Below are 56,839 nucleotides of genomic sequence, written 5' to 3' on the forward strand. Positions count from 1 at the left end.
TTCGAGCCGACCGGGGGAGAACTCGCCTCGGCGGACTGGGTGCCGACTCCGTCGACCTTGCACTGCGCGCCGCTCGGCTGGCCCGGCATCCGCGAGGCGATGGCGACGATGGCATGCTGGTTCGTCGAGGCGAACCCGGCGCTGATGATCTGCGACGTGTCGGCAGAGGTCGCGCAGCTTGCGCGCATCTGCAGCGTGCCGCACGTCAAGGTGCTGCAACACGGCGACCGCAGCGATGCCGGTCATCGTGCCGCCTATGATGGTGCGGCCGGGCTGCTCGCCGCCTTCCACGCCGATCTCGCGCAGCCCGAATGGGACGCCGACATGCGCGCGCGCACCTGCTTCGCCGGCGGACTCGGCGTTGATACGCGCGTGCCGGAGCGCGAACTTGCACGCCAGCGGATCGGCGTCGGTCCGGACGAAGAGGTGATCCTGGTCATGGCGGGCGGCGGCGGCGGCGGCTTCGGTCAGGCGCCGCTGGGCGTCGGTGCACGTAGCCGTCCCGCTGCGCGCTGGATGACGATCGGCCCCGTGGTCCGCGACTGGCACGCGACCGAGCCGACCAACATCGAGCATCGCGGCTGGGTGGACAATGCGGCCGATCACGTCGCCGCGGCGGACCTCGTCATCGCTTCTACCGGCAACACGACGTGTCAGCAGATCCTCGCCGCTACCCGGCCGTGGCTGGCGGTGCCGGAGTGGCGCTATTTCGATGAACAGCATCGCAAGGCCGATGCGCTCGCTGCGGCCGGCGTCGCCTGCGTGCGCCCGCATCTGCCGTCTTCCGCCGATGCCTGGACGCAGGCGATCGTCGAGACGCTGGTTACGCATCGACCCGAACGGCAGCGCGCGATGATCGCCGATGCGCCCGCCGCGGATGCCGCCGCATGGCTGGAGATGCTGGCTGCGCGGCTATGGCCGGAACGGGTCGCCATCGCCGATCCCGAACTTTCGATCTGACCGGAGTATCGCCCATGTCCGTTTCCGTCGTTACGCTGGCCGGTGGCCGGCCCGATCATCTTCGCAACCTCGTCATCGGTCTGACCCGGCAGACGCAACCGCCGGTCGAACTGATCGTCGCGGTTATCCAGGACAGTGCCTATGATCTTCCGGACGCACCGTTCCCGATCCGGCAACTGATGATCGCGGGCGGCGATCTGCCGCTCGCCACCGCCCGCAACGCCGCGGCCGGTGCGGCAAAGGGCGATTCGCTGATCTTTCTCGACATGGACTGCATCCCGACGCCGACACTGGTCGCCGATTATGCACGCCGGCTGGCCGAACTCGACGGATTGCTGATGGGCGAGGTGATGTACCTGCCCGGCGGCGCGACCGCAGGCACTTGGGACAGCGCGGGGTTCGCGGATGTCGCCGTACGCCATTCCGACCGGCGCGGGCCGCCGGCAGAGGGGATCGAACTGTGTAACGACTATCGCTGCTTCTGGTCGCTCAACTTCGCTATGCGACGCGATACCTTTCTGCGCGTCGGCGGCTTTCATGAGGGCTATCGCGGCTACGGCGGTGAGGACACGGACTTCGGCAAGGTACTCGACACCGCCGGCGTGCCGATCGCCTGGATCAGGGGCGGGCTGGTCCATCACCAATATCACCCCCATCACATGCCGCCGGTCCACCATATCGACAGCGTCGTGCGCAATGCGCAGCTGTTCGAGACACGCTGGGGCTACCGGACCATGGGACACTGGCTCTACGCCTTTCGCCTGATGGGACTTGTCGACGATGCCGAAGGCGCGCCGATCCGCATCCTGCGCCGCCCCGACGCCGACGATTTCGCGCTGACCGGGCAGCAAAGTCATCAGCCTTATGCCAATACCGCAAGCGTGATCCGGGTGCTGGAGGCGCGTGCGATGGATACGGATCGCGTCGCTGCATGAGGATCGCGTTACTCGCCCATGTCCGACAGCGGATCGCACAACCGTTCATGGGCGGGATGGAGTCGCACAGCTGGTATCTGGCGGAGGGGCTCGCCGCACGCGGACACGATGTCGTGCTGTTCGCGGCCGGCGACAGCGACCCTCGCTTCACGATCGATCCGGTGATCGACCGGCATTACGAACGAACGTTCCCCTGGGCGGAGCATCGCGGATCGGCGCCACTGATCGCGCATCTCGACGCCGGCTATGATGCGGCGTGCGATCGGATCGCAGCCGGCGGGTTCGACGTCGTGCACAACAACAGCTTGCACCGCTTTCCGATCGAGCCCGCGCGGACCGCGCGCGTGCCCACAGTTACCTCGCTCCACGTCCCTCCTTATGACGCGCTGCACTGGTTCGTGAAGGCAAGCCCGGCGCCGACCCACCGCCTTACGGTGACGTCACACAGTCAGTTGTGCGCGTGGTTCCCCGACGGCCCGCCGCCCGAAGCGTCGGTGTTGCACAACGGCATCGATCCCGCCGCATGGCCGTTTGCCGATACCGGCAAAGGAGCGATCTGGTGCGGCCGGATCACGCCCAACAAGGGGACGCATTTCGCAGCGCAGGCGGCGCTGCGTGCGGACGTGCCGCTGACGCTGTTCGGGTCGATCGAGGACCCTGAGTATTTCGCGGCGGAGGTCGAGCCGCTGCTGGGGCCGAAGGTGCGTTACGGCGGCCATCTGGAGGGCGACGCGCTGGCGACCGAATTGGGCAAGGCGGGGGTGTTCGTTTTCACGCCATGCTGGGACGAACCATTCGGGCTGGTCGCGATCGAGGCGATGGCCTGCGGCTTGCCGGTCGCGGCTTTCGATCGCGGTGCGGCACGCGAGGTGATCGGTGAAGCGGGGATGTTCGCGCCTGCAGACGATGTCGCGGCGCTGGCGGGAGCGATCCGGGATGCCATCACGATCCCCCGTACATCTGCGCGTGCGCGCGTCGAGCGGCTGTTCACGCGCGATATCTGGCTCGACCGCTGCGAGGGGCTGTATGCCGGGGTCTCGCAGGCGCGGCTGCTCGCGGCATGACGACGATCGATGTTGTGGCACGACAGCAGGCGGCGCTGCTGGCGATGTATCAACGCCACGTCGGCTTGGGCGACCGTTACGCGCTGGTCGACTTTCCCGATCACGCCAATGTCGGCGACAGCGCGATCTGGCTGGGCGAGGTGACGATGTTACGCCGCCTCACCGGCAAGGATCCCGATTACGTCTGCACCTGGGACGGCTTCGATATGGCGGCGTTCTGCGCCGCGAGCCCACACGGCACGCTTTTCCTGCACGGCGGCGGCAATCTGGGCGACATCTGGCGTCATCACCAGTCGTTCCGCGAGCGTGTCCTGACGGAGGTGCATGGTCGATCCATCGTGCAATTGCCGCAATCCATCCACTTCCGCGATCCTCAGGGCATGGCCGCGTTCGGTGCGACGATCGCGCGACATCCGGATTTCCACCTCTATGTCCGGGACCGCCCCAGCCTCGAACTGGCGCGCGGGAGGTGGGATTGCCCGGTCGATCTCGCTCCCGACAGCGCCTTCGCCCTCGGGCGGCAGGTGCGCGGGGCGGCGGATCGCGGTATACTGATGCTGATGCGCACCGACGACGAACGCGTCGCGCACGATCCGGCGACGCTGGGTGAGACGGATGATGCCATGGTAGTCGACTGGTTGGATGATGGACCTTTGCCGTCGGTCCGCGGGGACGAGACGCGGGCGGATCATTACGGGCGGCTCGCCGCGGCGCGTGTCGATCGCGGGCTGGCGTTGCTGTCGCGCGGACGGCGGATCGTCACCGACCGGCTCCACGCGCATATCCTCGCGCTCCTGCTCGACATCCCGCATGTCGCACTGGACAATGACTACGGCAAGCTGTCCGCCTATATCGCTGCGTGGACGGCGCAATCGCCGCTGCTGGACCGCGCAAGGCGGGCATGACCCACGTCAGCCTGCTGCTGTGCACGCGCGACCGCGGCATTTCGCTAGATCGCACGCTGGCGTCGATCACCCGTGCCGCGGATGGATTCGACGGCTTGCAAGTGATCGTGGTCGACAATGGATCGATCGACGATACGACTACGCGGCTGGCGGTGTGGCGTGTGCAACAACGGTTCACGGTGACGATCGTGGAAGAGTCGAGGCCGGGATTGGCCCGGGCGCGCAACGCCGGACTGGCACGAGCGACGGGGCGTATCGTCGCGATGACCGACGACGATTGCGTCCTTGATCGCAGCTTCTTCGCACTGCTGGTTCAGCGCTTCGCCGACGTGCCTGCGCCAATGGTGATCGGCGGCCGCATTCTACTTGGCGACGAGGCCGATCTGCCGGTGACGATCAAGGTGGAAGATCATGCGATGCTCGCCTCCCCTGACGCGTTTCCCGGCGGCTTCGTGATGGGCGCCAACCTCGCATTCACGCGCGACGTCGTGGATCGGGTCGGGCCGTTCGACGAGCGCTTCGGCGCCGGCGCGCGGTTCGTAGCCGCGGAAGATACAGACTTCCTGTTCCGCGCGATGGGGTGCGGGGTCCCGGTCCGCTACGATCCGCACTTCGTCGTCGCGCATCACCATGGCCGTCGGTCGCCCGCCGCGCTCCGCACTTTGCTCGCGGGCTATGCGTTCGGCGACGGCGCGCTTTACGCCAAGCATATCCTCTACGACGCGCGGATCGTCCGCACGCTGTTCAGGGACATCGGCAACGTTGTCGGGGATTTGCGGGCGGGGCCACGGCCGTTCGAGTCGATCCGCTTTTTCCACGCCTTTCGGCTATGCAACATCGTCCGGGGTCTCGCAGTCTACATATGGGCCGCTATGCGCGAGAGGATGTCCGTCGCCCCCGCCCGGCGGGTACACAGGCGACGTCCGATTGCCGGACGATCAGCATAGGCTCCACTGGATGATCGCCGCCGCTATCGGTTTCTCCCGCCAGGATCGCCAGCAATTTGCCTGACGCCGCAGCGCCCATCTCACGAACGGGCAGACGCACGGACGTCAGATTGGGCCACATCCGTGCTGCCATCGGCAGATCGTCGAAACCGATGATGGACAGGTCGTCGGGCAAATTCAGGCCCCGCTCCCGCGCGGCCTGCATCACGCCGATCGCCATGTCGTCGTTCAGCACGAAGACTGCCGTGGGGGGGAGAGGTAGTTCTAGGAGGCGGTGGCCGGCGATGACGCCGCCCTCGAACGTATAGCCGCCCGCCACATCGCAGGCGGGATCAATCGCGATTCCCCGGTCGCGCAACGCGGTGACGAACGCCTGTCCACGTTCGTGCGAGGACAGATAGCCGACCGGCCCGCGGACGAGGGCGATGTGGCGATGGCCCAGGTCCGCGAGGCGCAACGCCGCCTGTCGCGCGCCCGAACGGTCGTTGCTCACCACCATGACCGCAGGCTCATCCAGCGGAGCGCAGGCGATACGGATGTAGGGGCAGCGGGTTTGGCGTAATAGTGTCACGAGGCTCTCGTCTTCGGACAGCGGCGGCGGGAGGATGACGCCGTCCAGGCGCTGGCGTTCGATGAAGCTGCGGATATCGTCGAGCAGCGTCGGCGCCTCCTGCCGGCAGGGATGGACGACCAGTTCCATCCCCGCAGGCCGCAACACGTCCAGGATGCCGAGCTGCATGTTGACGACATAGGTGGGGCTGGGATTTTCGTAGATCAGGCCGACGAGGAACGACCGGCCGAGTGCCAGACTGCGCGCCTGAGGATTGGGGCTGAAGTGCAGTTCGCGGATCGCGCGCTCGACCCGTTCGACCATTGCCGGCTTGACGCCGGTTTCGCGATTGATGACGCGCGACACCGTTTTCTTCGACACGTGCGCATGGTCCGCGACGTCCGTGATCGTTGCGCGCCGCTGCGGCACCGTCCGGCGCTTCGTGTCGTCTGTCACTGCCCCGCCTGCTCCTTCGTTGCCCCTTCCTAGCGGCGGTCGTGGCGCGGTGCCAAGTCGCGTCCGGTATCGTCGGCCGCCGCGGCAGCGATCAGGGCATCGGCGATCTGGCGGTACGATGCGGCATGCGGATCGACATGCGCGGCATGGATCAGGCCCAGCGTCCGGGTGAAATCGAACCCTTCGAGGGCGACCCGCGCGACGCCGGGTTCGCGAAAGCCGTCGGGCATCACCGTCACGCCCATTCCCGCCCGGACATAGCTCAACGCCTTGTCGTCGCTGGTGGTGCGCGCCGGGAAGAACGGCCGGATACCACGCGCGGTGAAGAAGCGGCTCGTTTCTGACAGCAATTCGCAGTGGCGGCGGACGATCATCGGGTCGTTGAGCAGTTCCTCGACCCGGACGCTGCCGCGCGTCGCGAGCGGATGCGCCGCGCCCAGCGCCAGCGCATAGCCCTCGGTCAGGATCGGCCGCAGCGTATCGGCATCGTCGTCGTCGCGGACGATCGTCAGCGCGGCGTCGACGCGGCCGCGCGCCAGCCGGCCGCGCAAGTCGCGTTCGCTGCCCTCGACGATTTCGATCCGGTCGCCGGTGGGGAAGGCGCGGCGTTCGCGCAGGACATGCTCGATCCAGCGCCTCGGCGTCGTCGACAGAACCCCCAGCCGGATGGTGCGCACGTCGACCGTGCCGGCGACCTCGCGTTCCGCGGCGGCGAATTCCCCCTCGATCATCCGGGCATGCGCCAGCAGTCGGACACCGGCCTCGGTCAGCTCGACCCGTCGATTGGTGCGGTTGAACAGGGGGCGACCCAGCGCCGCTTCCATCCTGGCGATGCCGACCGACAGCGTCGGCTGCGACACGTTGCATGCCGCCGCCCCGCGCGAGAAATTGCCGGTGTCCACAACCGACAGGAAATAGCGCAGGTGATAGCGGTCGATCATAGACAGGCTCTATGCTCTTCTTCCGGCCCTTTCAATTTTGCGGGCGGCCCGGATCGTCCTACACGTCATGGCAACGACAGGCAGGAGAGTGAGATGGCAGAGCTGGACTTCGGGCTCGGCGAGATGGCGGACACGATCCGCGATACGACACGCCGCTTCGCGCTCGACCGGATCGAGCCGATCGCCGCGCGGGTCGATGCAGAGGACAGCTTCCCCCGGGAATTGTGGCCCGAGATGGGTGCGCTCGGCCTGCATGGCATTACCGTCGAGGAGGAAGACGGCGGGTTGGGCCTCGGCTACCTCGAGCATCTGATCGCGTGCGAGGAGATCAGCCGTTCCTCCGCCTCGGTCGGACTGAGCTACGGCGCGCATTCCAACCTGTGCGTCAACCAGATCCGCCGCTGGGGCAATGCCGAGCAGAAGGCGAAGTATCTGCCCAGGCTCATTTCCGGCGAGCATGTCGGCAGCCTGGCAATGTCGGAAGCCGGTGCCGGATCGGACGTCGTATCGATGAAGCTGCGCGCCGACAGGGTCGATGGCGGATATCGGCTGAACGGCACCAAGTTCTGGATCACCAACGCGCCGTATGCCGACACGCTGGTGGTATATGCGAAAACCATCCCCGATGCGGGATCGAAAGGCATCACCGCGTTCCTGATCGAGAAGGGGATGCCCGGTTTCTCGATCGGCCAGAAGATCGACAAGGTCGGCATGCGCGGGTCGCCGACCGCCGAGCTGGTCTTCGACGATTGCTTCGTCGCCGACGAACAGGTCATGGGGCCGCTGAACGGCGGCGTCAAAGTGCTGATGTCGGGTCTGGACTATGAACGCGTCGTGCTGTCGGGCATCCAGCTCGGCATCATGCAGGCGTGCCTCGACGTCGTCCTGCCCTATGTCCGCGAGCGCAGGCAGTTCGGCCGGCCGATCGGCGAATTCCAGCTGATGCAGGCGAAGGTCGCAGACATGTACGTCGCGCTCAATACGTCGCGCGCCTATGTCTATGCGGTCGCCAAGGCGTGCGACGCGGGACGGACGACGCGGTTCGATGCGGCCGGGTGTATCCTGTTCGCGTCGGAGAATGCGGTGAAGGTCGCGAACGAGGCGATCCAGGCGCTGGGCGGCGCGGGTTACACCAAGGATTGGCCGGTCGAACGCTATTGGCGCGACGCCAAACTGCTCGATATCGGGGCCGGGACCAACGAGGTGCGGCGGATGCTCGTCGGACGCGAGCTGATCGGTCACGACGCCCCGAAAGCGCAGTAATGACGACGCTATCCACGCTGATCGACCCGACTTCGGACGATCACCGGGCAAACGCCGCGCATAATCGCGCGCTTGCCGAAACGCTGCGCGCCAATGTGGCGCAGACCGCGCTGGGCGGGTCGGAGCAGCATCGCGCGCGCCACGTAGCGCGCGGCAAGCTGTTGCCCCGCGACCGGGTGGAGCGGTTGCTCGATCCGGGTTCGCCGTTTCTGGAGGTCGGGGCGCTGGCGGCGAACGGCCTGTACGACGATGGCGCGCCGGGCGCGGGGGTGATCGCCGGGATCGGCCGGGTGTCGGGTCGCGAGTGCATGATCCTTGCCAACGATGCGACGGTGAAGGGCGGCGCCTACTTCCCGATGACGGTGAAGAAGCATCTGCGTGCGCAGGAGATCGCGCAGCAGAACCGGCTGCCGTGCATCTATCTGGTCGATAGCGGCGGTGCGAACCTGCCGCATCAGGCGGAGGTGTTCCCGGACCGCGAGCATTTCGGCCGCATCTTCTTCAACCAGGCGCAGATGTCGGCGGAGGGGATTCCGCAGATCGCCTGCGTGATGGGGAGCTGTACCGCAGGCGGAGCCTATGTGCCCGCTATGTCGGACGAGACGGTGATCGTGCGCAATCAGGGCACGATCTTCCTCGCCGGACCGCCATTGGTGAAGGCGGCGACGGGCGAGGTGATCTCGGCCGAGGAACTGGGCGGGGCGGACACGCATGGCCGCAAGTCGGGCGTGGTCGATCACGTCGCCGAGAACGACGAACATGCGCTGCTGATCGTCCGCGACATCGTCGCGACGTTCAACACACCCAAGTCGGTCGATATCGAGATCACCGCGCCGCGTCCGCCGAAGCTGGACCCGCAGGAGCTGTACGGCATCGTGCCGCAGGACGTGCGTGCGCCGTACGACGTGCGCGAGGTGATCGGGCGGATCGTCGACGGGTCGGAATTTCATGAGTTCAAGGCGCTGTATGGCACCACCCTCGTCTGCGGGTTCGCGCGCATCTGGGGCATGCCGGTCGCGATCCTCGCCAATAACGGCGTGCTGTTTTCCGAATCGGCGCTGAAGGGTGCGCATTTCATCGAGCTGGCGTGCCAGCGGCGGGTGCCGTTGCTGTTCCTGCAGAACATTTCCGGCTTCATGGTCGGCGGCAAATACGAGGCGGAGGGGATCGCCAAGAACGGCGCGAAGCTGGTCACCGCGGTCGCCACCGCGTCGGTGCCGAAGATCACGGTGCTGATCGGCGGCAGTTTCGGCGCGGGCAATTACGGCATGTGCGGGCGTGCCTATAGTCCGCGATTCCTGTTCACCTGGCCCAATGCCCGTATCTCGGTGATGGGCGGCGAGCAGGCGGCGAGCGTGCTGGCCACCGTCCACCGCGACGCCGAGACGTGGACGCCCGAACAGGCCGAGGCCTTCAAGGCGCCGGTCCGCCAGCGATACGAGGATGAGGGCAATCCCTATTACGCCACCGCACGGCTGTGGGACGATGGCATCATCGATCCCGTGCAGACCCGCGACGTGCTGGGCCTTGCCTTTTCCGCCACGCTGAACGCGCCGATCCCCGAGCGCGCGCAGTTCGGCCTGTTCCGGATGTGATGGTGATGATCGAGAGCCTGTTGATCGCCAATCGCGGCGAGATCGCCCGCCGTATTATCCGCACCGCGCGCCGACTGGGCGTGCGGACGATCGCGGTTCATTCCGATGTCGATGCCGCCATGCCGTTCGTCCGCGAGGCGGACGAGGCGGTGTGCATCGGCACCGCTGCTGCCAGTGAAAGCTATCTGCGGCAGGACCGGCTGCTGGAGGCGGCGCGTGCGACGGGGGCGGCGGCGATCCACCCCGGTTACGGCTTCCTGTCGGAGAATGCCGAGTTCGCCGAGGCGGTGGTCGCCGCCGGGCTGGTGTGGGTCGGTGCGCCGCCCGCCGCGATCCGCGCGATGGGGCTGAAGGATGCCGCCAAGGAACGGATGATAGCGGCGGGTGTGCCGGTGACGCCGGGCTATCTGGGGGCGGACCAGAGCCCCGAGCGGTTGCAGGCAGAGGCGGATGCGATCGGCTACCCCGTGCTCATCAAGGCAGTCGCCGGCGGCGGCGGCAAGGGCATGCGCAAGGTCGATGCCGCGGCAGATTTTGTGGAGATGCTGGCGAGCTGTCAGCGCGAGGCGGCGGCGTCGTTCGGCAATCGCCAAGTGCTGATCGAGAAGTATATCCTGTCGCCGCGGCATATCGAGGTGCAGGTGTTCGGCGACCGCCACGGGCAGGCGGTGCATCTGTTCGAGCGCGACTGTTCGCTGCAACGTCGCCACCAGAAGGTGATCGAGGAAGCGCCCGCGCCGGGCATGGATGCGGCGACGCGGGCGGCGGTGTGCGATGCGGCGGTGAAGGCCGCGCGTGCGGTCGATTACGTCGGCGCGGGCACGATCGAGTTCATCGCGGATGGATCGGACGGCCTGCGTGCCGACCGCATCTGGTTCATGGAAATGAACACGCGGTTGCAGGTCGAGCATCCGGTGACCGAGGCGATCACCGGGCAGGATCTGGTCGAATGGCAATTGCGCGTCGCGTCGGGCGAGCCGTTGCCCCGCACTCAGGACGAGCTGTCGATCAATGGCTGGGCGATGGAGGCGCGGCTGTATGCCGAGAACCCGTCCACCGGGTTCCTGCCGTCGACCGGGCCGCTCGATCGGCTGCGGTTTCCTGATGGTGTCCGCATCGACAGCGGCGTCGAGGAAGGGGGCGCGGTGACGCCCTATTACGATCCGATGATCGCCAAGCTGATCGTCCACGGCTCCAGCCGGCGCGAGGCGGCGGCGAAGCTGGCGGCGGCGGCGCGGGGCACGCAGGTGTGGCCGGTCAGGACCAATGCCGCGTTTCTGGCGCGGGCGGCGGCGCATCCGGATTTCGTCGCGGGGCGGGTCGATACCGGCTTTATCGAGCGGCATGCCGATGCGCTGATCCCGCCGGCCGAGCCTTCGCCCGCGGTGCTGGCGGCGGCGGCGGCGGCGATCCTGCCGGTTGCGACCGGTGATCCGTGGACGAGCCTGCGGGGGTTTCGTGCCAATGCCGCAGCGTCTTCGCAGATCGAGGTGGAGGTTGCGGGGAAGCCGTATCTCGTCAGCGATGCGCCGGGGCGCGGCGCGGTCGTTGCGGACGGCGTGTTGTTCTTCGATGGCGAGGCGTGGCCGTTCGGGCCGCGCCGTGCCGATCATGTCGCGGGTGGCGGCGAGGGTGACGGGGCGATCCTGTCGCCGATGCCGGGGCGCGTGATCGCGGTGCTTGTGAGCGCGGGGCAGGCGGTGAGCAAGGGCGAGCGGATGCTGGTGCTCGAGGCGATGAAGATGGAGCAGGCGTTGCTGGCTCCGTTCGATGGCGTGGTTGCCGAGCTGAAGGTCAGCGAGGGCGCGCAGGTGCCCGAGGGCACGCTGCTGGTGCGCATCGACAAGGGGGAAGGGTGATGGCCGGGCGCTTCTACGACCAATGGGCGGTGGGCGACCGGATCGTCCACGAGATCCGGCGGACGGTGACCGAGACCGACAATCTGCTGTTTTCGACGATGACGCACAATCCGCAGCCGCTGCATCTGGACGTGGAGGCGGCGAAGGCGAGCGAGTTCGGGCAGATCCTCGTCAACGGCACCTTCACCTTCGCGCTGATGGTCGGGCTGTCGGTGGGCGACACGACTTTGGGGACGCTGGTCGCCAATCTCGGCTATGACAAACTGGTGATGCCGAAGCCGGTTTTCCTCGGCGATACGCTGCGCGCCGAGACCGAAGTGCATGAGTTGAAGGACAGCCGGTCGCGTCCGGAGGCGGGCATCGTCACCTTCACGCATCGCATGCTCAACCAGCGCGATGAGATCGTGTGCCAATGCCTGCGCAGTGCGCTCATCAAGCGATCTGCTGCATGAGGTTGCGGTCGCTGCTGTTCGTGCCGGGCGACCGGCCGGAGCGGTTCGACAAGGCCGCGGCGAGCGGGGCGGATGCGCTGATCCTCGATCTGGAGGATTCGGTGGCGGCGGCGAACAAGCAGGCGGCGCGGGCGGCGGTGGCGGCTCGGTTGCTGGAACCGCGTGGCGGGGTGGCGGTGCTGGTGCGGGTCAACCCGCTCGATAGCGACCTGTTGGCGGACGACCTCGCGGCGCTGCATGGCCTGTCGCCCGACGCGATCGTGATGCCGAAGGCGGAGGGGGCGGACAGCGTTCGCCTGCTGGCAGCGCGGCTGGCGGCGGCGGGGATCGATGCGCCCATCCTGCCGATCGCCACGGAGACGCCGGCGGCGATCTTTCAGCTCGGCAGCTATGCCGGGGCGGGGGTGCGGCTCGCCGGGTTGACCTGGGGCGCAGAGGATTTGCCTGCGGCGATCGGTGCGGCGACATCGCGCGAGGCGGACGGGCGCTATACCGCGCCCTATCAGATGGTGCGGTCGCTGGCGCTGTTCGGCGCGCATGCGGCGGGCGTGGCGGCGATCGAGACGGTCTATCCGGCGTTCCGTGATCTCGACGGGCTCGATGCCTATGCGCGGGCGGCGGCGCGGGATGGCTTTGCCGGGATGATGGCGATCCACCCGACGCAGGTGGCGACGATCAACGCCGCCTTCACGCCCGATGCGGCGCAGGTCGCCGCGGCGCGCGCGATCGTCGCCGCCTTCGCATCGGCGCCGGACGCGGGTGCGTTGCAGGTCGACGGCCGGATGGTGGATGCGCCGCATCTGAAGCAGGCCCGCAGGATATTGGATCGTGCAGGCGAGGCGTCGTAGCGAACGTCAAGTTGCCATCCGATCTCGACAGGATGGGGGGCGTTTTCAACGCCCTGGATCGCGGCTGCTTCGGCTGTGGCTGGGACAGGCTGATCAGGAACGGGGTAGCCGCTTCCCGATCTTGTGTCCCGGCTTTATGTCCGACGTTGATTCCTGCCCTGATCATCTTCCGGATACCGTGGCAGCTCGAATTATCCGGTACTCAGAACAGATTTGATCGCGATCGGCCGGCGTCATCCAGTGTATCAAGCGTGTTGCGTGACAATTCGGATCACGGCAGCCAGTCCGTCAGCTGTAGAACGGTGCCGCCCAGTTTCTGGAAGGCTCGCTGGCGGCAGGAGAAGACGATGATCTGCTGGTCGCGCGCCTGACGGTGCAGCGCGTCGAACATGCGTTCGATGCGGTCGTCGTCCGAATAGACCAGCGCGTCGTCCAGGATCACCGGTGCCGGGCGACCGTCACGTGCGAGCAGCCGCGCAAAAGCGAGGCGGGTGAGGACTGACAATTGCTCGCGCATGCCGCCACTCAACCGCTCGACATCTTCCTCCTGCCCGCTGCGGAAAATCTTCTGGGGAAGGAGCGTCCGGTCATCGAAGGCGATTTCGATATCGTCGAACAACAGTCCAAGCAGCGGGCGCAGTTCGGTCATCACCGGCTTCAGATAAAGATCGCGCGCGTCGGAGCGGGCGGCTTCCAGCGCCTGCGTCAGCCGGGCAAGCACGGCCACCTCCTGCGCGAAGGCCGCGACCCGCGCTTCCGCCGCGGCCAGGGCTTCGCCCTTCTCCCGCCAATTTTCTTCCACCGCCTCTTCGGACCGCGCCGTGATGCGCGCATTCAGGCCAGCGATGATTTCCCGCAACTGCTGGATCTCGGTTGCCGCCGACTGCTCGACGGAACGGACGCGGCGAAGCACCGCTTCCACCGCATCGGCGCGCTGGGCATCATACGCCCCTTCCGCTTTGGTAAGTGCGGTATCGAAGTCGGCAAGGCGCGCCGAGAGCTCCTGATGCCGTGCGTCACGCCGCTCTACGGGGCCGAGAATCGCCCTGATCTGCTCATCGCGGGCGCGGAGACCGGCGAGCATGGTCTCTGCCGCAACAAATGCGTCGTCGGCATGCACACGCGCCGGCTCCGCCGTGCGGATCGTCTGCATGGCCTGGTGCCGGCGCTGCTCGGCCCCGTCGCATGCGGCGCGGGTCGCGACCGGGTCCGCCGTCAGATCGACCGGCACCGGATCGATATCGGCCAGCGCCGCCACCGTTTCGCGCAACGCATCCAGCCCGTCGGGCGCGATGACCTTCAGTTGCGCCCGGGCTTCGTTCGCTTCCGCTTCGATCGCCTGAACGCGAACCTGTTGCGCGCGTGCCGCCGCCAGATCGGCCACGCCCATCGAGGCGAGGAGCGTCTGCCGTTGCGCCTCCTTCGTGGTCAGGCGACCGTCATCGCGATCGTCGGCGTTCGATCGTAACGTGATCGTGCCGATCCCCGGCGCGATGAGTTGGACGTGACCATCGTAGCCGCGTTCCTCGTCATGGTTCAGCACAATGCCCGCGATCGTTATGCGCGGGGCGGCGGCATCGTCATAGGCGATCGTGACGGAAGGGCGGGCTGCATCCTGCACGGCGCGGATGCGAGCAATCTCGATATCCAGTTCGGTCAGTTCATCGACCGCACCCTTCGGCAACCGAAGTCCCGCGAGTTGCGCGTCGCATTGTTCGATTGTGACGCGAACGCTCTCGGCATGCCGCAGCCGTTCTTCCCATTCCGTGCGCCGCGCGGCGGCATCACGCGCCTTTTCGGCACTGTCGAGCAGACGGAGCAGTTCGCGTGCCGCCGTCGCTTCCGTATCGGCCGCCTCCGCCTCAGCCCGCGCGGTGGCGATCGTCTCGCTCGTCGAACGGCGCCGCTCGACGGCCTCTTCGCGGCGGCGGGTCACCTTCGCGCTTTCATCCGCTACGTGCTGCGCGTCGGCAAGTGCATCGTCGAACTGCCGGTGCTCTCGCGCTGCGGCATCGCGCCGTTCGCGGGCGAGATCCAGTTCAGCCCGAAGCGTCTTCAGTCGATCGGCCTGGGTGCGAGCGGTCTCGAAGGCGCGTTCGGCTCTGTCGACATCCTGCCGCCGGGCGTCGCGCGCATCGGCATCCTCCAGCTCGACGAGCCTGCGCTGAGCGATGCCGCGTCGATCGAGTTCGTCCCGCAGCGCGGTGACTTCAGACTCCAGCAAGCGAACTTCGTCGGCAAGTTGGGCGCGCAGTGTGATTGCGGTCGCATAGCGGCCACCGGCCTTGGGTTTGCCCGTCGCAGTGAGCAATTCTCCGGTTGCCTCGACAGCAGCGGCTATGACCCCTGCCATACGCCGGCCGCCCGTCACCGCCTCCACTTCGCCCTGCACGGACTCAAGCAGGCTGGTGCGGACCTGCCGGTCACTTTCTTCATCCGTGCGGCTGCGAGGTTCGATCCCGGTGACACCCTGACGTACCCACAGCAATCCTGCCGGCCCGCCCGCGCCGCCCTGAATCAGCCGGGCGATGAAATTCTCTGCTTCGTCAGCCTGTGCGATCAGCCGCCCTGACGCGAGTTCGACGACCTTGGCGAAGCGTCCCGTATAGAATTGCTTGGTGATCCGGTATCGTGCGTCTCCCACGACGATATCGGCCTCGATCAGTGGGTTGCCGCCGCTATAAGGACGCAGGTTGCGGACGCCGCCCGCCGTGCTGGAATGCGGCAGGAAAAACAGGCCATGCAGCGCCTCGAAACTCGTCGACTTGCCGAATTCGTTGGCCGCGCAGAGGACGTTGACGCCCTCTCCGATGCCCTCGATGGCGACGCCACGTCCGGCGAAACGCTTGACGTTGTGAAAGCGGATACCGGCAAGTTTCATCGTGATACCTGCTGGGCATAGCCATAGAGACGCGCCAGGGCAGCGGCGGCCACCGCCCGGTCGGCGGCTGGCTTGCTGGCATCGGTGCTGTCGACGAGTAGTGCGTCGGCCGCCTCACGGAGCGCGCCCGCGCGGTCTATCTGGTCGAGATCCTCGACAGCGCATTCCGTTGCCAGTCCAAACATGTCGAGATCGAGCCACGCAAAGTCGGGCGCAGCGCGGGCGATCGCCGATTCCAGCGCCATCCGGGCCGCAAGACCGGTGCGACCGCTTGCGACGACCTTCGCCAACGTCTGTCGACGATCCCGCAAGTCGGGCAACAGCGCGTCGCACATGGTCCCGGGATCGTCGCCCGCGAGCAGATGGAGATCGAGCGTTCGCCACGCGAAGCCTGCTGTGGCGAGCGACGTCACCTCGGGCACTGCGCCCGCTCCGGCGATATCGACCAGCAATGCCGTGCCGAGCCGGTCATGTTTGAAGCGATCCTGTTCGGGTGAACCGCTGTAGTGGGTACGTGGATCGATCGCCAGGGCACCATGCCAGTCTCCCAGCGCCAGATAATCCAGACCGGCACGACGCGCGCGGTCCGGTGCGATCACCTCGGTGCCGACGCCCTCTTCGGAAAACGTCTGGATCGGACCATGCGCTAACCCGATGCGGATCGCGCCGTCGGCCGTGGTTGCGCCATCCATCCATTCGCTGAGATCGCGGCCGGGTCGGCGGGTGGTGCAAGGCGCGGGGAGAAGAACCGCACCCTCAGCGAGCGCGATCGGAGCCGCAGTTGTCGCAAGGACGACATTGTCAGGTGCCTCGCGGGCAAGCTGCGCCCACAATTCAGTCGCCTGTAACGAGTCGTGATTGCCGGGCAGGATCACCCAGTGGATCGGGGCATGATGCGCCATCTCGGTCAGCGCCTGCCGTCGGACGTCGGCAGCCGGGGTTTCGGTATCGAACGTGTCGCCGGCAAGCAGGATGGTTTCGACGCTGTGCTCACGCGCATGCGCGGCGAGCTTGCCGATCACTGCGTGTCGTGCCTCTCGCAGGCGGCCGGGCAGATCGCCCGTGAAATTGCCGAAGCGCTTGCCGAGGTGCAGGTCGCTCGCATGAAGGAAACGCACCATGGTCATGCCGCTCCGGGCATGGGCGGCGTGACAGACGGTAACGCATCGCTACCACGGCATCGCGCGATCGCCTCGTCGAGACGGGCGCGCGATACGGCTGCCAGCCGCTCGACACCCAGCATCCGTGCCAGTTCGCGTGCCGGATCGGGCTCGTCGAGTAACGCCGGATTATCCCGCACCACCGCGGCGAGTTCGGCAAGTGGAATGTCCGGGATCGCCCGGCGTGCCTCGTCGCTGTCGGGTGCACGATAGGGCAGCACGTCAGTCACCGCGCCGGCCTTCCAGATGAACTCGCCGCTCGATTCCTGTGTCCGACCAACATCGCTCAGATGCATGTCGATCCGCTCCCGGATTTTTCCGCCTGTGCGCAGCCTTGGACCGTAGCGATAGCATGAACTCAGCCCGACTGCCTAAGATAGGCCGTCGGCCAACGAAGATAGCGTGCCGAAGATAGCGTGCCGAAGATAGTAGGTGCAACCGCACTTGGCGAGATAGTTGCACATGGCTTTCAGCTCCTGTTACATCTGTAACAATCAACTAAAACCGTTAATTCTCAGCGATTTCCTAGGCTTTTCTATAGCCTAGGGAGAATGGTGCCCAGAAGAGGACTCGAACCTCCACGACCTTGCGATCGCCAGCACCTGAAGCTGGTGCGTCTACCAATTCCGCCATCTGGGCACGGGGTAGGGGGCGGCCTTTAGGGGTGGGTCGGCGCGCTTGTCAACACGGGTTTCGCGGGGCAAGGGCGGTTTGTCAGGAAAGCGACGAAAAAAGGCCCGTGCGATGAACGACAAGCTGGTGACGATCTTTGGCGGTGGCGGCTTCGTCGGCCGCTATGTGGTGCAGGCGCTGCTGCGCGGTGGAGCGCGGGTGCGCGTCGCCGAGCGCGATCCGCGCCACGCCTGGTTCCTCAAGCCGCTCGGCGGGCTGGGGCAGACGCAATTCGTCGCCGCCGACGTGACGCTGCCGGAAACGGTCCGTCGCGCGGTCGCGGGCGCCGATGCGGTCATCAACATGGTCGGCGTGCTCGCCGGCGACTTCGAGCGTATCCACGTCGCCGGTGCGCGCAATGTTGCAGAGGCTGCGGCTGCCGCCGGTGTCGAGACACTGGTCCATATGTCGGCGATCGGCGCCGACGGCGCTGCACCGTCCGCCTATGGCAGCAGCAAGGGGCGCGGCGAGGAGGCGGTGCGGGCCGCCTTCCCGAACGCTGCGATCATCCGTCCCTCGATCGTGTTCGGCCGCGAGGACCAGTTCATCAACCGCTTCGCCGCGATGATCGGCAAGTCGCCGGTCGTGCCGGTGCTGCGCGCGCCGGTGAAGTTCCAGCCGGTGTTCGCCGGCGACGTCGGCGAGGCGATGGCGCAGGCGACCGATGCGCGTTTTGCCGGGCAGACGTTCGAGCTCGGCGGCCCCGACGTGATGAGCATGGGCGAGATCATCCGCTGGATCGCCAGGACGATCGGCAAGTCGCCTTCCATCGTCGAACTGCCCGATGCGGCGGGATCGCTGCTTGCCAGCATGCCGTTCGCGCCGATCAGCAAGGACCAGTGGCTGATGCTGCAGCGCGACAACGTCGTCGCGCCAAACGCGGACGGACTGAAGGCCCTTGGCGTCGAGGCGACGCCGCTCGAATCGGTCGCGCCGGAATGGCTCGTCCGCTTCCGCCGCACCGGCCGCTTCGGTCGCCGTGCCGAAACGCTTGCCGCCTAACTACAGGAACTTCCATGGACCTCCTCACCGTCATCCTCCTCGGCATCGTCGAGGGGGTCACCGAGTTCCTGCCCGTGTCGTCGACCGGGCACCTCATCCTCGCCGGTACGTTGCTCGGCGTGCAGGATCAGGCGACCGCGACGTTCGACATCGTCATCCAGCTGGGCGCGATCCTTGCGGTCGTGGTGCTCTACTGGCGCCGCTTCTGGGAGGTCGCGGTCGGCCTGTTCGCCGGACGGCCCAAATCCTGGGCCTTCGTTCGCAACATTGCGCTGGGCTTCCTGCCGGCTGCCGTGATCGGCCTCGTCGTCTACAAGGCGGTGAAGGCTTTGCTCGAAAGCCCGACCGTGGTCGCGGTCGCGCTGATAGTCGGCGGCATCGCTATCCTCGTCATCGAGCGCATGGTGAAGCAGCCGCGCTACGACACGGTGGAGTCGATGCCGTGGCGGACCGCGCTCGGTGTCGGCTTCGTCCAGTGCGTGTCGATGATCCCGGGCGTCAGCCGGTCGGGCGCGACTATCATGGGTGCGCTCAGCCTCGGCGTGGATCGGCGCGCGGCGGCCGAGTTCTCGTTCTTCCTCGCGATCCCGACGATGCTCGCGGCGTCCGGCTACGACCTGCTCAAATCGGGTGCGGCGCTGGGGCAGGGCGAGTGGCTGAGCATCGCGATTGGCTTCGTCGTGTCGTTCGTGGTCGCGCTGATCGTGATCCGCTGGTTCGTCGGCATCGTCAGCCGGCACGGTTTCGCGCCCTTTGCCTGGTACCGGATCATCGTCGGCGCGGTAGCGCTGGTCGCACTCCAATTGCGATAGGTCCGCAACAATGCGTACTTTGAGGCTATAACTGGTTGTTGCGATAGGATCGCAAAGAAAACCGGCCAAACAATGGTAACACTGCTGACCTATAGGTCATTTTGTGCGTGACATGGGTTCTCCTGCTTCGTAGCGGCGATGGCAGGAGGCCCCATGGCGCACGATTCGATGCTACAGTTCGTTGGACGACCGCAGGCCTATCCGGCCAAGCGTGAAGCGGATATCCGTTCGGAGGACTTTGCCGAGATCGCCGCGCGCTACGCGCCGCCGACGGCGGAGGATCAGGCGGGGCGCTGTTCGCAATGCGGCGTTCCCTATTGTTCGGTTCATTGCCCGCTGCACAATCACATTCCCGACTGGCTGCGCCTGACTGCCGAGGGGCGGCTGCGCGAGGCGTACGAACTCAGCAACGCGACGTCGACCATGCCCGAGATCTGCGGTCGCATCTGCCCGCAGGATCGGTTGTGCGAGGGCAATTGTGTCATCGAATTCACCGGCCACGGCGCGGTGACGATCGGGTCGGTCGAAAAATTCATCACCGATACGGCGTGGGAAGAGGGCTGGGTCGAACCGCTCGTCCCCGGGCCGTCGCGTGGGCAGTCGGTGGCGGTGATCGGGGCGGGGCCGGCTGGCCTTACCACGGCGGAATATCTGCGCGGGCACGGCTATGACGTGCACGTCTACGATCGCCACGATCGCGCCGGCGGGCTGCTGACCTATGGCATCCCCGGCTTCAAGCTGGAAAAGCCGGTTGTCATGCGCCGGGTCGAGCGGCTGAAGGCGGGCGGCATCGTCTTCCACGAAGGGTTCAGCGTCGGCGAACAGGCGAGTCTGGATGAACTGCGAGCACGTCACGATGCGGTGCTGATCGCGACCGGGGTCTACAAGGCGCGTGCCCTCGACGTTGCCGGCGGTGACGACGATCGCGTCGTCGCAGCCCTCGATTTCCTGATCGCGTCGAACCGCAAGGGGTTCGGCGATGCGGTGCCGGCATTCGACGGCGGCGCGCTCAATGCCGAGGGCAAGCATGTCGTCGTGATCGGGGGCGGCGACACCGCGATGGATTGCGTCCGCACCGCGATCCGGCAGGGCGCGGCATCGGTGAAGTGCCTGTATCGTCGCGACCGGACCAATATGCCGGGCAGCCAGCGCGAAGTGACCAATGCGGAGGAGGAGGGCGCCGAATTCGTCTGGCTCTCCGCCCCCGCGGCCTTCGACAGCGACGGCACCGTCCGCGCGCGCAAGATGCGGCTCGGCGCCCCCGACGCCAGCGGCCGCCGCGCGCCGGAGCCGGACCCGAGTGGCGACTTCACGCTGCAAGCCGATCTGGTGGTCAAGGCGCTTGGCTTCGATGCCGAGGACCTGCCCGCGCTGTTCGGTGCGCCCGAACTGGGTATCAGCCGCTGGGGTACGGTGCTGGTCGACGGCAAGACGCTGATGACCAGCCTCGACGGCGTGTTCGCGGCGGGCGACATCGTCCGCGGTGCGTCGCTGGTCGTCTGGGCGATCCGCGACGGCCGTGACGTCGCCGCGACGATGCACAAATGGCTGAAGGCGAAGGCCAAGGCGGCGAAGGTGGCGGCGTGATCCGGGCTTGCACACTCGCTGCGCTGATCGCGTTTGCGATTCCGGCCGCTGCTACCGCACAGGCCGCGCCCTCTGCACAAACATCCGCTGCTTTGGCGCCCGTCGATCCCGCGCGAGTGGCGGCGGCCCGGCCGGTGATCGATCAGGTTTGGCCGATCGGCACCTATGCCCGCATCATGCACGCCACGATGGATCAGGTCGTCAACGGCAGCCTGGCTGGCATGTATGACTTGAAACCCGGCGATCTCAGCGTCGATGCCAAGGCCAACCCGGCGACTGCGGGCAAGACGTTGCGGCAACTCGCCGCGCAAAACGATCCGGCATTCGACGAACGGATGCGCATCACCATGCGCGTCATGACCGATGGCATGGCCGACCTGATGACGGAGGTGGAGCCGGAGGTCCGCGTCGCACTGGCGACCGCCTATGCTCGCCGTTTCACCGTCGATCAACTCGGGGATCTTCGCCGCTTCTTCGACACTCCGACCGGCCGCATCTACGCGGCGGAGTCGATGACGCTGATGGCCAATCCCGACATGATGAAGGCGATGCAGGCGTTCGTGCCCAAGCTTATGCAAGGCATGCCCGCGATGATGGCCAAGGTCGAAGCCGCGACCAAGCACCTGCCGCCCGTCAAGAAGAAGGAAGCGTCCAAGTGACCGACGCCCACGACCCGATGAAGACCGATCAGCGCGCGTATCTGGCCGAACACGGCATGTATCGCCCCGACAGCGAGGGCGATGCCTGCGGTGTCGGGCTCGTCGCCGCGACCGACGGGCGCGCGTCGCGGCGCGTGGTGCAGTCGGCGGTCGATGCGTTGAAGGCGGTCTGGCATCGCGGCGCGGTCGATGCCGATGGCAAGACCGGCGATGGCGCCGGCATCCACATCGACCTGCCGCACCGCTTCTTCGACGATGCCGTCGTCGCATCCGGGCACAAGGTGATGCCGAACCGGCTCGCGGTGGGCATGATCTTCATGCCGCGCACCGATCTGGGCGCGCAGGAAAATTGCCGCACGATCGTTGAGAGCGCGATCATCGAGGCGGGCTATACCATCTATGGTTGGCGGCAGGTGCCGGTCGACGTCTCGGTCATCGGGCTGAAGGCGCAGACGACCCGGCCCGAAATCGAACAGATCATGATCGCGGGGCCGATGCCCGACGAGGTGACTGCTGCGGAGTTCGAGAAGAACCTGTACCTCGTCCGCCGCCGGATCGAGAAGCGCATCATCGCGGCGCAGATCCAGGGCTTCTACATCTGTTCGCTGTCGTGCCAGTCGATCGTCTACAAGGGGCTGTTCCTCGCCGAGAGCCTGTCGGTCTTCTACCCCGACTTGCAGGACCAGCGCTTCGAATCGCGCGTCGCGATCTTCCACCAGCGTTATTCCACCAACACCTTCCCGCAATGGTGGCTGGCGCAGCCGTTCCGCTGCCTCGCGCATAACGGCGAGATCAACACGGTTCGCGGCAACAAGAACTGGATGCTCAGCCACGAGATCCGGATGGCGAGCCTCGCGTTCGGCGACAATTCGGAGGACATCAAGCCGGTGATCCCGGCGGGTGCGTCCGACACCGCGGCGCTGGATGCGGTGTTCGAGGCGATCTGCCGCTCCGGCCGCGATGCGCCGACCGCCAAGCTGATGCTGGTGCCGGAAGCGTGGCAGAAGGATACCGGCATCCCCGACGACCATGCGGCGATGTACCAGTACCTCGCCTCGGTCATGGAGCCGTGGGACGGCCCCGCCGCGCTGGCGATGACCGATGGCCGTTGGGCGGTCGCCGGTGTCGACCGCAACGCGCTGCGTCCGCTCCGCTACACCCAGACCTCGGACGGGCTGCTGATCGTCGGGTCGGAGACCGGCATGGTCGTCGTCCCCGAATCCACCGTCGTCGCCAAGGGGCGGCTGGGGCCGGGCCAGATGATCGCGGTCGACCTCGACCAGGGCCGCGTGATGAACGATCGCGAGGTCAAGGACCGGATCAGCGGCGAGCATGACTATGCCGCGATGATCGGCGAATTCCACACGCTCGACGACCTGCCCGAGGTGCCGGACGCTGTCGTCCGCTACGATCGCGCCGGCCTCGCGCGGCGTCAGGTCGCCGCCGGTCAGACGCTGGAGGACATGGAGCTGATCCTGTCGCCGATGGTCGAGACCGCCAAGGAAGCGATCGGGTCGATGGGCGACGACACGCCGCTCGCCGTCATCAGCGACAAGCCGCGCCTCATCAGCCAGTTCTTCCGCCAGAATTTCAGCCAGGTGACCAACCCGCCGATCGACAGTCTGCGCGAACGCTATGTGATGTCGCTCAAGACGCGGTTCGGCAATCTCGCCAACATCCTCGATACCGAGGATCAGCGCGATCGGGTGCTGGTGCTCGATTCGCCGGTGCTGACGGGCCAGCATTGGGCCCGGCTGCGCGCGCATTTCGCTGGCAGCGCTACCGAAATCGACTGCACGTTCGACGCCGAAGGTGGCCCGGAAAAGCTGCGTGCCGCGATCCAGCGCATCCGTAACGAGGCGGAGCAGGCGGTACGGCAGGGCAAGAGCGAGCTGTTCCTGACCGACGAGCATGTCTCCGAAGGCCGGATCGCCATCGCCGGCGTGCTGGCGGCGGCGGCGGTGCACACGCATCTCGTCCGTCGCGGCCTGCGCTCCTACGCGTCGATCAACGTGCGCTCGGCCGAATGCCTCGACACGCATTATTATGCGGTGCTGATCGGCGTCGGCGCGACGACGGTGAACGCCTATCTGGCCGAGGCGGCGATCGTCGACCGCCAGAGCCGCGGCTTGTTCGGCGACCTGTCGCTCGACGAATGCCTCAAGCGGCATCGTCATGCGATCGAGGAAGGCCTGCTCAAGATCATGAGCAAGATGGGGATCGCGGTGATCTCCTCCTATCGCGGCGGCTACAATTTCGAGGCGGTCGGCCTCAGCCGCAGTCTGGTCAACGACCTGTTCCCGGGCATGCCCGCCAAAATCTCGGGCGAAGGCTATAACTCGCTGCATTACAGTGCGCTGGTTCGCCACGAACTGGCTTGGGACGAAGCGGTCGCGAAACTGCCGATCGGCGGCTTCTATCGCCAGCGCCATACGGGTGAGACGCACGCTTATTCTGCGCAACTGATGCACCTGTTGCAGACCGCGGTGTCGACCGACAGCTACACCAGCTATCTGCAGTTCAGCCGCGGCGTCGCTGATCTGCCGCCGGTCTATCTGCGTGACCTGCTCCAGTTCAACTTCCCGAACGAAGGCGTGCCGGTCGATCAGGTCGAGGCGATCACCGAAATCCGCAAGCGCTTCGTCACCCCCGGCATGTCGCTGGGCGCGCTGTCGCCAGAGGCGCACGAGACGCTGGCGATCGCGATGAACCGCATCGGTGCCAAGGCTGTGTCGGGCGAGGGCGGCGAGGACGTCAAGCGCTTCAAGCCCTACGAAAACGGCGACAACGCCAATTCGACGATCAAGCAGATCGCCAGCGGCCGGTTCGGCGTCACCGCCGAATATCTGAACGCCTGCGAAGAGATCGAGATCAAGGTCGCGCAGGGCGCCAAGCCGGGTGAGGGCGGGCAGCTGCCCGGCTTCAAGGTCACCGAATTCATCGCCAAGCTGCGTCATGCGACGCCGGGGGTGACGCTGATCTCGCCGCCGCCGCATCACGACATTTATTCGATCGAAGACCTCGCGCAGCTGATCTACGACCTCAAGCAGATCAACCCGCGCGCGCGGGTCTGCGTCAAGCTGGTCAGCTCGTCGGGCATCGGCACCGTCGCCGCGGGTGTCGCGAAGGCGCACGCCGATGTCATCCTGATCGCCGGCCACGTCGGCGGCACCGGTGCCTCGCCGCAGACCAGCGTCAAATACGCCGGCACGCCCTGGGAAATGGGGCTGTCGGAGGTCAATCAGGTGCTGACCCTCAACGGGCTGCGTGGGCGGGTGCGGCTGCGCACCGACGGCGGACTCAAGACCGGGCGCGACATCGTCATCGCGGCGATTCTCGGTGCGGAAGAGTACGGCATCGGTACGCTGTCGCTGGTTGCGATGGGCTGCATCATGGTGCGCCAGTGCCACAGCAACACCTGCCCGGTCGGCATCTGCACGCAGGATCAGGCGCTCCGCGGCAAGTTCGTCGGCACGCCGGAAAAGGTCATCAACCTGATGACCTTCATCGCCGAAGAGGTGCGCGACATCCTCGCCCGCCTCGGCGTGAAGAGCCTCGACGAGGTGATCGGTCGCACCGAATTCCTGCGTCAGGTCAGCCGCGGTGCCGAGCATCTCGACGATCTCGATCTCAACCCGATCCTCGCCAAGGTCGATGCGACCGATGCGGAGCGCCGCTTCTCGCTGTCGACCTTCCGCAACGAAGTGCCGGACAGCCTCGACGCGCAGATCATCAAGGATGCCGCCGCCGTGTTCAGCCGCGGCGAAAAGATGCAGCTCACCTATTCGGTGCGCAACACGCATCGCGCGGTCGGCACGCGCCTTTCGTCGGAGATCACGCGCCGCTTCGGCATGAGCAAGCTTTCCGACGGTCACGTCACCATCCGGCTGCGCGGCAGTGCGGGCCAGTCGCTCGGCGCGTTCATGTGCAAGGGCATCACGCTCGAGGTGTTCGGCGACGCCAACGACTATGTCGGCAAGGGCCTGTCCGGCGGAACGATCATCCTGCGTCCGGCGGTGTCGTCACCGCTGGCCAGTCAGGACAACACCATCCTCGGCAACACCGTCCTCTACGGCGCAACCTCGGGCACGTTGCTCGCGGCGGGGCAGGCGGGCGAGCGGTTCGCGGTGCGCAACTCGGGCGCAACCGTCGTGGTCGAGGGCTGCGGCGCCAACGGCTGCGAATATATGACCGGCGGCGTCGCGGTGCTGCTGGGGAAGGTCGGCCAGAACTTCGGTGCGGGCATGACCGGCGGCATGGCGTTCGTCTACGATCCCGACGCCGAATTCGAACACCGCGCGAATCCGGAGAGCATCGTCTGGCAGCGGCTGGCCTCCGCCCATTGGGAAGGTGTCCTCCGCGACCTCGTCGAGCGCCATGCCAAGGCGACCGACAGCAAATGGTCGAAGGGTCTGCTGGCGGATTGGGACCGAATCGCGGGCGATTTCTGGCAGGTCGTGCCGAAGGAAATGCTGTCGCGGCAGGCGTATCCGCTGGACGACAGCGTACAACTGGTCGCGGCGGAATAAGGGACGTTAGCCAGAGATGGGGGTCGCGGCGTCGCGCGACCCTCATCTTGCGGCGACGCTCATCGATCGGCGTCGTCCATCGCCGCTTCCCTCCACACCCCCATGCTTATAACACGGCGGTATGTGGCAGCTTTACCAATTCCCCCTGTGCCCGTTCAGCCGCAAGGTCCGCCTGCTGCTGGGCGAGAAGGGGATCGGCTACGAACTCGTCCGCGAATCGCCGTGGGAGCGGCGCGACGAATTCATGGACATGAACCCCGCTGGCGAAACGCCGGTGATGGTCGACGCGTCACGCCCCGGTGCGCCACTGATCGACTCGATGGCGATCTGCGAATATTTCGAGGAAACCGTCGACAAGGCGGCGACGATCAACGGCACCGCCGCCAATCGCGCGGAGATTCGCCGGCTGGTGACGTGGTTCGACACGCACTTCTATCGTGACGTTACCGGGCCGTTGCTGCACGAGCGGGTGGTCAAGCGGCTGGCGCATCGCGCCGCGCCCGATGCCAAGGGGCTACGCGAAGCGATGAAGGCGGCGGTCAGCCACCTCGATTATACGGATTACCTGCTCGATCATCGCAACTGGCTGGGCGGCGCGACGATGAGCCTCGCCGATCTCGCCGCCGCCGCGCAGATTTCGGTCGCGGATTATCTCGGCGGGATCGATTGGAAGGGGCATGACCAGACGGCGCGCTGGTATCGCGGTTTCAAGAGCCGGCCGAGCTTCCGTCCGCTGCTGTCCGAGCGGATGGAGATGATCGGGCCACCGGCGCATTACGACAATGTCGATTTCTGATCCGATCGCGTATCCGGATTTCGAACGTGTCGACATCCGCGTCGGCACGATCGTCGCCGCCGAGCCATTTCCGCAGGCACGCAAGCCCGCGATCAAACTACGCATCGATTTTGGCGACGGTATCGGCGTGAAGACGTCGTCCGCGCAGATCACCGATCATTACACACCCGAAATGCTCGTCGGGCGGCAGGTTGCGGCGGTGGTCAACTTTCCCCCGCGTCAGATCGGGCCATTCATGTCCGAGGTACTGACGCTCGGCTTCCCCGACGCTGACGGCAAGGTGGTGCTGATCGGCCCTAGCCAGCCGGTGCCGAACGGCGGCAAATTGTTCTGACCCGGACGTCCCTATAGACGGTCCAGCGTTGCCGCGTCGCGCTCGCCGCCGAAAAACCGGTCGAGCGCCGCCACGAACGGTGCCGGATCGTCGGCCACCGCAGCGAACAGCGTCATCGACGACCGCAGCTTCATGGCATCGATGTCTCCCAGAATAGTCTCCGCGCTCCCCGGCGCGGCGATCACCGCCCGCGTCGCAGCGATCAACCGCGCTCCGAGCAGCGGATGCGCCAGATAGGCGCGTGCCTCCGACACATCGCGGATCGCATAGAAACGCGCCGTCTCGCTTCGCCCCAATCCGGCGATCTGTGGAAAGACGAACCACATCCAGTGACCCGTCTTGCGACCCCGACGCAGTTCGCCGTGCGCCTGGTCATAGGTCCGCGCCTGCGCCGAAACGAAGCGATCGAGGTCATGCGTCATGGCACAGGCAACCACCGGGCGATCCGCAGCGTTCCACCCGCATGCGTGCGCTCCATCTCACACCCCTGCTGCTGCTCGCCGCCTGTAGTGGCGGGAATGGCGACAAACCGGCGGACAATGCGGCAGCGACATTCGTCCCGCCGCCGACGCAGATGCCCAAGCCGATTCCTGGGCAGGCGCATAGCAACCCGATCTCCGCCTATGTCGGCAAATACCCCGGTGATGCGGTCGATGGCGTCGGCTTCTACGATCGGACCGAGGTGTCGCGGGCGCTGATCGACGCGGTCGGTGAAGACGCCGTACGCCGCCGCATCGTCGCGCGAGAGGCGGTGAGCGTACCGATCTTCAAGGCGGCGGACGGCCGCATTGCCGCGCACGGTTGCGCGCCGCACGATTGCGCCGACGTCAACTGGACGTTCCTCGTCGCAGTCGACGGTTCGCGGGGCGAGGCGTGCTACCATGATGCCGGAACGATGGGACAGGCCAGCCGCTGGTACGTGGCCGGTTCCGCTCCGCAGCGCCGTCCGGGTGATTGCCCTCAGGAGTAGACCGATGCTCGAACACGTTCCCGCCTGGCTTGGCAAGATGCTGGATGGTGTCCGCGCCGGTTCGGACAAGCTGGCGATCGCCCGCCCCGAACTGGGTGGCGCCTTTCCCGCTATGGATCTCGGTAGTCCGGCCTTCGCCACGGGCGCGCGCCTGCCCGAGCGGTTCACGGCAGACGGTGCGGGCGTATCGCCACCCCTCGTCTGGGGGGAGCCTCCGGAGGGTACGGCGCTGTTCGCCTTGCTGGTCGAGGATGCGGATGCGCCCGCGTCCCAGCCACTCGTTCATGCCGTGATCTGGGGCCTGCCCGCCGATGCGCGGCGGTTGGCCGAAGGCGACATCATCGGGGACGGCGCGGGTTCGCCCGAACGCGATGTCGGCCGTAATTCCTATCAACGTGAAGGCTGGCTGCCGCCCGATCCGCCCACGGGCCATGGCGAGCATCGCTACGCCTTTCAGCTGTTCGCACTGGCGTCGGGCGTCGGTGCGCCCGGCGAAACGCCCGGACGTTCGGCGATACTAGAGGCGATGGCGGGGCATGTGCTCGCCGCCGGATTGCTGATTGGCACCTACAGTCGGGGCGAAGAGGCGCCGGCGGGACTGGTCGGTGGGGTCGCCACTGCCTGACCGGCGGGCGACGGTGGCCCGGCGTCGATGCCGGGCCCGTCCTGCGTGCGACGTGTCAGCCGGCGGTCACGCCGCCTTGCGAGGCGATGACGAGGATGGTGGTCGCGAACGAGGCGAGGCTGAGGAACAGGCTGCGGTACATCGTCTATCTCCCGAAAGGATGCTGGTTATGCGACCGGTACGACGGGAACGGCGGCGCTGACGGCGAGCGCAGCGAAGGCGAGGGCGGCGACGACGGAGAAGACGGCACGCTGGGCGAGTTCGAAGCGGAGAAACATGATGGTATTCCCTTTTGGCATCGATGTGATCCATTCACGATCGATACCGGGGGCTTTGCAGCCTGCGTGCCAATTGCACTAAGCTGTTGATAAACAAAGATTGAAGAAACCGGCACTGTGAAGGTTGGTATTTTTCACCAGTCCTGACGGGCAAATCACGCCAAGATCAGGCGGCACACACCCGATCGCGACCATCGGCCTTTGCGGTGTAGAGCAGGCGGTCGGCACGATCGAACGCGGCATCGATCGGTTCGGCATCGTGAACTGCCGTGACGCCGATCGACAAGGTCACCTGACCGAGCGGTTTGTCGCTTTCGCGCAAGCGGAACCGCTTTCCGCTGATGACGCTGCGTACGCCATCCAGATGCGCGGCCGCGTCCGCCAGCGGGATACCATGCAACAGGACGGCGAATTCCTCGCCACCGTGACGCACGACCAGATGCCCGGCGCATTCCTCGGCCAGCGTCTTCGCGACGGCACTCAGCACGCGATCGCCGATCTGATGGCCGTGCGCATCGTTGATCCGCTTGAACCGGTCGATATCGCATACCGCCAGGCAGAACGGACCATCGCGCTCGCGTCGTGTCGTAAAGGCTTCGTCGAATGCACGGCGGTTGGGGAGGCCGGTCAGGGCGTCGCGCCGAGCGGTATCGTTCGCCTCGGCAAGCTTGGCACGCAGGGCATCGGCCTCGCTGGTCGCATGCGCCAGACGCACCTCGGCATCACGGATGCGCGTCAGCATCGATCCGGTGATCCGCGCGATCTCGTCGAGCCCGGCGGTGGTACTGGCCGCGCGATTGGCGGGCGCGATCGCTGCGGCACTTTCCGCCAGATCGCGACCGAAGTCTCTCGTCTCGTCCTGCATGGCACGCACGATCGACGTGAATCCGTCGACCTGGGCCTGGGTTTCCTCGACCAGCCTCATCGCCTCGTTCTCGACCCGGCTGGCGCGATCGCTGCCATCCTGAACCGATCCGGTGCCGCCGCCACCGATCGCCACGCGGCCACCCAGTTGCTCGATATCGGAACGGCTCAGGCGGACGCCGCCATCGGTCAGGCGATCGACCGCCTGCGCGATGACGCCGGCAGGATTGGCGATGACGTCATAGGCAAAGCTGTAATGTGCGGGATCCGGACTAAGCCCCTGTTGCGCAAGAAAAGCGCCGATGCGGGAGAATAAATCCCCCCGTTCGTCCTTCCTTACTGCAAATGGCCCGCCCATGCCCCACCCTCGATGATCGAGCGTGTTGTAGCGGTCAATAGTTAGCGCGACGTTGCCATGGCCTAGCCGCGGCGAAGTTTCTGTACCGCGGCAAGGGTGAGGGCGACATGCTGCGCGGGGTTCATGTCGTCATGCACATAGGCCACGCGACCATCCTTGCCGATCACATAGCTGGTGCGCTTCGTCAGCGACTTGCCCATCGCGGCCAGTGCGACATCGTAGTTCTTGATGACGGCCGGGCCGGCACTCGCCACCGCGAACTTGCCGGCGCACTTTTCCGCCGAGAACTTCTGCAGCGTCGGCACATCGTCGGCCGACATGCCGATCACGGTCGCACCCGCCTTCTGGAAGTCGGGGATCGCCTCGGCAAAGGCATGCGCTTCGGCATTGCAGCCCCCGGTAAACGCCGCGGGGAAGAAATAGAGCACCACCGGCCCCTTCTTCAGCTGCTGCGCGAGGTCGATGTTGACCACCTTGCCGGCGATCGCGCCGCGGGTGGCGAAGGTCGGCGCCTTCGCCCCGACCGCGAGCCCGGCCGCGGCGGCAGGAGCGGCGACGACGGCAATGGCGGCGAGAACGGGGAACAGGCGCATGAAGACGATCCTCTCGAAGTTGCCGCACCCTAGCGCACGGCAGGCGAGCGCGATAGGGCAGCACCCATGCCGATCACTGCCGCAAATATCCAGCTCGCCAGCCGCCTTGCCGATGCCGCCGGCGCCGCGATTCGTCCCTATTTCCGGGCCGAACACGGCGTCGAGCTGAAAGACGATCATTCCCCCGTCACCCGCGCCGACCGCGAGGCGGAGGCGGCGATGCGCAAGCTGCTGGATGCCGAGGCGCCCGGCGATGGGGTCATCGGTGAGGAATATGGCGAAAAGCGCGGCGTCACGGGCCGCAAATGGGTGCTCGACCCGATCGACGGCACGCGCAGCTTCACCGTTGGCCGCGCGATATTCGGCACGCTGATCGCGCTGGTCGAGGACGGCTGGCCGCTACTCGGCATCATCGACCAGCCGGTGCAGCGCGAACGCTGGCTCGGTGTCGCCGGACGCCCGACGACCTTCAACGGCAGGCCGGCACGGACACGGACCTGCGGGACGCTGGAGGGCGCGGTGCTGGCGACGACCAGCCCGCACCTGTTCGCCGAGGGCGACGTGCCGCACTATATGGCGCTGGTCGCCGCCGCATCGGGCGGTCACGTCCGGCAGGGACCCGTCTATGGCGGCGATTGCTACAATTACGGCCTGCTGGCGAGCGGCCACCTCGACATCGTCGCGGAATCAGGGCTGCAACTCTATGACTTCGCCGCGCTGGTGCCGGTGGTCGAGGGTGCGGGCGGGCGGATGTGCGACTGGAACGGCGATCCGCTGACCGCCGACAGCGCCGGCCACGTGCTGGCGATCGGCGATCCGGCACGGACGGATGATGTCCTGGAAGCGCTGCACGCCGTGCCGGACGCGCATTCGCATTAACTTCCGATGCCCCCCTTGCTTCAGTGGGCGAGGGAAGCCGCAGGCGCAGTCGGTGGTGGAGGGGGCGTTTCCGTGAGCGACGCAGTTCGTCGCCAGCCTTCCCAACGAAGTTCCTCGCTTGCCTCCCCCTCCGTCACGCCTTAGGCGCGCCACCCCCCCCCCCCTTGCGGGGGAGGGATGACGGCGTTTCTCAGAAGATACCCAGAAATTTCTTCCGCTGGCTCTTCTTCTCGCCCAGCGACCCGCTTCCGTCTTCCTCCTTCGCCGTCGTGCCCTTGCCGACATCGTCCCTCGGTGCGCCCTTTGTCGTCCGCTGAGCCCGCGCCGTCGCGCCCGCGAGCACCGGCCCGCAGGCTGCCGACTTGGCATCGCCGACATCGACGAACGCCAGCACGCCTGCGACCGGCGTCGCCACCAGCGCCAGACCCAGCCCCGCCCCCGCACGCGCCAGCAGCTGATCGCTGACCACGTCGAGCTTCGGCGCCGCGAACACCCCTCCGATCCCCACCGGCGACTGGCCGGAGAACAGGCTGAATTTCTTGCCGTCGGCACGGAACGCCAGATCGATACCCTCGGTCCGGAAGCTGAAGCCACCACGCCCGACGATGACGTTCTTCGTCGTGTCGAACAGGATCGGGTCCGCCGCCGCTACGCCACCCCGCACGGTGAAGCCCACCAGCCCGCAATTCAGCTCGACCGGCTTCTTCAACTTGTCCTCGAACATCTTCTGCACGAACGTGCCGAGGTCGAGCTCGGCGAGCTGGACGTTGCGCGTCCACAGCTGCCCCTGCGGCACGATGAACGCGATGCGCCCGGACGCGGTGCTCAGCGAATCGTGGATCGAATCGCCTCGCCCGTCGAGCTTGATCCGACCCTTTACCGTCCCCGTCGTTCCCGCCTCCGCCACGCCGTAGCCAGCCAGCAACCGCCCGAGCGGCGTCGGCGCCAGCCTGATGTCGTAGCTGACCGCGGTCGGCCTTTGCCGCGTGTCGAACACCACATCGGACGCGACATTGCCCCGCGCCATCGCGAAGCCCAGCGGCGACAGCGCCAGCCGCCCCCGCTCCAGGTCCAGCGTCAGGTCGACGTTGCTGATCGGCAGGTTGCGTGACCGGACAGTGCGGATGGTCCATTTGAGGTCCGCGTCGAACCGCCGCATCGTTTCGATCGGCAGCTCGGCATCGGGCATGATCCGCTGGGGCGCCGCGCCGGTCGCGGCCGCCGCGGCGATCGCCCCCTTGTCCGCGACGATATCCGGATTGTAGCCGATGAACGGTGCGGCATCGACGATGTCGAGCGTCTTCGTCGTCAGCGTCGAATCGAGATGCAGCCGATCACCGTTGGTGATCGTCAGCTTGCCCGCGACATCGCTCTCGCCGACGGTGCCGCTCATCCGGGTGAAGCGATACTCCTGACCCTGCTGCACCAGCTGCGCTTTCAGCCGGTAGGCGCGGGTGTTGGGGATGACGACGCCGATGATGCCGAGCAGTTCGGACAGGTTGCGCCCGCGTGCGCGGGTCTGGAGCGGTACGCCCTCGATCCCCGCGATCGACGGCAGCGTGCCGGAGACATCGACGACGTTATGCGCCGCCCATGCACGCGCGCGCAGTTCGTTCTTGCCGCGATTGACCGTCGCGTCCGGCGACAGCAACTGCGCGGTGACCCGGAACGGCGTGCCGCGGATCGTGCCGTCGCCGTCGACACCCACGGCCTTGCCGATTCGTGCGTCCGCCGAACGGATATCGTCGACCTTCAGATCGGCGATCAATTGCATGCGGGGATCGCGATAGCGGACGGCCGTGCCGCGCACGGTTGCCACGTCGATCCGCGGAAATTCCAGCGGCTTTCCACCCTTTTCGTTGCTGAACGTCCAGGTGTTGGCGCTGTGATCTTCGTTCCACTCGAGATCGACCGCGCCCTTCGCCAGATCGAGCCAGTACAGCCGCCGCTTGCCCCAGATGAGCGACAGCGGCGCGATCCGCGTATCGATCCGCTCCGCTTGGAACAGAAACGGCTTTGTCGCCCAGGCCGGATTGGCGATCGTCATCTTTTCCGCAACGAACTTGATGCGGAACGGCGCAAAATAGAGCTGGAAATCGCCCGCCACCGTCACTGGGCGATGCGTTTGCCCGCCGACGAATCGTTCGAAGGGGTGCTTCAGGAACCGTCCCTTGGTGATATAGAGCACCAGCCAGATCGCGACGAGCAGCCCGAGGATCGTCAGCAGTATGTTGCGGGCGATCCGCCACGCGCGACGACGACGCGAATCGACGGTCGCCGTTCCTGCTCCCTCATCGGGATCAGGTTGCGGCGTGGCGGCCGTTTCCGGTGCGGGGGGCGGCGTGTCCATCGGCGGCAACAGCGCGTCAGCACTCGTTTCGGTTCCGCATCGGCCGCTTGCGGATCGTCATTCGGGCATTGGTTGCGTTTTGCGCGATGCCACGCTAATGGGCCCGCTTCCCGAGCGAGGCGCTACAGGACTGCCCGGCCATCAAGGGCTGCCGCGGCTGTCCATGCCTGCTCATAGCGAAAGGACCAAAATGCCCAAGCTCAAGACCAAGAGCGGCGTCAAGAAGCGCTTCAAGCTGACCGCAAGCGGCCTGCTGAAGCACGGCGTCGCCGGCAAGCGCCACCGCCTGATCAGCCACAACAGCAAGTACATCCGCCAGAACCGCGGCACCAAGGTGCTGTCGAAGGCCGACACCGCCACGGTGAAGGCCTGGGCGCCGTACGGCCTCAAGTAAGGATATCAGGACATGGCACGCGTCAAACGTGGTGTAACCACCCGCGCCAAGCACAAGAGGATTCTTGAGCAGGCCAAGGGCTATTACGGCCGCCGCAAGAACACCATCCGCATCGCTCGTCAGGCCGTCGAAAAGGCAGGCCAGTATGCGTATCGCGACCGCAAGGTAAAGAAGCGGACCTTCCGCGGCCTGTGGATCCAGCGCATCAACGCCGGCGTCCGCGCCGAGGGCCTGACCTATTCGCAGTTCATGCACGGCCTGAAGCTGGCAGGCGTCGAACTGGACCGGAAGGTCCTGGCCGACATCGCCATGCACGAAACCGCCGCCTTCAGCGCGATCATCGCGCAGGCGAAAGCGGCTCTGCCCCAGGCCGCGTAACCGCGACTGGTGTGAGGTTTTTGGAAAGGGGCGTCGGTGGGGATACCACCGGCGCCTTTTTTCTGTTTGGTGCGGATTTTCCGCCTTACTCACATCGTCATCCCCGCGAAGGCGGGGATCCATAGGCGCAACGCCGCTGATAATCCGCTAAGTCAGCCACTATGGATTCCCGCCTTCGCGGGAATGACGAAGGAAGACACGGATGGACTGGCAACCGTGCGTCTACATCTTGGCCAGCGGGAAATACGGGACACTTTACATAGGTGTCACTTCACGCCTGATCGCCCGCCTCATCCAGCATCGCGAAGGGTCGGTCCCAGGCTTCACATCTCGCTACGACGTCCGCCAATTGGTCTGGTACGATGTCGCGGAGACAATGGAAGCGGCGATCACCCGCGAGAAGCAGCTCAAGAAATGGAACCGCGACTGGAAGCTGCGACTGATCGAGCAAGCCAATCCCGACTGGGATGATCTTGCGATCGGCCTTGGTCTTGCCCCGCAGAGTCATTCCCGCGAAGGCGGGAACCCATAGTCGCGACGCCGATGGCAAAACAGGACGCTCGCGCCTATGGATCCCCGCCTGCGCGGGGATGACGGACAATGAGGATGACGACACGTGACTGACGACCTCGATACCCTGCGCGACCACATGCTGACGGCAATCGACGCCGCGACCGGCCTCGACGCGGTCGAAGCGGTGCGGGTCGAGGCGCTTGGCAAGCAGGGCAGCGTCACCCAGCTGCTCAAAACGCTCGGCAGAATGACGCCCGAGGAACGCCAGACGCAGGGCCCGCGCATCAACGGCCTGCGCGAAGCCGTCGCCGGTGCCATCGCCACCCGCAAGACCGCGCTGGAACGCGCCGCGCTCGACGCGCGCCTTGCCGGCGAGACGCTCGACATGACGCTGCCCGCCGACGCGGCGCTCACCGGTACGGTCCATCCGGTCAGCCAGGTGATGGACGAACTCGCCGAGATCTTCGCCGACCTCGGCTTTGCGGTCGCCACCGGTCCCGAGATCGAGACCGACTGGCACAATTTCACTGCGCTCAACATTCCCGAAACGCATCCCGCACGGGCGATGCACGACACCTTCTACCTGCAGCAGGGTATCGACGCGAAAGCGGCGGGAATTGCGGACGAGCGCACGACGTTCTCGCTGCTGCGCACCCACACGTCGCCGGTGCAGATCCGCACGATGCTCCAGCAGAAGCCGCCGATCCGCATCATCGCGCCGGGGCGCACCTATCGCTCCGACAGCGACGCCACACACACGCCGATGTTCCATCAGGTCGAGGGGCTGGTGATCGACAAGGGCATCACGCTCGGCCACCTCAAGTGGACGCTGGAGACGTTTCTCAAGGCGTTCTTCGAGCGCGACGACATCGTGCTGCGCCTGCGCCCCAGCTACTTTCCCTTCACCGAACCCTCGGCGGAGGTCGACGTCGGCTACACGATCGAGAAGGGCAAGCGCGTCATCGGCGGCTCGGGTGGTGGCTGGATGGAAGTGCTCGGGTCCGGCATGGTCCACCCCAAGGTCATCGAATCCTGCGGCCTCGATCCGAACGAATGGCAGGGGTTCGCCTTTGGTTGCGGCATCGACCGGCTCGCAATGCTGAAATACGGCATGGACGACCTGCGCCCGTTCTTCGACGGCGATATCCGCTGGCTGAAGCATTACGGCTTCTCGACGCTCGACGTGCCGACCCTGTCGGGCGGCGTCGGCGCGGCATAAGCCTGTCGGGACACGCATGATGGCGGATGCAGCCGGCAGTCACGAGCCGCTCGCATCCATGGGTCCCGGCGTTCGCCGGGATGACGAAGGTTTGGAACTGCGATGAAATTCACGATTGGCTGGCTCTACGAGCATCTCGACACCGCCGCCGACCTCGACACCGTCGTCGAGGCGCTGACCCGCATCGGGCTGGAGGTCGAGGGCGTCCACAATCCCGGCGACGCGCTGAAGGCGTTTCGCGTGGCGAAGGTGCTCACCGCCGAACGCCATCCGCAGGCGGACAAGCTCCAGGTGCTGTCGGTCGACGCCGGTGACGGCCCGATGCAGGTGGTCTGCGGCGCCCCCAACGCCCGCGCCGGCCTCGTCGGTGTGTTCGGCCCTCCCGGTGCCTATGTTCCCGGCCTCGACGTGACGCTGAAGGTCGCCGCCATCCGCGGCGTCGAATCGAACGGCATGATGTGCTCGACCCGCGAACTGGAGCTGGGCGAGGATCATGACGGCATCATCGAACTGCCCGCCGATGCGCCCGTCGGCACCGCCTTCCCCGATTACGCCGGGCTCAACGATGCGGTGATCGACATCAGCGTCACCCCCAACCGGCAGGATTGCATGGGCGTCCGTGGCATCGCCCGCGACCTTGCCGCCGCCGGCCTCGGCACGCTGAAGCCGCTCGCGGTTACAGCCGTGGCAGGAGAGGGAGAAGCCCCCGACGTCCGCACCGACGACCCCGCCGGCTGCCCCGCCTTTTACGCGCAGAACGTCAGCGGCCTGACCAATGGCGAGGCGCCCGAATGGATGCGCCGCCGCCTCACCGCGATCGGGCAGAAGCCGATCAGCGCGCTGGTCGACATCACCAACTACGTTTCGATCAACCTAGGCCGACCCTTGCACGTCTACGACCGCGCCAAATTGTCCGGTGGTCTCGTCGCGCGCAAGGCGCAGGACGGCGAGCAGATCGTCGCATTGAACGGCAAGACCTATGCGCTGATCCCCGCGATGACCGTCATCGCCGACGACACCCAGGTGCACGACATCGGTGGCATCATGGGCGGCGAGCATTCCGGCGTGTCCGCGGACACCAAAGACGTGCTGATCGAATGCGCCTTCTTCGATCCCGATCACATCGCCCGCACGGGTCAGGCGCTGATGCTGACCAGCGACGCGCGCCAGCGGTTCGAGCGCGGCGTCGATCCCGCCTTCCTCGACGATGGCCTCGCGATCGCGACGCAGCTGGTCCTCGACCTGTGCGGCGGCACGCCCTCACCGGTGACCCGCGCTGGCGAGCCACCGCTGACCCCGCGCATCTATACCTATGACACCGAAAAGGCGGAGACGCTCGGTGGCCTCGCCGTGCCCGCCGATCGCCAGCGCGCCATCCTCGAGTCGCTCGGCTTTGCGGTGGACGCCGACTGGAACGTCACCGTGCCGACATGGCGCCGCGACATCGACGGTGCCGCCGACCTTGTCGAGGAGGTCATCCGCATCGAGGGCATCGACAAGGTCGCTCCCGTGCCGCTCCCCCGCACCCCCGGCGTCGCCCGCCCGACCGCCACCGCCGAACAGAAACTGGAACGCCGCGTCCGCCGCGCCGCCGCAGCGCGCGGCCTCGACGAGGCGGTGACGTGGAGCTTCCTGTCCGAGGCACAGGCCGCGCCCTTCGGCGGCGGTGCGTGGAGCCTCGCCAATCCGATCAGCGAAGACCTGAAGGTCATGCGCCCCTCGCTGCTCCCCGGCCTGCTGTCGGCGACCGAGCGCAACCTCAAGCGCGGCATCACGTCCGTTCGCCTGTTCGAGGTCGGCCGCCGCTACCTCAGCGATGCCGAGCGTCCGACGCTGGGCCTGATCCTCGCCGGCAACCGTCGCGAACGCGGCTGGCGCGACGGCAAGGCCGCCGGCTTCGACGCCTACGACGCCAAGGCCGAAGCGCTGGCGCTGCTCGCTGCGGCGGGTGCCCCGGTCGACAATCTGCAAGTGATGGGCGAGGCCGGCGACGCGTGGCATCCCGGCCAGAGCGGCACGCTGCGCCTCGGACCCAAGACCGTGCTGGCGAAGTTCGGCATGCTCCACCCAAGCCTGCTCAAGGCGTTCGACCTCGACGGCGCGGTCGCCGCGGTAGAGCTCTACCTCGATGCGCTGCCCGCCAGACGCGCGTCCGGCTTCATGCGCCCGGCCTTTACGCCGCCAGCGCTCCAGTCCGTCCGCCGCGACTTCGCATTCCTCGTGCCGGCGGAGGTCACCGCCGACGCCCTCGTCCGCGCCGTCCGCAGCGCGGACAAGGCCGCGATCACCGCTGCACGCGTGTTCGACGTCTTCACCGGCACCGGCGTCGAGGAGGGCAAGAAGTCGGTCGCGGTCGAGGTCATCCTGCAACCCATCGACAAGAGCTTCACCGACGAAACGCTGAAGACGATCGCCGACAAGGTGGTCGCCGCTGCGGCGAAGCAGGGTGCGAGCTTGCGGGGGTAACCTGTCCGTCATTGCGAGCGAAGCGAAGCAACCCAGGGCGGCACGGGCTACCCTGGGTTGCTTCGCGTCGCTCGCAATGACGAATATCGCGGGGCGGTCGCGTCCGCCCCCGGATCAGACCTTTGCGGAAAAGATCATCCGCCCGGTGCCAAGCTGCGCGAACACATCGCTCAGGTCACCTTCGCCGACCGCGAAGCAGCCCTGGCTGCGACCCAGCATGCCATGCGTGCGCAGCATGTCGCGGTTCGCATACCAGGCGGAATGCACCACGATCGCGCGTGACAGGGCATTGTCGTTGGTCGGGTCGAGCCCGATCAGCCGCTGCGACCGGCCGTGCTTGCCGACATAATAATCGTCGGTCACGAACGACCCTTCCGACGATGCATTCGAATTCGGTTCGTTGGAGAAGCGCTTCAGGAACCCGGTATGTGCCGGGTCGGAACCGCTGCCATGCGCGACGAGGAACGACTTGCTCTTGCCCGATACCAGATCGATCAGGTGAAAGCGCGCCTGCGAGGACGGCGCCGACATATCGGCGATCGCGATCCGGTCGCGGTGCGCGACGCGGCGGCCGTGCGTGTTGAGTGCGGCCATCGCCTGCCGCATCAGATCGGGGCGTACCACCCGTGACGACGTGATCGGCCGCGCGGCCACCATGGGCCGGGGGGCGGGGAGCGACGGCTCGCTGACGGGGCGCAGATCCTGCTGCGTCAGCCGCCGTGTCGCCGCGGACACTGTGCCCGGCACCGCCAGGGTCGCCGCCAGCACCAATGCGTTCTTCAGCAGCGCTCGCCGGTCGTGTGCCTGGTCATGTGCGTTATCGTGCTCAATTTGCATCGAATTTTCAAAAGCCCCGGTCATTGCCCGCTGATAGTCATATAGCAGCTATGGACTTAATTTTCTGCGGCTGTTCCCCCCAACCGGCGTTGCCGCTGCACGCTTCGGCGTGGTTGCGGCTCGATCGGTCCCGAATCGACACGGCACGATCGACGGACTCGTGCGTTGATCCAGGTGAAGGGGCAGTAGAGAAAGGAACGACGTAACATGAAGCAATGGCTCGTCATGGCTGGTGCCGCGATCCTCGCCATGGCTCCTGCGTCCGCAATGGCCGCCGCCGATGCGTTGGCCCCCGAAGTGACGTCGCTGGCGCCCAATCGCTTCCTGTGGAACGACAATGCGACGCTCGAACCGGTCAGCATCGTGATCTCGATCCCCGATCAGAAGGCCTATGTCTATCGCGGCGAGTTGCTGATCGGCGCCTCTACCGTGTCGACCGGCAAGGATGGCAAGGACACGCCGCTGGGCGTATTCCCGATCCTGCAGAAGTCCGAAAAGCATCGCAGCAACCTGTACGACGACGCGCCGATGCCGTTCATGCAGCGGCTGACATGGGATGGCGTGGCGATCCATGCCGGTATGAACCCGGGCTTCCCAGCTTCGCACGGCTGCATCCGCGTACCGACCCAGTTCGCGAAGAAGCTGTTCGCCGTCACCAGCAAGGGCACGCCCGTGCTGGTCACCGATGCGTCCGCCGCGGAGGGATGGACGCCGCCGACCAACGAAGACGCACAGGCGATGCAGGCCGAAACCGCGAGCGCCAACGCCTCCTTCCTGCGGCCTGCGGTCGATTGACACCCCCGCCGCCGCGCGCAATCGCGTCGCGACCGGCAGGGGATACAGATATGACCGAACTCGTCACCATCAGCTCGGGGGTGCTCACCGCCGCGATCGATCCGCTCGGCGCCGAGCTCGTCCACCTGCGCGATGCCGATGGTCGCGAGCTGATGACGGATGCAGATCCAGCGTTCTGGACCGGCCATGCACCGATCCTGTTCCCGGTCGTCGGCATGCCGTTCGAGGAGACGATCCGCATCGACGGAACCGCCCGTCCGATGAAGAAGCACGGCTTCGCCCGTCATTCGCGGTTCGATGCGGTCGCGCAGAGCGATGCCGGCGTCACCTTCGCGCTGACCGACAGCGACGACACCCGCGCCAGCTACCCCTTCGCCTTCCGGCTGGAACTCGCCTACACGCTCGACGACGCGACGCTGACGATCGAGGCGCGGATCGTCAATCCGGCGGCCGTCCCGCTGCCCGCCAGCTTCGGTTTCCATCCCGCCTTCGCCTGGCCACTGCCATACGGGCAGGATCGCGCCGCGCACCGCATCCTGTTCGAGGCCGACGAACCCGACACGCTCCGCACCATCGCCGCCGACGGCACCATCGCCGACGCACGCAAGCCATCACCGCTCGACGGCCGCGAACTGGCATTGCGCGACGATCTGTTCGCGCATGACGCGCTGGTGTGGGACCACATCCGCTCCCAGGCGGTGACCTACGGCGCCCCGACCGGCCCCCGCCTGCGCATTGCCTTCCCCGATACGCCTATGCTGGGCATCTGGACCAAGCCCGGTGCCGCATACGTCTGCGTCGAGCCATGGCACGGCATTGCCGACCCGGAGGGCTTTACCGGTGAGTATCGCGACAAGCCCGGCGTCTTCGAAGTCCCCGCCGGCGGCGACAAACGCATCACGATGAGTGTGACGCTGGAGCGGTAAGGGACGCCTGCTTCGCTATCACTCCCGCGGACGGGAGTGACGAACTGTAGGCGGGACGCGACCCGCAAACACCCCTCTGTCCTACACGCTCCCGATCTGGCAAAGCGCGTGCATGACCTGCACATTCCGCATCGCGTCGTTCCGTTCCGGAGCAGCATGCGGGACCCGCTTCTCATCCCGACGTACCGTCAACTTCGACAACTTCCGCGCCTCCCGTCCGGGTCGCGCCGCATCCCGAGACCCGATCCATTGACTTCCCCCCGCCGCACCTTCGCGATCATTTCCCACCCCGACGCCGGCAAGACCACGCTGACGGAAAAGCTGCTGTATTTCGGCGGCGCGATCCATCTGGCGGGCGAGGTGAAGGCGCGTGGCCAGAACCGTCGCGCGCGATCGGACTGGATGAAGATCGAACAGCAGCGCGGGATTTCGGTCACCTCGTCGGTGATGACGTTCGAGCGTGACGGGATCACCTTCAACCTGCTCGACACGCCGGGCCACGAAGATTTCAGCGAGGACACCTATCGCACGCTGACCGCTGTCGATTCCGCGGTGATGGTGATCGACGCGGCGAAGGGCATCGAGCCGCAGACGCGCAAATTGTTCGAGGTCTGTCGCCTGCGCAGCGTGCCGATCATCACCTTCGTCAACAAGGTCGATCGCGAAGGCCGCCCGATCTTCGAACTGCTCGACGAGATCGCCGACATGCTCGCGCTCGACGTTGCACCGATGAGCTGGCCGGTGGGCATGGGGGGCGAATTCGAAGGCGTGCTCGACCTCACCACCAACACGATCAGCCGTCCCGAAGGCGACAGCCGCGCGTTCCTCGGCAAGACCGAAGTGGCGCCGACGCTGTCGGAACGCTGGACCGAAGAGATCGAGCTGGCGCAGGCCGGCTATGCCGAATTCGATGCCGAGGCGTATCGCAACGGCGACCTGACCCCGGTCTATTTCGGCTCGGCGCTCAAAGACTTCGGTGTCGCCGAACTGATCGGTGCGCTCGCCGAACACGCGCCGCCGCCGCGCGCCCAGCCTGCCGAACCCGCACCCGTCTCGCCCGACGAGCCGCAAGTCACCGGCTTCGTGTTCAAGGTGCAGGCGAACATGGACCCCAACCACCGCGACCGCATCGCCTTCATGCGGATGTGTTCGGGCACGTTCAAACGCGGCATGAAGCTGACGCCGTCGGGCAGCGGCAAGCCGATCGCGATCCATTCGCCGATCCTGTTCTTCGCCCAGAACCGCGAAGTCGCCGACGAGGCCTTTCCCGGCGACATCATCGGCATCCCCAACCACGGCACGCTGCGCGTCGGCGATACGCTGTCCGAACGTGCCGATGTGCGCTTCACCGGCCTGCCCAATTTCGCTCCCGAAATCCTGCGCCGCGTCCAGCTCAAGGACCCGACCAAGACCAAGCAGCTGCGCAAGGCGCTGGACGACATGGCCGAAGAGGGCGTGACGCAGGTCTTCTATCCGGAGATCGGATCGAACTGGATCATCGGCGTCGTCGGCCAGCTCCAGCTCGAAGTGCTGCTGTCGCGGCTCGACGCGGAGTACAAGGTCGCCGCCGGGCTGGAACCCGCGCCGTTCGAGACGGCGCGCTGGGTGTCGGCGGAGGACCCGGCCGACCTCAAGCATTTTATGGACCTCAACCGCTCCGCGATGGCCAAGGACCGCGACAACAACCCGGTATTCCTCGCCAAAAGCGCCTGGGAGGTTAATTACATCGCAGACCGCTATTCGAAGGTAAGGTTCGCTGCGACGCGGGAGCGGTAAACCTCCCATCTCCGTCATCCCGGCGAACGCCGGGATGACGGTGGAGGAGTTGGTCGTGGGACCACGTAACCGACTACGTTTGCTCAGCAAATTGGCCGGGTCTGTCCTACACGCCGGTCACCCGCTACCCGAGAACCACCGACCCGCTCTTTCTCACCCCACCCAATCGCGCCGCAACGGCCGCACCGCCAGCAGCATCAATCCCGCCGCCACCAGATAGAATCCCAGCGCATAGGTCGTCGCCCAGCGCAAAGCATCCGCACCGTGCACCGCCGTCATCGCGTCAGACAGCCGCCCCATGATCAGTGATCCCAGCCCCAGCCCGATCAGATTGTTGATGAACAGGAAACTGGCGGAGGCGGTGGCGCGCATCGGGGGTGGCACGAGATGCTGGACCGCGGTCGTCACCGGTCCCAGCCACAGGATGTTGAGGCCGTGCGGGATCAGGAACAGGAACCAGGACAGCGTCAGCGACCCGCTGGTCAGGCCCGCGGCGAACAGTGGCACGGTCACCAGCCATGCGATTGCCGGCAGCTTCGCGTAAACCCCCCGGTCCTTCGCTCCCAGCCGATCGGCCAGCCATCCCCCGGCGAACACGCCGATCGTCCCGCCGATCAGCAGCAGCGATCCGATGTATTGCGATGCGGTCAGCAGCGAAAATCCGAACGAGCGGATCAGCACCGACGGCACCCAGAAGGCGAGACCATAGCCGCATAGCGAACTGAACGACGCCCCGAACGCCATCAGCCAGAAACTCGGCTTAGCGGCGAGGATGCGGAACACCGCACCCACCGATACCCGCTCGGATCGGACCGCGGCAGGATCGAACATCCCCCGCGGCGGCTCCTTCACCACGAACCGGAACAGCGGCGCGATGACGACGCCGGCGAGTCCCACGGCGATGAATGCCCAGCGCCAGTTGACCGCGCTCGCGAGCATGCCGCCGAGCAGTGCCCCCGCCGCCAGTCCGACCGGGATACCGAGCGAGTAGATCGACAGCGCCCGCGCCCGCTGCTCCGGCGGGAAATAGTCGCTGATCATGGCGTAGCTCGGTGCGACACCCCCCGCCTCGCCGACGCCGACACCCAGCCGGAACACGAAGAACTGCCAGAAGCCGGTCGCCAATCCGCACAATGCGGTGAATGCGCTCCATACCGTCAGGCTGATCGTGATGACCCAGCTTCGGCTCGTTCGATCCGCCACCAGCGCCAGCGGAATGGCGAGTGTGGAATACAGGAGCGCGAAGGCGATGCCGCCCAACGCCCCCAGCTGCGTATCGGTCAGCTCCAGCTCGGCCTTGATCGGCGCGACGAGGATGCCGAGGATCTGCCGGTCGAGAAAGTTGAACGTATAGACCAGCAGCAACATCGCCAGCACCAGCGCCCGGTAACGGGCGCTGGCGGCGGGCAGGGCGGGGGAGGGAGTCATCGTCATGCCCTTGTTCGCGATCCGGATGTCTGTCTAGAACTTCGCCGCAATGCTCGCGAAGACCTGCCGCGGGTTGCCATAGAAGGCGGTGGCGATCCCCTCCCGACCCAACGTCGAGGTATAGCCCCCCGCCGGCGTCCGGATCGGCACGCCGGCGACGGTGCTGGCGATATATTGATAGCCCGACGTCTTATACTGCTTGTCCGTCAGGTTCTTGCCATAGACGCCGATGGAATAGCGCCGTCCCTCGCCGAATGCCCAGGTGATCCCGGCATCGAGCAACGCATAGCGCGGTTGGTCGAGGAACGGACTTGCCGTTTCAAACTGGTGGGTGAGCCCGCGGTAGGACAGCGTGGAGTTGGCGGTGACCAGTCCCTCGCCGACCGGAACGTTGCCGGTCAGCGTGCCCGATGCGGTCCAGTGCGGCGTATTCTGGAACACGCGGACATTGGCGACATCGGTGCCGGTCGGACCGATGAAGCGGCGATATCTGGCGTCGATATAGCCGACCGCGCCGGTCAGCGCGACCGACGACCCGACGCCCGCAAAATCGCGGACAAGGATCGCGTTGGTTTCCAGCTCGACGCCCTTGATCCGCGCCTTGGCGGCGTTCGTCGTGATCCCGCAGAAGCTCTGCACGCCGTTCTGCAAACAGCCGACCGACCCCGGTACCTGTACGTCCTTGTAATCGGCGTAGAACCCCGCGAGCGCCCAGGTCAGTCGCCGATCGAACACCGCACCCTTGTAGCCCGCCTCGTAGCTGGTGACCGTCTCCGGATCGAACGACAGGTAGTTGTAGATGTCCTGATACGTCCGCCCTGCCGCCGCGCTGCTGATCGGCGCGGACGTGCCGGACCCCCGCGGATCGAACCCGCCGCCCTTGAAGCCTTCGGAATAGGACAGGTAGAGCAGGTGATCCTCCACCGGCTTGAAGCTGATGGAAGCGCGCGGCGTGAAGCGCTTGTAGTTGGCCTTGCCGCGGAAATCCGTGGCAGGGGCGCCTACCAGCACTGGCGTCCCACCAAACTCCGGGGTAAGGCCGAGGTAACTCGCCTTGAATACGTACGACTTGCGCTCGTCCCACGTATAGCGTCCGCCCAGCGACAGGCTGAACTGCGGCGTGAAGTCGAAGGTGAAGTCGCCGTACACCGACGATGTTTCGGTACGTACGTCACCGGCGGTATAGGCGTTGAAGCCCGGTAGCGTCGTCGACAGCAGCACGCCGAATCCGGTCGAGGCCTTGGCGCCCAGGTAATAATAGCCGAGCAACCCGTTCAGCTTGTCCGAGCTGTAGAGCAGCTGGAATTCCTGGCTGGTTTGTTCGTTGCGATAGATCGCCGGCACGTCGACATCGACCGCGGGCAACGCATCGAAGTCGATCGGGGTGAAGCTGTCGTCCTTGCGCCACGCACTGATGCTGCGCAACGTCAGGCTGTCGGTCAGCCTGGCGTTGGCGGTCATCGACAGGCCACCCGCCTTGATATCCTGCCGCGGAAAATTCAGGCCGGCGCGGGTGTCGTAGACATCGTCGAGCACCGGAGCGCCGGAAACGATGCCGGGGATCAACCGGTGCCCGTTGCGGGGGTTGCTCTTGTCATGGGTGTAGTCGCCGGTGATCCGCACGAACAGCCGCGTGTCCGGCGACTCGAACTCGACCGTGCCGCGCGCCGCCCAGATGTCCTTGTTGTAATTGTCGATATTGAGATTGATGTTGCGGCCGAAGCCGCCACGGCTGAGGCGTGCACCCGCCACCCCGACCTTCAGCATGTCGCCGATCGGCGCCGACAAGGTGACGATGCCGTCCGCCTGATCGTAGGACCCGTAATTTGCCTTGATCCGCACCTCGGGATCGTCCGGCAGCCGCTTGGTGACGTATTTCACCGCGCCGCCGATCGTATTGCGCCCGTATAGCGTACCCTGCGGTCCGCGCAGCACCTCGATCCGGTCGACATCATAGATGTCCAGCACCGCGGCCTGCGGGCGATTGAGATAGACGTCGTCCAGATAGATCCCGATGCCGGCTTCGAATCCCGGCACCGGATCCTGCTGGCCGACGCCGCGGATGAATGCGGCAAGCGTCGAATTGCTGCCGCGGGCGGTCTTCAGCGTCGTATTCGGCGTGAAATTCTGGATGTCGGTCAGATCGACTGCGCCAAGCTTGTCGAGCCGATCCGCGCTCAACGCCGTAACCGCGATCGGCACGCTCAGCAGCGATTCGACACGCCGACGCGCGGTGACGACGATGTCGCCGGTGTTTTCGGACGGCGTATCCGTCGTGTCGGGTGTCGTTTCGGTGGCCGCTGCGCCGTCCTGACCGATGCCTGCGGTATCGGCCGGAGCGATCCGGGCGGCGGCCGGTCCGGCGAACAGCGCCGCTGCGGCCGCGCCGAGCATCAGGAACGTGGACGTGCGCACCTTCATGGTAAAACCCCTCCTATGCAGCGCCGTCCGGTAGACCCGGGTTGTACGCCAATGACGAACGCTATAGTGAAACCTGAACCAGGATTCAACTTGGAATGATGGAGAGGCTTGGAGATGACGAGCGCTGAAGATGCCGCGTCGGTCGCGAGCCTCGACAAGACGCCGCGCACGGCGCGCGGTCGCAAGACGTTGCGTGCGCTGCTGGATGCGGCGGCATTGGAGTTCGGTGAACGCGGATTTCACGAGGCGTCGATCAGTGCGATCACGCGGCGGGCGGGCGTCGCGCTCGGCAGTTTCTATACGTATTTCGATTCGAAGGATGCAGTGTTCCGCGCACTGGTGACCGATCTATCGGCGCAGGTTCGCGATCATGTCGCGCCGGCGGTGCGCGCGGCTGGTGACGGCATCGCCGCGGAGCGAGCGGGATTGGCGCAGTTCATCGGATTCGTGCGGGAACATAAGGAAATCTATCGCATCATCGACGAGGCGGAGTTCGTCGATCCGGACAGCTTTCGGTCGCATTATGCGTCGACGGCGGAACGCATCGATCAGCGACTGAGGGCTGCGGCGACGCGCGGCGAGGTGCGCAGCGATGTGTCGGACGTACACGCCTGGGCGATCATGGGGATGAACGTGTTCCTCGGCCTGCGATTTGGTGTCTGGAACGAGGATCGCAGTGTCGAGGATGTGGCCGATCTGGCAGCGAGCCTGCTGCGCCACGGGCTGGTGCCCGAGGACTTATAAAGCGAGGTGTTCGTCCTGGCTGAGGGCATGGGCAAGCCGGTCGCGGATCGCCTTCAGCATGGGTAGCACCGACGCGGTATCCGCCTTATCTTCGGCTGGAGCGTCGGTACGCGCGGTGGCGAGCAATTGCTGCACACCGCGAACCGTATAACCCTCCTGATTCAGCAGGCCGTGAATGCGACGGATGAGCGCGACATCTTCCGGACGGTAATACCGTCGGTTGCCGGCGCGCGTGATCGGTCGCAGCTGGGGAAAGCGCGTTTCCCAATAGCGCAGGATATGCTGGGGAAGGCCGGTTTCCTCCGAAACCTCCCCGATCGTCCGGAACGCGCCGATGGCTTTCCCGGTGCCGGATGGCATCGTGGTCAGCTGGACGTGACGATGCGCTCGCGCATCATCTGGCTGGCCCGGAAGGTGAGGACGCGACGTGGTGCGATCGGCACCTCGATCCCGGTCTTGGGATTGCGTCCGATCCGTTCACCCTTGTCCCGCAGTACGAATGTGCCGAATCCCGAGATCTTGACGTTTTCGCCGCGCGATAACGCTTCGCACATTTCGGTCAGGATCTGCTCGACGATCTTGGCGGAATCGGCGCGAGATAAGCCGATCTGACGATGCAACGCTTCTGATAGGTCGGCCCGTGTCAAAGTGCCTGCGGTAGTCATCAACACGCTCGCCCCACTCCATCTGTTAGGATGCCCCGGCATTCGTTTACACCAGACCAGACGTGTCCGAAAGTGACTTTCTTCCGTTATATTAGGATAGTACCTATGTACTTGTACGTAATCGTCTTAAAAGCGGACAACCGCCGCACCCCAGGTGAACCCGCCGCCCATGGCCTCCAGAACGACGATCTGGCCCTGCCGGATACGGCCATCACGGACGGCCGTGTCGAGTGCCAGCGGGACCGAGGCGGCTGACGTATTGGCATGACGGTCGACGGTGACCACGACCTTGTCCACCGCCAGGCCCAGCTTGCGGCTGGTCGCATCGAGAATCCGGGCATTGGCCTGATGCGGCACGACCCAGTCGACATCGTCGGGAGCAAGCCCTGCGATCACCAGCGTTTCCTGCATCACCGCCGCAAGGTTGACGACGGCGTGGCGGAACACCTCGCGGCCCTTCATGCGCAGCTTGCCGACCGTGCCGGTGGTCGACGGGCCACCGTCGACATAGAGCAGTTCGTTGTGGCGGCCGTCGGCATGGAGCTTGGTCGCGAGGATGCCGCGGCCGGTGTCCGAGTCGCTTTCCTGCCCCTCCAGTACGATCGCGCCGGCGCCGTCGCCGAACAGCACGGCGGTGGTGCGGTCTTCCCAGTCGAGGATGCGGCTGAACGTTTCCGCGCCGATCACCAGCGCACGCTGGTGGATACCGGTACGCAGCATCGCATCCGCGACCTGCACCGCGTAGAGAAAGCCCGAGCAGACCGCAGCGACATCGAAGGCGACGCAATCGTCGATGCCGAGCATCGCCTGGACTTTGGTGGCGGTCGCCGGAAAGGTCTGATCCGGGGTCGCGGTGGCTAGAACGATCAGGTCGATGTCCTGCGCAGTCTTGCCCGACGATTCCAGTGCGGCGCGGCACGCCTCGGCCGCGAGGGTCGAGGTCGTTTCGTGCGGCTGCGCGATATGGCGGAAGCGGATGCCGGTGCGCTCGACGATCCATTCGTCGCTGGTGTCGAGGCGGTCGGCAAGATCGGCGTTCGAGACGCGGTTTTCCGGTAACGCCGAACCGGTGCCGAGGATGACCGAACGGATCATGCCGCGCGCTTTTCGAAATTGCCGAGATCGTCGGCGATGCGGCGGGTGAGATCGGCACGCACCATCTTGGCGGCATTGCCGATCGCGGTGGCGACGCCGCGTTCGTTGGCGCTGCCGTGGCTCTTCACGACGATGCCGTTGAGGCCGAGGAAGACCGCGCCATTGTGATTGTTGGGATCGAGGTGGTCGCGCAGCAATTCGGTCGCGGGGCGCGAGATCAGGAAGCCGACCTTCGAGCGGACCGAGGAACTGAAGGCGCGCTTGAGCAAGTCGGCGACGAAGCGGGCGGTGCCCTCTGCAGTCTTGAGCGCGATATTGCCGGCGAAACCGTCGCAGACGATGACGTCGTGGTTGCCCCGGGCGAGCTGGTTGCCCTCGACGAAGCCGGTAAAGGTGAGGGGCAGGTGCGTCTGGCCCTTCAGCACAGCAGCGGCGTCGCGAATCTCGTCGGTGCCCTTCTGGTCTTCGCTGCCGATGTTGAGCAACGCGACCCGGGGCGATTCGAGGTCCATGATCGTGCGGGCATAGGCTGCACCCATGACCGCGAACTGGACGAGGTTGCGCGCGTCCACCTCCGTATTCGCACCGAGGTCGAGCATGACCACGTCATTCTCGCCGAGCGTCGGCAGCGGCGCTGCGAGCGCGGGACGGTCGATGCCCGGCAGGGTGCGCAACGCGACCTTTGCCATCGCCATCAGCGCGCCGGTGTTGCCCGACGAGACGGCGGCGCCGGCGCGACCCTGTTTCACCAGATCGATGGCGATGCCCATCGACGTGGTCTTGGCGCGGCGAATCGCCTGACTCGGCTTGTCGCTCGACCCGACCGTTTCCGGTGCGTGGACGATCTCGCTGTGCTGGCTGAGGTTCGGGTGAGTCTTCAGCTCTTCGCGAACCGCCGATTCGTCACCCACCAGGAAGAAGCGCATGCCTTCAAAGCGCCGACGGGCCGCAGCCACGCCGGCGAGCATGACCGCCACCCCTTCGTCGCCGCCCATCGCATCGACGGCGATCCAGGAATTGTCGGGCATGGTTCAGCGCTTATCCGGATGGGAGGGGAGGGTGTTAACCCTCGACCGAGACGATCTCGCGGCCGTTATAGTGACCGCAAGCGGTGCACAGGTTGTGCGGACGCTTGAGTTCGCCACAGTTCGGGCACTCCTGGAACGACGCGATGGTCAGCGAGTCGTGACCGCGACGCATGCCGCGCTTGGAGGGAGAGGTCTTTCGCTTGGGGACGGCCATTTCGGCACCTTGTTCTAGAAATTCGGCTTACGGAAATCCGATGAGCCCGACGGGACGTGCCGACAACCGACGCAAGGTCGGCCGCTGGACGCCACCGACAACCGGACGCATCGCGAAGCGCGGGCCTATAGCGAATTTCCGGACTGTTGCAAGCTTCGCCAGCGGATATCGGGGCGGCAGCGCGACGGCGGAGAGGGGCGTGGTCCTGAGTCGTTTGCGCGGAAGTTGCCGAACTTGTCACTACGTCGGAGACGGAATGCGTCTCCAGCCGCTGCCGTGGGCATCGGGTGGGGGAGGCGAGATTGTACGGCATGGCGGGGACGATAGCCGGCTGGCGGCGTGTAGGACAGCACTGGTTCGACCACGGAACGGGATGCCCCGCTTTCCGTTGGTTCCGCCGTGGCAGAAGACGGAGTGTTGTCATGGATTTCAAGCGGTTAGGGCTGGGCCTGGGAGTGTTCTCGATCGCGTTGGGCGTGACCGAGCTGTTCGCGTCGAAGCGGATCGCGAGGGCGTTGGAAGCGGAAGGATCGGAAGGGCTGATCAAGGGATTCGGCGCGCGCGAGTTGCTGGCGGGGGCGAACCTGCTGGCGGCGCCGGCAGTGTCGACCAACGTCTGGAACCGGGTGGCCGGCGACGCGATGGACCTGACCGCGCTGGGGGCGGCGGCAAGTGCGCACCCGAAGAACAAGGCGGTGTGGGGCGCGGTGGCGTTCGTCGTGGCAGCGACGCTGCTGGATGTGGTGACGGCGCTGGGTCTGGACCGGGAATCGGGGAAGATGTTGCCGGTCGGGCGGTGATGGGGTTGGGGTCTTCGGGTGAGGTCCTGCCTTCGTCATTTCCGCGGAAACGGAAATCCATACTGGCTGGCGTTGCGGCGTGAGGCGCGACGTTGTTGATTATGGGTCCCCGCCTTCGCGGGGATGACGATGTCTTGGGATGGCTGTCGTACCCACCCTCCTCGTCATCCCGACGAAAGTCGGGACCCATGGACATCGCGCCATCGGCGGTGCGCGCATCGCTGGCCGCTTGCCTCCATGGGTCCCGGCGTTCGCCGGGATGACGGAGGGGGGGGGCGGGGGCGGAGTAGGTGGGACGGCGGAGTGGGTGGGGTGGTGGAATAGAAAGGTCGAGAGCCGGAGGTGAGGGTAACGCTACTCCGCCAATGCCTTGTCGCTGACGAACATGTTGTTGGCGCGTTCGTGGGCGAAGGTGCTGGGGTTGCCGTGGCCCGGGATGAAGGCGGTATCGTCGCCCAGCGGCCAGAGCTTCGTCACGATCGTCTCGATCAATTGCTTGTGGTTGCCGCCGGGCATGTCGCTGCGGCCGACCGAGCCCTGGAACAGGACGTCGCCGACCTGCGCGAACTTGCTCGGCGCATGATGGAAGATGACGTGACCCAGCGTGTGCCCGGGGGTTTCGTAGACGTCGAGGGTGAGGTTGCCGACGCTCACCGTGTCGCCTTCGACCAGCCAGCGGTCGGGTTCGAAGACGACGCCGGTCATGCCGTAGTTCTTGCCGTCGTCGTCGAGGCGGGCGAGCCAGAAGCGGTCGGCCTCGTGCGGGCCCTCGATCGGTACGCCGAGATCGGTGGCGAGCGTCTTGGCTTCGCCGGCGTGGTCGATGTGGCCGTGGGTGAGCAGTATTTTTTCCACCGTGACGCCGGCCTGCGTCACCGCGGCCTTGATACGGGGCAGATCGCCGCCGGGATCGACGATCGCGGCCTTCATCGTCGCGGTGCACCAGATCAGGGTGCAATTCTGCTGGAAGGGCGTCACCTGGACGATGGCGGCTTTGAGCGGGCTGTCGGTCATGGCGGCAGAGATAGGGGGCGGGCGAGGGGGCGGCAATCGCCGCTTGCGCCGGGAGCATCCACCCGTGCATTTGACGGTGCATGCTGAACGCGCCGTTCGTACTGCTGGACGATGCCCGGGCCGATGGCGCGGGGGCGCGGCTGTATGTCGATCCGGTCGAGATCGTGACGGCCGGGCGGCTGGATCAGGTGGTTCCGGCGCTGGAGCGATTGCGCGGGGCGTCCGCGCGTGGGCTGCATGCGGCGGGTTATCTGACCTATGAGGCGGGTGCGGCGCTGATGCCGCGGGACCTGCCGGCGCGGGATATCGACGCACCGCTGCTGTGGTTCGGGCTGTTCGAGGGATATCGGACGATGACGGCCGATGAGGTGGCGGCGCTGTTGCCGGACCCTGCCGGGGCATGGGCGACCCACCCGCAGCCGCGGATCGAGCGTCACGTCTACGACGATGCGCTGGACCGGGCGCTGGAGATGATCCGGGCGGGCGATATCTATCAGGCGAACCTGACGCTGCGGGCGGATGTGCTGATCGCGGGCGATCCCGCGGCCTTGTATGCGAAGCTGCGGCGGGGGTCGGCAGCTGGCTATGGCGCATTGGTGGCGACGGGCGAACGGCATCTGCTGTCGCTGTCGCCGGAGCTGTTCTTCGCGCTGGAGGACAAGCGGCTGACGTGTCGGCCGATGAAGGGGACGGCGACGCGCGGCGATACGCCGGAGGAAGATGCGGCACGGGTGGTGGCGTTGGGCGCGGATGCCAAGCAGCGGGCCGAGAATCTGATGATCGTCGACCTGATGCGCAACGACCTGTCGCGGATCGCGAAGCCGGGCAGTGTGGCGGTGCCGGCCCTGTTCACCGTCGAAACCTATCCGACGGTGCATCAGATGACGTCGACGGTGATGGCCGACCTGGCGGTGGGCCGCGATGCGGTGGACGTGCTGACCGCGCTCTATCCCTGCGGCTCGATCACCGGCGCGCCGAAGCAGCGCGCCATGGAGGTGATCGGCGATGTCGAGGCGACGGCTCGCGGCGTCTACACCGGCGCGATCGGGCGGATCGATGCGGACGGCGGCGCGGCGTTCAACGTGGCGATCCGAACGCTGACGGTCGAGGCAGGCACGACGGTTGCCGAACTCGGCCTCGGATCGGGTATCGTCGCGGACAGCCGGGCGGACGAGGAATGGGCGGAGGTGCTGGCGAAGGGCGCGTTCGTCACCGCGGAGCAGCGACCGCTCGACCTGATCGAGACGATGGCGTTCGATCCCGAGCAGGGAATACGCTTGCTCGACCGGCATCTGGAACGGATGCGGGCGAGTGCGGTCGCACTGGGCTTTCGCTTCGACCGGCATCATGCGCGTAACGAATTGCAGGCGGCGACTTTCCGGTTGCGCGAGGCGGCGCGGATACGGCTGCTGCTGGCGCAGGGCGGGGCGATCGCGATTGAAGTGGGACCGGCGCCGGCGCGGTTCGACCGACCGTTACAGGTAACGGTGGTGCCGTTGCCGGTCGCAACCGACGATTACCGGTTGCGGCACAAGTCGAGCGATCGTGGCTTCTATGATGCGGCACGGATCGCGGCGGGAACCGACGAGGTGGTGTTCATGCGGCCGGACGGCTGGCTGACCGAGGGAAGCTTTACCTCGCTGTTCGTGCCACGGAATGGCGGGCTGGTGACCCCGGCGGCGGCCCACGGACTGCTGCCGGGTGTGCTGCGATCGGAATTGATCGAATCGGGGCGGGTGATCGAGGTTAATCTGTCGCCTAACGATCTTCCCAAGCAATTTTTTGTCGGAAATGCGCTGCGCGGGTTGATGCCGGCGGTTGTTGCGGTTGCGAAATCGGACCCGCTGTCGCTATAGGGCCGCGCGTTCCCTGTCGCCATAAGGCCCCTGCCATGAAGCCCTCCGCCGCCCTCGGCCGTATCAGCCCGTCCCCGACGCTCGCCATCACCAGCCGCGTGCTGGAATTGAAGCGCGCCGGCGTCGACGTGATCGGGCTGGGTGCGGGCGAGCCGGACTTCGATACGCCCGACTTTGTGAAAGAGGCGGCGATCCAGGCGATTCGCGACGGCAAGACCAAATATACCAACGTCGACGGCACGATCGAGCTGAAGCAGGCGATCGTCGCCAAGTTCGCGCGCGACAACCACCTGACCTACACGACGGATCAGGTGACGGTGAACGTCGGCGGCAAGCATACGCTGTTCAACGCGATCGTCGCGACGGTGGATGCCGGTGACGAGGTGGTGATCCCCGCGCCTTACTGGGTGAGCTATCCCGACGTGGTGCAGTTCGCGGGCGGCACGCCGGTGTTCGCGGTCGCCGGACCGGAGCAGGATTACAAGCTGTCGCCGGAAGCGCTGGAGGCGGCGATCACGCCCCGGACCAAATGGGTGATCCTCAATTCGCCGTCCAACCCGACGGGCGCGGGCTATACCGTCGATGAGCTGAAGGCGCTGGGCGCGGTGCTGGCGCGGCATCCGCACGTCTGGGTGTTCGCGGACGATATGTACGAGCATATCGTCTATGATGGATTCCGCTTCGCAACGATCGCCGAGGTGTGCCCGGAGCTGTACGAGCGGACGCTGACGGTGAACGGCTGTTCGAAGGCCTATGCGATGACCGGGTGGCGGATCGGCTATGCGGCGGGCGCGCAGTGGCTGATCAAGGCGATTGCGAAGCTGCAGTCGCAGTCGACCAGCAACCCCTGTTCGATCGCGCAGGCGGCGGCGGTGGCGGCGCTAAACGGCCCGCAGGGGTTCCTGCAAGAGCGCAATGCGGCGTTCCAGGTACGGCGCGATCTGGTCGTCGGCATGCTCAACGCGATCCCCGGCATGCACTGCCCGACGCCCGAGGGTGCGTTCTACGTCTATCCGTCGTTTGCGGAGCTGATCGGCAAGAGCACGCCGTCGGGGCGGGTGATCGACAGCGACGAGGCGTTCGTCGGCTATCTGCTCGACGATGCCAAGGTGGCGGCGGTGCAGGGCGCGGCGTTCGGTTTGTCGCCGGCGATGCGGATCAGCTATGCGACATCTGATGCGCTGTTGCGCAAGGCGTGCGAGCGCATTCAGCAGGCGTGTGCCGATCTGAAGTAGGGGGATCGTCCTCACCCTTCCGCCGCTGCGCGGCTCTCTCCCTCTCCCATCGGGAGAGGGAATAGACGGCGCAGCCGTTGCTGAATGGGGTGAGGCCACTCCGGTACAATATTACGCCCGATGAACGCGGTCGCCACGCCGCGTTAATTCAGCGTTTCTATAAACGGCATTGAGCCTGGAGGCGGGAGAGACGATCTCGCATCCTTACGGGGCGCAGCGACGTAGCTGCGCTCGAACAAACCAATGGGTGCGTCATGCGCAAGGTCTTCAAGAGCGGCTTCTTCTGGCAATTCGTCGGTGGCTTCGCCATCGGCGCGGTCGGCGTCGTGACGCTCCAGCCGGCGAGCGCGCAGGGCGTGCAGCCGATTCCGGCGGCTTCGCCGATCGTCGCGGTCCGCTGAGGCTGTAATGCGGGCGGCGGCTCCCCATGTTGGTGGCATGCTGAAAATCCTGTTGCCCGTCGCCGGTGTCGCCGCCGCCGTGATCGCCTCCACCGGCTTCGCCGCGGCCGAGCGCGCGGTGCCGATCCCCGTTGCCAAGGTCGATGTTCCGGCTGCGGCGGGAATGCAGACCGCGGTGTTCGCGGGCGGCTGCTTCTGGGGCATGGAAGCGGTGTTCGAGCATGTGAAGGGCGTACGCGGGGTGACCGCGGGCTATGCCGGCGGCACGCGTGAGACGGCCAATTACGATGCCGTATCGACCGAGCGGACCGGGCATGCCGAGGCGATCAAGGTCGTCTTCGATCCACGGCAGGTGAGCTATGCGACGCTGCTGCGGGTGTATTTCTCGATCGCGCACGATCCGACGCAGCTGAACCGGCAGGGTCCGGATAGCGGCCCGAGCTATCGGTCGGCGGTGTTCCCGCAGGATGCGCGCCAGGCGGCGGTTGCGCGGGCGTATATCGCGCAGCT

General features: G+C 66.2%; 52 protein-coding genes and 1 tRNA gene (2 of these 53 running past the window's edge). 34 read left to right on the plus strand and 19 right to left on the minus strand.

What is annotated here, in order from left to right:
* The 5 genes in view from NF699_15575 to NF699_15595 are tightly spaced (at most 14 nt apart) and all read left to right on the plus strand, a layout consistent with a single transcriptional unit that may run on beyond the window.
* Positions 1–960: the 3' portion of a hypothetical protein gene (locus NF699_15575; GenBank protein ID USU04450.1), read on the plus strand. The gene continues 174 nt to the left of window position 1, outside the view; only the last 960 of its 1,134 coding nucleotides appear in the window; its start codon lies off the left edge, out of view; its stop codon occupies positions 958–960.
* A 14-nt stretch (positions 961–974) separates the two neighbouring features.
* On the plus strand, positions 975–1,895 hold the full coding sequence (locus NF699_15580) for a galactosyltransferase-related protein (GenBank protein ID USU04451.1): 921 nt from the start codon (positions 975–977) through the stop codon (positions 1,893–1,895).
* The gene (locus tag NF699_15585; GenBank protein ID USU04452.1) at positions 1,892–2,959 is read left to right on the plus strand and encodes a glycosyltransferase; all 1,068 of its coding nucleotides are present in this window, start codon (positions 1,892–1,894) and stop codon (positions 2,957–2,959) included. Before NF699_15580 ends, NF699_15585 begins: the two co-directional genes overlap by 4 nt.
* Positions 2,956–3,864 (plus strand): polysaccharide pyruvyl transferase family protein, encoded by a 909-nt coding sequence (locus NF699_15590; GenBank protein USU04453.1) that lies wholly within the window; start codon positions 2,956–2,958, stop codon positions 3,862–3,864. Before NF699_15585 ends, NF699_15590 begins: the two co-directional genes overlap by 4 nt.
* Complete coding sequence (locus NF699_15595) at positions 3,819–4,811, plus strand: glycosyltransferase family 2 protein (protein USU04454.1); 993 nt, start codon at positions 3,819–3,821, stop codon at positions 4,809–4,811. The genes NF699_15590 and NF699_15595 overlap by 46 nt, the downstream gene beginning before the upstream one ends.
* Here NF699_15595 and NF699_15600 read toward each other — a convergent pair.
* Together NF699_15600 and NF699_15605 are read right to left on the minus strand one after the other, a co-directional pair.
* A complete protein-coding gene (locus NF699_15600) occupies positions 4,735–5,817 on the minus strand; it encodes a LacI family DNA-binding transcriptional regulator (protein ID USU04455.1) in 1,083 nt (360 codons plus the stop codon). The two genes, NF699_15595 and NF699_15600, sit on opposite strands and share 77 nt — an antisense overlap.
* Positions 5,818–5,846: 29 nt before the next feature.
* On the minus strand, positions 5,847–6,758 hold the full coding sequence (locus NF699_15605) for a LysR family transcriptional regulator (protein USU04456.1): 912 nt from the start codon (positions 6,756–6,758) through the stop codon (positions 5,847–5,849).
* 93 nt (positions 6,759–6,851) lie between these two features.
* On the opposite strand from NF699_15605, the gene NF699_15610 reads away from it, so the two are divergent.
* Genes NF699_15610 through NF699_15630 form a run of 5 tightly spaced genes read left to right on the plus strand, consistent with a single transcriptional unit; the run spans position 6,852 to position 12,775 of the window.
* A complete protein-coding gene (locus NF699_15610; GenBank protein USU04457.1) occupies positions 6,852–8,021 on the plus strand; it encodes an isovaleryl-CoA dehydrogenase in 1,170 nt (389 codons plus the stop codon).
* Complete coding sequence (locus NF699_15615) at positions 8,021–9,616, plus strand: methylcrotonoyl-CoA carboxylase (GenBank protein ID USU04458.1); 1,596 nt, start codon at positions 8,021–8,023, stop codon at positions 9,614–9,616. Before NF699_15610 ends, NF699_15615 begins: the two co-directional genes overlap by 1 nt.
* 5 nt (positions 9,617–9,621) lie before the next feature.
* Positions 9,622–11,475, plus strand: coding sequence for an ATP-grasp domain-containing protein (locus NF699_15620; GenBank protein USU04459.1), 1,854 nt, complete (start codon positions 9,622–9,624; stop codon positions 11,473–11,475).
* Positions 11,475–11,927 carry a MaoC family dehydratase gene (locus NF699_15625; GenBank protein USU04460.1) on the plus strand — a complete coding sequence of 151 codons (453 nt, stop codon included), beginning with the start codon at positions 11,475–11,477 and terminating at the stop codon, positions 11,925–11,927. Before NF699_15620 ends, NF699_15625 begins: the two co-directional genes overlap by 1 nt.
* Positions 11,924–12,775 carry a CoA ester lyase gene (locus NF699_15630; GenBank protein ID USU04461.1) on the plus strand — a complete coding sequence of 284 codons (852 nt, stop codon included), beginning with the start codon at positions 11,924–11,926 and terminating at the stop codon, positions 12,773–12,775. Before NF699_15625 ends, NF699_15630 begins: the two co-directional genes overlap by 4 nt.
* A 271-nt stretch (positions 12,776–13,046) precedes the next feature.
* Here the strand turns inward: NF699_15630 and NF699_15635 are convergent, their stop codons facing one another.
* From NF699_15635 to NF699_15650, 4 genes are all read right to left on the minus strand, one after another.
* Positions 13,047–15,656 (minus strand): DNA-binding protein, encoded by a 2,610-nt coding sequence (locus tag NF699_15635; protein ID USU04462.1) that lies wholly within the window; start codon positions 15,654–15,656, stop codon positions 13,047–13,049.
* Positions 15,653–16,783 (minus strand): DNA repair exonuclease, encoded by a 1,131-nt coding sequence (locus NF699_15640; protein ID USU04463.1) that lies wholly within the window; start codon positions 16,781–16,783, stop codon positions 15,653–15,655. The genes NF699_15635 and NF699_15640 overlap by 4 nt, the downstream gene beginning before the upstream one ends.
* Complete coding sequence (locus NF699_15645) at positions 16,780–17,112, minus strand: hypothetical protein (protein USU04464.1); 333 nt, start codon at positions 17,110–17,112, stop codon at positions 16,780–16,782. Before NF699_15645 ends, NF699_15640 begins: the two co-directional genes overlap by 4 nt.
* Before the next feature lie 256 nt (positions 17,113–17,368).
* A tRNA-Leu gene (locus NF699_15650) sits at positions 17,369–17,455 on the minus strand.
* Between the two features lie 105 nt (positions 17,456–17,560).
* On the opposite strand from NF699_15650, the gene NF699_15655 reads away from it, so the two are divergent.
* The 7 genes from NF699_15655 to NF699_15685 all read left to right on the plus strand — a co-directional run bounded on the left by NF699_15655 (position 17,561) and on the right by NF699_15685 (position 27,207).
* Positions 17,561–18,490 (plus strand): complex I NDUFA9 subunit family protein, encoded by a 930-nt coding sequence (locus tag NF699_15655; protein USU04465.1) that lies wholly within the window; start codon positions 17,561–17,563, stop codon positions 18,488–18,490.
* Positions 18,491–18,504: 14 nt separating this feature from the next.
* Positions 18,505–19,302, plus strand: a complete 798-nt coding sequence (locus tag NF699_15660; GenBank protein USU04466.1) for an undecaprenyl-diphosphate phosphatase — start codon at positions 18,505–18,507, stop codon at positions 19,300–19,302.
* A 153-nt stretch (positions 19,303–19,455) separates the two neighbouring features.
* On the plus strand, positions 19,456–20,889 hold the full coding sequence (locus tag NF699_15665) for an NAD(P)-dependent oxidoreductase (GenBank protein ID USU04467.1): 1,434 nt from the start codon (positions 19,456–19,458) through the stop codon (positions 20,887–20,889).
* Positions 20,847–21,548: a DUF2059 domain-containing protein gene (locus NF699_15670; GenBank protein ID USU04468.1), complete on the plus strand. Its 702-nt coding sequence runs from the start codon at positions 20,847–20,849 to the stop codon at positions 21,546–21,548. Before NF699_15665 ends, NF699_15670 begins: the two co-directional genes overlap by 43 nt.
* Before the next feature lie 17 nt (positions 21,549–21,565).
* A complete protein-coding gene (gene gltB / locus NF699_15675) occupies positions 21,566–26,077 on the plus strand; it encodes a glutamate synthase large subunit (protein USU07116.1) in 4,512 nt (1,503 codons plus the stop codon).
* 121 nt (positions 26,078–26,198) lie between these two features.
* Positions 26,199–26,873, plus strand: a complete 675-nt coding sequence (locus NF699_15680) for a glutathione S-transferase family protein (GenBank protein USU04469.1) — start codon at positions 26,199–26,201, stop codon at positions 26,871–26,873.
* Complete coding sequence (locus tag NF699_15685; protein ID USU04470.1) at positions 26,860–27,207, plus strand: tRNA-binding protein; 348 nt, start codon at positions 26,860–26,862, stop codon at positions 27,205–27,207. The genes NF699_15680 and NF699_15685 overlap by 14 nt, the downstream gene beginning before the upstream one ends.
* Before the next feature lie 11 nt (positions 27,208–27,218).
* On the opposite strand, the gene NF699_15690 is transcribed toward NF699_15685, so the two are convergent.
* Positions 27,219–27,629 (minus strand): DUF1810 domain-containing protein, encoded by a 411-nt coding sequence (locus tag NF699_15690; protein ID USU04471.1) that lies wholly within the window; start codon positions 27,627–27,629, stop codon positions 27,219–27,221.
* Positions 27,630–27,670: 41 nt separating this feature from the next.
* On the opposite strand from NF699_15690, the gene NF699_15695 reads away from it, so the two are divergent.
* Together NF699_15695 and NF699_15700 are read left to right on the plus strand one after the other, a co-directional pair.
* Entirely contained in the window at positions 27,671–28,177 is a 507-nt protein-coding gene (locus NF699_15695) for a hypothetical protein (protein ID USU04472.1), read from the plus strand.
* A gap of 4 nt (positions 28,178–28,181) precedes the next feature.
* Positions 28,182–28,802 (plus strand): YbhB/YbcL family Raf kinase inhibitor-like protein, encoded by a 621-nt coding sequence (locus NF699_15700; protein ID USU04473.1) that lies wholly within the window; start codon positions 28,182–28,184, stop codon positions 28,800–28,802.
* Positions 28,803–29,246: 444 nt separating this feature from the next.
* Here NF699_15700 and NF699_15705 read toward each other — a convergent pair whose 3' ends face one another.
* The gene (locus NF699_15705; GenBank protein ID USU04474.1) at positions 29,247–30,302 is read right to left on the minus strand and encodes a GGDEF domain-containing protein; all 1,056 of its coding nucleotides are present in this window, start codon (positions 30,300–30,302) and stop codon (positions 29,247–29,249) included.
* 62 nt (positions 30,303–30,364) lie between these two features.
* The gene (locus NF699_15710) at positions 30,365–30,895 is read right to left on the minus strand and encodes a peroxiredoxin (GenBank protein USU04475.1); all 531 of its coding nucleotides are present in this window, start codon (positions 30,893–30,895) and stop codon (positions 30,365–30,367) included.
* A 66-nt stretch (positions 30,896–30,961) separates the two neighbouring features.
* Here NF699_15710 and NF699_15715 point away from each other — a divergent pair, with 66 nt between their 5' ends.
* Positions 30,962–31,774 (plus strand): histidinol phosphate phosphatase, encoded by an 813-nt coding sequence (locus NF699_15715; GenBank protein ID USU04476.1) that lies wholly within the window; start codon positions 30,962–30,964, stop codon positions 31,772–31,774.
* A 190-nt stretch (positions 31,775–31,964) separates the two neighbouring features.
* Here NF699_15715 and NF699_15720 read toward each other — a convergent pair whose 3' ends face one another.
* A complete protein-coding gene (locus NF699_15720; protein ID USU04477.1) occupies positions 31,965–34,124 on the minus strand; it encodes an AsmA family protein in 2,160 nt (719 codons plus the stop codon).
* A gap of 190 nt (positions 34,125–34,314) precedes the next feature.
* Between NF699_15720 and rpmI the strand changes: the two genes are divergently transcribed.
* From rpmI to pheT, 5 genes are all read left to right on the plus strand, one after another.
* Positions 34,315–34,518, plus strand: coding sequence for a 50S ribosomal protein L35 (gene rpmI / locus NF699_15725; GenBank protein USU04478.1), 204 nt, complete (start codon positions 34,315–34,317; stop codon positions 34,516–34,518).
* Between the two features lie 12 nt (positions 34,519–34,530).
* Complete coding sequence (rplT, locus tag NF699_15730) at positions 34,531–34,896, plus strand: 50S ribosomal protein L20 (GenBank protein ID USU04479.1); 366 nt, start codon at positions 34,531–34,533, stop codon at positions 34,894–34,896.
* A 202-nt stretch (positions 34,897–35,098) separates the two neighbouring features.
* Entirely contained in the window at positions 35,099–35,428 is a 330-nt protein-coding gene (locus NF699_15735; GenBank protein ID USU04480.1) for a GIY-YIG nuclease family protein, read from the plus strand.
* Positions 35,429–35,545: 117 nt separating this feature from the next.
* A complete protein-coding gene (gene pheS / locus NF699_15740; GenBank protein ID USU07117.1) occupies positions 35,546–36,628 on the plus strand; it encodes a phenylalanine--tRNA ligase subunit alpha in 1,083 nt (360 codons plus the stop codon).
* A 102-nt stretch (positions 36,629–36,730) separates the two neighbouring features.
* Positions 36,731–39,094 (plus strand): phenylalanine--tRNA ligase subunit beta, encoded by a 2,364-nt coding sequence (pheT, locus tag NF699_15745; GenBank protein USU04481.1) that lies wholly within the window; start codon positions 36,731–36,733, stop codon positions 39,092–39,094.
* Positions 39,095–39,208: 114 nt separating this feature from the next.
* Here the strand turns inward: pheT and NF699_15750 are convergent, their stop codons facing one another.
* On the minus strand, positions 39,209–39,955 hold the full coding sequence (locus NF699_15750) for a murein L,D-transpeptidase catalytic domain family protein (protein ID USU04482.1): 747 nt from the start codon (positions 39,953–39,955) through the stop codon (positions 39,209–39,211).
* 183 nt (positions 39,956–40,138) lie between these two features.
* Between NF699_15750 and NF699_15755 the strand changes: the two genes are divergently transcribed.
* The 3 genes from NF699_15755 to NF699_15765 all read left to right on the plus strand — a co-directional run bounded on the left by NF699_15755 (position 40,139) and on the right by NF699_15765 (position 43,428).
* On the plus strand, positions 40,139–40,726 hold the full coding sequence (locus NF699_15755; GenBank protein ID USU04483.1) for a L,D-transpeptidase family protein: 588 nt from the start codon (positions 40,139–40,141) through the stop codon (positions 40,724–40,726).
* Between the two features lie 50 nt (positions 40,727–40,776).
* Positions 40,777–41,652 (plus strand): aldose 1-epimerase family protein, encoded by an 876-nt coding sequence (locus NF699_15760; GenBank protein USU04484.1) that lies wholly within the window; start codon positions 40,777–40,779, stop codon positions 41,650–41,652.
* 249 nt (positions 41,653–41,901) lie between these two features.
* Positions 41,902–43,428: a peptide chain release factor 3 gene (locus NF699_15765; GenBank protein USU04485.1), complete on the plus strand. Its 1,527-nt coding sequence runs from the start codon at positions 41,902–41,904 to the stop codon at positions 43,426–43,428.
* Positions 43,429–43,581: 153 nt separating this feature from the next.
* Here the strand turns inward: NF699_15765 and NF699_15770 are convergent, their stop codons facing one another.
* Entirely contained in the window at positions 43,582–44,862 is a 1,281-nt protein-coding gene (locus NF699_15770; GenBank protein ID USU04486.1) for an MFS transporter, read from the minus strand.
* 27 nt (positions 44,863–44,889) lie between these two features.
* Positions 44,890–47,277 carry a TonB-dependent receptor gene (locus NF699_15775; GenBank protein ID USU04487.1) on the minus strand — a complete coding sequence of 796 codons (2,388 nt, stop codon included), beginning with the start codon at positions 47,275–47,277 and terminating at the stop codon, positions 44,890–44,892.
* 114 nt (positions 47,278–47,391) lie between these two features.
* On the opposite strand from NF699_15775, the gene NF699_15780 reads away from it, so the two are divergent.
* On the plus strand, positions 47,392–48,021 hold the full coding sequence (locus NF699_15780; protein ID USU04488.1) for a TetR/AcrR family transcriptional regulator: 630 nt from the start codon (positions 47,392–47,394) through the stop codon (positions 48,019–48,021).
* Here NF699_15780 and NF699_15785 read toward each other — a convergent pair.
* The 5 genes from NF699_15785 to rpmF form a co-directional block, all read right to left on the minus strand.
* Positions 48,016–48,381, minus strand: a complete 366-nt coding sequence (locus tag NF699_15785) for a MerR family transcriptional regulator (protein ID USU04489.1) — start codon at positions 48,379–48,381, stop codon at positions 48,016–48,018. The genes NF699_15780 and NF699_15785 overlap by 6 nt on opposite strands.
* Positions 48,382–48,386: 5 nt before the next feature.
* A complete protein-coding gene (locus NF699_15790) occupies positions 48,387–48,686 on the minus strand; it encodes an integration host factor subunit alpha (GenBank protein USU07118.1) in 300 nt (99 codons plus the stop codon).
* 126 nt (positions 48,687–48,812) lie between these two features.
* A complete protein-coding gene (locus NF699_15795; protein ID USU04490.1) occupies positions 48,813–49,781 on the minus strand; it encodes a ketoacyl-ACP synthase III in 969 nt (322 codons plus the stop codon).
* Positions 49,778–50,809, minus strand: a complete 1,032-nt coding sequence (plsX, locus tag NF699_15800; protein USU04491.1) for a phosphate acyltransferase PlsX — start codon at positions 50,807–50,809, stop codon at positions 49,778–49,780. The genes NF699_15795 and plsX overlap by 4 nt, the downstream gene beginning before the upstream one ends.
* Positions 50,810–50,843: 34 nt before the next feature.
* Positions 50,844–51,023, minus strand: coding sequence for a 50S ribosomal protein L32 (rpmF, locus tag NF699_15805; protein ID USU04492.1), 180 nt, complete (start codon positions 51,021–51,023; stop codon positions 50,844–50,846).
* 422 nt (positions 51,024–51,445) lie between these two features.
* Between rpmF and NF699_15810 the strand changes: the two genes are divergently transcribed.
* Positions 51,446–51,823, plus strand: coding sequence for a hypothetical protein (locus NF699_15810; GenBank protein ID USU04493.1), 378 nt, complete (start codon positions 51,446–51,448; stop codon positions 51,821–51,823).
* A gap of 354 nt (positions 51,824–52,177) precedes the next feature.
* Here the strand turns inward: NF699_15810 and NF699_15815 are convergent, their stop codons facing one another.
* Positions 52,178–52,837: an MBL fold metallo-hydrolase gene (locus tag NF699_15815; GenBank protein ID USU04494.1), complete on the minus strand. Its 660-nt coding sequence runs from the start codon at positions 52,835–52,837 to the stop codon at positions 52,178–52,180.
* A gap of 80 nt (positions 52,838–52,917) precedes the next feature.
* Between NF699_15815 and pabB the strand changes: the two genes are divergently transcribed.
* The 4 genes from pabB to msrA all read left to right on the plus strand — a co-directional run.
* The gene (pabB, locus tag NF699_15820) at positions 52,918–54,693 is read left to right on the plus strand and encodes an aminodeoxychorismate synthase component I (GenBank protein USU04495.1); all 1,776 of its coding nucleotides are present in this window, start codon (positions 52,918–52,920) and stop codon (positions 54,691–54,693) included.
* A gap of 35 nt (positions 54,694–54,728) precedes the next feature.
* On the plus strand, positions 54,729–55,928 hold the full coding sequence (locus NF699_15825) for a pyridoxal phosphate-dependent aminotransferase (protein USU04496.1): 1,200 nt from the start codon (positions 54,729–54,731) through the stop codon (positions 55,926–55,928).
* A 254-nt stretch (positions 55,929–56,182) separates the two neighbouring features.
* On the plus strand, positions 56,183–56,329 hold the full coding sequence (locus tag NF699_15830; protein ID USU04497.1) for a hypothetical protein: 147 nt from the start codon (positions 56,183–56,185) through the stop codon (positions 56,327–56,329).
* 37 nt (positions 56,330–56,366) lie between these two features.
* On the plus strand, positions 56,367–56,839 hold the 5' portion of the coding sequence (gene msrA / locus NF699_15835) for a peptide-methionine (S)-S-oxide reductase MsrA (GenBank protein ID USU04498.1). It continues 181 nt past the right edge of the window; 473 of the gene's 654 nt are visible here — the first part of the coding sequence; it begins with the start codon at positions 56,367–56,369; its stop codon lies beyond the right edge, outside the window.

The sequence above is a fragment of the Sphingomonadaceae bacterium OTU29LAMAA1 genome (assembly GCA_024072375.1).
Taxonomy (GTDB): Bacteria; Pseudomonadota; Alphaproteobacteria; order Sphingomonadales; family Sphingomonadaceae; genus Sphingomonas.

Bases quoted from the DNA above. Each gene is read 5' to 3' on its own strand.
- NF699_15580 (USU04451.1), top strand. From the start codon at position 975: ATGTCCGTTTCCGTCGTTACGCTGGCCGGTGGCCGGCCCGATCATCTT.
- NF699_15585 (USU04452.1), top strand. From the start codon at position 1,892: ATGAGGATCGCGTTACTCGCCCATGTCCGACAGCGGATCGCACAACCG.
- NF699_15590 (USU04453.1), top strand. From the start codon at position 2,956: ATGACGACGATCGATGTTGTGGCACGACAGCAGGCGGCGCTGCTGGCG.
- NF699_15605 (USU04456.1), bottom strand. From the start codon at position 6,758: ATGATCGACCGCTATCACCTGCGCTATTTCCTGTCGGTTGTGGACACC.
- NF699_15610 (USU04457.1), top strand. From the start codon at position 6,852: ATGGCAGAGCTGGACTTCGGGCTCGGCGAGATGGCGGACACGATCCGC.
- NF699_15615 (USU04458.1), top strand. From the start codon at position 8,021: ATGACGACGCTATCCACGCTGATCGACCCGACTTCGGACGATCACCGG.
- NF699_15620 (USU04459.1), top strand. From the start codon at position 9,622: ATGATCGAGAGCCTGTTGATCGCCAATCGCGGCGAGATCGCCCGCCGT.
- NF699_15625 (USU04460.1), top strand. From the start codon at position 11,475: ATGGCCGGGCGCTTCTACGACCAATGGGCGGTGGGCGACCGGATCGTC.
- NF699_15630 (USU04461.1), top strand. From the start codon at position 11,924: ATGAGGTTGCGGTCGCTGCTGTTCGTGCCGGGCGACCGGCCGGAGCGG.
- NF699_15635 (USU04462.1), bottom strand. From the start codon at position 15,656: ATGAAACTTGCCGGTATCCGCTTTCACAACGTCAAGCGTTTCGCCGGA.
- NF699_15640 (USU04463.1), bottom strand. From the start codon at position 16,783: ATGACCATGGTGCGTTTCCTTCATGCGAGCGACCTGCACCTCGGCAAG.
- NF699_15645 (USU04464.1), bottom strand. From the start codon at position 17,112: ATGCATCTGAGCGATGTTGGTCGGACACAGGAATCGAGCGGCGAGTTC.
- NF699_15655 (USU04465.1), top strand. From the start codon at position 17,561: ATGAACGACAAGCTGGTGACGATCTTTGGCGGTGGCGGCTTCGTCGGC.
- NF699_15660 (USU04466.1), top strand. From the start codon at position 18,505: ATGGACCTCCTCACCGTCATCCTCCTCGGCATCGTCGAGGGGGTCACC.
- NF699_15665 (USU04467.1), top strand. From the start codon at position 19,456: ATGGCGCACGATTCGATGCTACAGTTCGTTGGACGACCGCAGGCCTAT.
- NF699_15670 (USU04468.1), top strand. From the start codon at position 20,847: ATGGCTGAAGGCGAAGGCCAAGGCGGCGAAGGTGGCGGCGTGATCCGG.
- gltB (USU07116.1), top strand. From the start codon at position 21,566: ATGAAGACCGATCAGCGCGCGTATCTGGCCGAACACGGCATGTATCGC.
- NF699_15680 (USU04469.1), top strand. From the start codon at position 26,199: ATGTGGCAGCTTTACCAATTCCCCCTGTGCCCGTTCAGCCGCAAGGTC.
- NF699_15685 (USU04470.1), top strand. From the start codon at position 26,860: ATGTCGATTTCTGATCCGATCGCGTATCCGGATTTCGAACGTGTCGAC.
- NF699_15690 (USU04471.1), bottom strand. From the start codon at position 27,629: ATGACGCATGACCTCGATCGCTTCGTTTCGGCGCAGGCGCGGACCTAT.
- NF699_15695 (USU04472.1), top strand. From the start codon at position 27,671: ATGCGTGCGCTCCATCTCACACCCCTGCTGCTGCTCGCCGCCTGTAGT.
- NF699_15700 (USU04473.1), top strand. From the start codon at position 28,182: ATGCTCGAACACGTTCCCGCCTGGCTTGGCAAGATGCTGGATGGTGTC.
- NF699_15705 (USU04474.1), bottom strand. From the start codon at position 30,302: ATGGGCGGGCCATTTGCAGTAAGGAAGGACGAACGGGGGGATTTATTC.
- NF699_15710 (USU04475.1), bottom strand. From the start codon at position 30,895: ATGCGCCTGTTCCCCGTTCTCGCCGCCATTGCCGTCGTCGCCGCTCCT.
- NF699_15715 (USU04476.1), top strand. From the start codon at position 30,962: ATGCCGATCACTGCCGCAAATATCCAGCTCGCCAGCCGCCTTGCCGAT.
- NF699_15720 (USU04477.1), bottom strand. From the start codon at position 34,124: ATGGACACGCCGCCCCCCGCACCGGAAACGGCCGCCACGCCGCAACCT.
- rpmI (USU04478.1), top strand. From the start codon at position 34,315: ATGCCCAAGCTCAAGACCAAGAGCGGCGTCAAGAAGCGCTTCAAGCTG.
- rplT (USU04479.1), top strand. From the start codon at position 34,531: ATGGCACGCGTCAAACGTGGTGTAACCACCCGCGCCAAGCACAAGAGG.
- NF699_15735 (USU04480.1), top strand. From the start codon at position 35,099: ATGGACTGGCAACCGTGCGTCTACATCTTGGCCAGCGGGAAATACGGG.
- pheS (USU07117.1), top strand. From the start codon at position 35,546: ATGCTGACGGCAATCGACGCCGCGACCGGCCTCGACGCGGTCGAAGCG.
- pheT (USU04481.1), top strand. From the start codon at position 36,731: ATGAAATTCACGATTGGCTGGCTCTACGAGCATCTCGACACCGCCGCC.
- NF699_15750 (USU04482.1), bottom strand. From the start codon at position 39,955: ATGACCGGGGCTTTTGAAAATTCGATGCAAATTGAGCACGATAACGCA.
- NF699_15755 (USU04483.1), top strand. From the start codon at position 40,139: ATGAAGCAATGGCTCGTCATGGCTGGTGCCGCGATCCTCGCCATGGCT.
- NF699_15760 (USU04484.1), top strand. From the start codon at position 40,777: ATGACCGAACTCGTCACCATCAGCTCGGGGGTGCTCACCGCCGCGATC.
- NF699_15770 (USU04486.1), bottom strand. From the start codon at position 44,862: ATGACGATGACTCCCTCCCCCGCCCTGCCCGCCGCCAGCGCCCGTTAC.
- NF699_15775 (USU04487.1), bottom strand. From the start codon at position 47,277: ATGAAGGTGCGCACGTCCACGTTCCTGATGCTCGGCGCGGCCGCAGCG.
- NF699_15780 (USU04488.1), top strand. From the start codon at position 47,392: ATGACGAGCGCTGAAGATGCCGCGTCGGTCGCGAGCCTCGACAAGACG.
- NF699_15785 (USU04489.1), bottom strand. From the start codon at position 48,381: ATGCCATCCGGCACCGGGAAAGCCATCGGCGCGTTCCGGACGATCGGG.
- NF699_15790 (USU07118.1), bottom strand. From the start codon at position 48,686: ATGACTACCGCAGGCACTTTGACACGGGCCGACCTATCAGAAGCGTTG.
- NF699_15795 (USU04490.1), bottom strand. From the start codon at position 49,781: ATGATCCGTTCGGTCATCCTCGGCACCGGTTCGGCGTTACCGGAAAAC.
- plsX (USU04491.1), bottom strand. From the start codon at position 50,809: ATGCCCGACAATTCCTGGATCGCCGTCGATGCGATGGGCGGCGACGAA.
- rpmF (USU04492.1), bottom strand. From the start codon at position 51,023: ATGGCCGTCCCCAAGCGAAAGACCTCTCCCTCCAAGCGCGGCATGCGT.
- NF699_15810 (USU04493.1), top strand. From the start codon at position 51,446: ATGGATTTCAAGCGGTTAGGGCTGGGCCTGGGAGTGTTCTCGATCGCG.
- NF699_15815 (USU04494.1), bottom strand. From the start codon at position 52,837: ATGACCGACAGCCCGCTCAAAGCCGCCATCGTCCAGGTGACGCCCTTC.
- pabB (USU04495.1), top strand. From the start codon at position 52,918: ATGCTGAACGCGCCGTTCGTACTGCTGGACGATGCCCGGGCCGATGGC.
- NF699_15825 (USU04496.1), top strand. From the start codon at position 54,729: ATGAAGCCCTCCGCCGCCCTCGGCCGTATCAGCCCGTCCCCGACGCTC.
- NF699_15830 (USU04497.1), top strand. From the start codon at position 56,183: ATGCGCAAGGTCTTCAAGAGCGGCTTCTTCTGGCAATTCGTCGGTGGC.